The following is a 56,220-nucleotide window of genomic DNA, read 5'->3' as shown; positions in this document are numbered from 1 at the left end:
GCCGGGGATGAGGACGATAGGAAGGTCTGTCACAGGTATCCGGAGTTCTCGCAGAAGCGCCTCGGCCTCTGGCTGCTCTTCGAGATCCATCCAGTGCAAGGCTGTTCGGCTGAGCGAGAACGACTGCAGAAGCGCTCGGCAGCGTTCGTCGTACCGGGAACCGATGAGTGTGAGTCCTGCGCCCCTGCGCATCAGGTTCGCCCGGCGCTCCAGGAACGTCCGCAGGATGTATTCACTGAGGCCGGCGTCCTGCGCGACGAGCATGTGAATCTGATGGACCGGAACTCGCAGCAGTCGGCCTGGGGTCTTCATGACACCTGCAAAGCGGGAGTGCTCTCCCGTCAGCATGCCTATCTCGCCCAGGAACTCCGCGGGCCCGTATGAGGCGACCAGTCGCTCGTGCGCCTCACCGAGCCGGTCGACGATATCCGCAGACCCCTCGAGGACGACAAAGAAGTCGTAGGACGCATCGCCCGCCGCGAAGAGGGTCTCGCCGGAGTTCGCCGGAAACTCTGATCCGAGCGCTGCCAGTCTCTTGAGTTGGTCGCCGGAGAGCGGTGCGACCGGGGCCCATGCCGAGTGCTCGCCTCGTCCGACGGGGTCCATGTGGTGCCTTCTCTCGCTGGTGGGCAAGCACGGGTGGGCCCGTCCCTCAGGTTGTTCCATCCTCTGCTGGGGCTGTCTACCTGTCCCTCATCCAAAGAGGTGACGTCCGGGCCTCGGGCACCCATGCCCTGCCCGGTCAGCTTGCGGCGCGTCGGTCGCCCTGGGCTGTGGCTCCTACCTCCATTGGCTGATTAGACGGGTCGTAGGCAGCCGTGGAGCACCGTCGACCAGGATCGCCTGAATATGTGAGGGACCGGAAGTGCGTGAGGTGGGAGGTTGACTCACGTCGGCTGGGCCCACGCCGCCGTCGTCCCCAGATCTCAGCACGTGTGGAAAGAAGGAATCCCGGTGAGCACCACTCCCTCCCCAGCAGCGTCCTCCGGCACCTTCCTGCTAGGAGCGTGTCTGAGTAACGGGCAACTGGCCGGGAGGTCGTGATGGGCGGGATCGGTCGTGGTCGCTCGGTCAGCGCCTGTGGGGCCGATGAGCGGGTCGGTCGGAGGGGGATTTCGGCCCGCTGAGGCCGGTGTGGCCGGATGGTCAGCCGGCCAGGACGGCGAGTCCTGCGGTTCCGGCGTGTCGGAAGATCTTGCGGAGGTTGTGGCAGGCGGCCAGCAGTCGCCACTCGCCGCGGGCTCCGTCCTCGCCGCGGAGGAGGAGTTGGCGGCCGTTCTGGCAGGTCATGATCTGGCCGAAGACGGGTTCGACGATCGCTTTGCGGCGGCTGTAGGCGGCCTTGCCGGGCTTCGTCCGCAGTGTGCGGGCCATGCGCTCCTTGAGGGTGGCGCTGGCGGGGATGCGTCCGCGGGGTGCGGGCGGGACCTGTTCGTCGTGGCCGAGTCGGCCGGTGGCCATGAACGTATCGGTGCCGCAGGCGAGTTGGCGCTCTTTGGAGGCCTGCAGGTTGGTCTCGGAGCAGTAGCCGGCATCGACGAGGGCCTGCCCCGGGTGGACGCCGGTGTTCTGCGCGGACTGGTCGAGCATCGGGGTGTAGTTCAGCGCGTCCGAGGCGTTGGTGGTGATGTCGGCGGCCGTGATGACCTGGTGCTCTTCATCGACGACGGCCTGGGCGTTGTAGGCCTGGATGTAGGCGCCGTCGCTGTTCTTCATGATCCGCGAGTCGGGGTCGGTGAAGTTGGCCTGGGCCTTGGGCTTGGGCCGGGCCTTGGCTGCTGCCTGCTCGCCCGCGTCGGTGACGGCCCGCTCGTCGCTGGTCCCGGCGCGTTCCTGACGGCGGCGTTCCTTGTCTTCGGCGTGAGCGCGGGCCTTGTCGGCGGCCTCGGTCTCGATCTGCGCGCGGGCGGCCTGCAGCCTGGCCAGGCGCTTCTCGCGCCGGTCCAGCTCGGCGGGCAGGTCGGCCTCTTTGCCGTCCACGCCGAACCGGGCATCTTCGGCGGTATCGACTGCTTCGGCGTCGTCCAGCAGGGACCGGGCCGTGGCCTCCAGGGCGGCGATCTCGGCTTCGATCTGCTCTTCCTTGCCGATCAGGCGGCCGTAGCTCATCGCCTTGTGCTTGGATGCGCTGGCCTCCAGCTTGGTGCCGTCCAGCGCGACGCGGCCCATCTTGACCATGTCCAGCTTCCGCGCCAGGTGCAGCGACTGCAGGAACAGGCCGGCGAGCGCGTCCAGGTGGCGGCGGCGGAACCGGGCGATCGAGCGGAAGTCCGGAGCCTGGTCGGCGGCCAGGAACCGGAACGCGACGTCATCGACACACTTACGCGTGATCGCCCGCGAGGAGCGCACCCCGGTGGTGTAGCCGTAGATCAGCAGCCGCACCATCAGCCGCGGATCGTAGGGCGGGTAGCCGCGCTTTTCGGTGTAGTCCGCCAGGATCGGCGACAGGTCGAGCACCTCGTCGACCAGGTCGGCAACGAACCGGGCCAGGTGATCCTCGGGCAGCCAGTCGTCCAGCGACGGCGGCAGCAGCAGGACCTGGTGCGGGTCGAACGCCCGGAACGTCTTGTCCACCGCCGCCGGACGACCCTGCGGCTGCTCCTTCTCACCCGGCTCGATCTCGAACAGACCATCCCGATCACGCATACCGAGATCATCCCGCATGAATGATCACGAACCGCAAGCGGGGTGTCCGTTACTGAGACACGCTCCTAGGCGGTGATCTGCCGGTGCATCGCCTCGGATTCGGCGCGATGCGCATCACCGGGCCCGGCGTCTGGGGCGAACCGCAGGACCCCGACGAGGCGGTGAGGGTGCTGCGTCGGCTGGTCGAGCTCGGGGTGACGTTCATCGACACGGCGGATTCCTACGGTCCGTCCGTCAGCGAGCGGCTGATCAAGCAGGCGCTGCATCCGTACCCCGTCGATTTGGGCATCGCCACAAAGGGCGGTTTCACCCGGCCCGGTCCGGGCTTGTGGCAGCCGAACGGCCGGCCCGAGTACCTGAGGCAGCAGGCCGAGTTGAGCCTGCGGAACCTCGGTGGCGAGCGCATCGACCTGTACCAGCTGCACCGCATCGACCCGACGGTGCCGGTCGCGGACTCCCTCGGCGAGCTGACACGGCTCCAGCAAGAGGGAAAGATCCGGCACATCGGTCTGTCCCAGGTCTCGGTGGCCGAGCTCGAACAGGCCCGAGAGGCTGCCGAGATCGTGTCGGTCCAGAACCTCTACAATCTCGCCGACCGTACCTCCGAAGACGTCCTCGACTACTGTGAAGCCGAGAACCTCGCGTTCATCCCGTGGTTCCCCATCGCGACCGGCACGCTCGCCGAACCCAGTGGCCCGCTGGCGACGATCAGCAAGAGCCGCGGCGCGACGCCATCCCAGCTCGCACTCGCCTGGCTACTGCGCCGATCCCCAGTGATCCTGCCCATTCCCGGCACGTCGTCGGTTGCCCATATAGAGGAGAACGTCGCAGCGGCCTCGGTGCGGCTTTCGGACGAGGAGTTCGAAGCATTGACGAGGGCCGTCTGAGGCAGTCACATCCGCCGTTGGAGACTCCTGGCACCCGTGACAGTGGTCACGGGTGCCAGATCGTGCCGAAGCCGAGATCCTCGACAGTTCGCGGCTGAAGATATCGACGCGGCCCAGGGCCTGCGGTGCCAGTGCGATGGATCGCCTGGATCAGTCCTGTGTCGTCGTAGGCCAGCACGGTCAGCCCGAGACCGGGTCGCCGAATCGGCCGGAGGTCAACGGCATGGGCATGATGGGGAAGACGGTCCGGCCGGGGGACAGCGGCGAGGAACAGCAAGGTTGGACCTGCAGCGTCCTTCCTAGTGCTCTGACCGCGAAGGTTCACCGGGTTGCCGTTCGCGGTGCGGGACTTGCGCGCGGTTGGATGTGTACCGACATCCAATCTGGTGCGTGGAGGCGCGGTGGCAGAGCCAGTCAAGGTCCGCAGACTGACCGACCAGGAAGGGCAGAGGCTTCAGCAGATCGTGCGCCGGGGCAGCACCAGTACGGTGCGCTACCGGCGCGCGATGATGATCCTGGCCTCGGCCGGAGGTAACCGGGTTCCGGTGATCGCCCAGCTGGTCCAAGCCGACGAGGACACGGTGCGCGATGTGATCCACCGGTTCAACGAGATCGGCCTGGCCTGCTTGGACCCTCAGTGGGCGGGAGGCCGTCCCCGCCTGCTCAGCCCTGACGACGAGGACTTCGTCATCCAGACGGCCACCACCCGCCCCCGCAGACTCGACCAGCCCTTCACCCGCTGGTCCATCCGCAAACTCGCCGCCTATCTGCGCAAAGTCCACGGCAGGGTGATCCGCATCGGCCGTGAGGCTCTGCGAATGCTACTGGCCCGCCGCGGGGTCACCTTCCAGCGCACCAAGACGTGGAAGGAGTCAACCGACCCCGCCCGCGACGCCAAGCTCGACCGGATCGAGCACGTCCTGGAGCACTTCCCGGACCGCACGTTCGCCTTCGATGAGTTCGGCCCGCTGGGCATCCGGCCCACCGCAGGATCCTGCTGGGCCCAACGCGGCCGGCCCGACCGGCTGCCGGCGACCTACCACCGCACCCACGGCATCACCTATTTCCACGGCTGCTACTCCGTCGGTGACGACACCCTGTGGGGCGTCAACCGCCGCCGCAAAGGCACGGCCAACACCCTCACGGCCCTGAAGTCGATCCGGGCCGCCCGCCCCGACGGCGCCCCGATCTACATCATCCTGGACAACCTCTCCGCCCACACGGGCAACAAGATCCGCCGCTGGGCGAAGAAGAACAAGGTCGAACTGTGCTTCACCCCGACCAACGCCTCATGGGCCAACCCGATCGAAGCGCACTTCGGACCGCTGCGACAGTTCACCCCTCGCCAACTTCCACCACCCCAACCACACCGTCCAGACCCGCGAGCTGCACCGTTACCTGCGCTGGCGCCGCCCGCCACCCCGACTTGCTGGCCGCCCAACGCCGCGAACGCGCCCGGATCCGCAGCGAGAAGGGCATCCGCTGGGGACGACGACCCCTGGCAACAGCGGCCTGATCATCACGGCGCCCCGGTCATAGCGGCAGACAGCCGCGCTGTCGATCACCTGACACGTGCGGCGATGGCCCGTGCGCACTCCATCGACTCGGCATGCGTGGTGTCCACCTCCAGGTCATAGACCACGCCCCGGTGGACCACATCCGCCTGGGACACGGCCATCCCGATGACCCGATCGCCTCGTGCGACCTCACGGCCTGCGGCAACCGCACCGTCACACCGGACGCCGACCCACAGCACCCGCAGGTCACGCAAAGTCTTCTGCCACCGCTGCTGCGAGTCCGCTCCGCCGAGGAAGACCTCATCGACGATGACCCGGGCGCCCGCACGGGCCATCGCGGCGACTCCCTCGATCCATGCCGCTTCCAGCGTCCGGAACTCCGGCCCGACGACCACCTCTCCGTCCGGAGCGAACTCGATCCCCGCATCCGACGCCTGCATGGACGCGGGCATCGCGTCAACCAGCGTGTCGGTCCCGAGAGCCAGCCACGGATCCGGCAGCACCGCCTGCAGACACCGGGCGATCCCGGACTTCCCGGAGCTGGAACCACCGTTGAGAACGATCACCTCAGTCATCACCGCGCCACAGTAGAGGCACCGCAGCAACCCCCGAAACGGATTTCCGCGAACGCTGCCGCCTCCTACAACCCGGTGAACCTTCCCGGTCAGAGCACTAGTGGTCGTGTCCGCGGTGGAAGTGCGTGGTGAGGATGTTGGGCTTCGCGTCGAGGACGAAAGCGGCGCTGAGGACGTAGAGCCTGGTGCCGCGCAGGGCGACCGAGGTCGGTCCCTGCAGGCCGTCCTCGCCGGTGAGGATGATCGAGTGGCTGCCGTCCTCGGGGTGGATCAGCGCGATCCCGTTGGCGATGTTGAGAGCGCCCACCACGTCGTCGGAACGGCCGACGAAGTCGTCGAGGAACGGGAACCCCGTCGCTCTGGTCTGCGCTGCCGCGGATGTCGATGAAGTTGCTGAACGGATGGGCTTTGAAGGCTTGGGTCACTGCCTCCCGGATGTCGCGGTAGTACCCGACCTCGAACTGAACGTCGGCACGGGAGCCGATGTCTCCGTCAGGCGACCGTCTCGGTCGGGCGCGGGAGCGCGCGGCCCCTCTCCTACGTAGACGAGGGTGGCGAAGACTCAGACCTCGACCCAGTACGAGCGCTCCGAGAGCTTCTGCAGGACGAAGGGATCAGTCATGGTGCGCCTCGCCGCCCGTGGTCGATGGGAAAGTGGGGAGGGCTCAGAGCGAGTCCGCGGCGACGTGCGGCGCTGACGAGTTCCTCGGTGGGGGACCTAGGAGTCCAGGAACTTGTGCACGTCGGCCGCGAAGGACGGCGCGTGCTGGAAGAGGAAGCCGTGGGCGGAGTCCGGGTACAGCTTCACGAACGCGTCGGGAATCAGGCTGGCGGTGAGGTGCGAGTACCAGGGAAGGATCATCCGGTCGTCGTCGCCGTTGGCGATGAAGACCGGATGTTCGATCGCGGCGAGCCGCTGGAGCAGCCCGAAGTTCGGCGTTCCCCACTTCAGGACCGCGTCGTACTGGGCGTTCCGGGTCTGCCAGGTGGTCTGTTCGTCGCGTCCCTCGGTCCGGGCGTAGATCCTGCCCAGGCACCGCTCGCCGGCGGCCCGGCTTGCGGGCGAGTCGGTGAAGAACCCGTGGAGGTAGCCTTCGGCGTCAGTGGTCGGCTCACCTACCGCGCCGATGATGTCGGGTGCCCAGCCGTGCATGCCGGGTGCGCCCTGGGGCGCGGTCGAGGCCAGGACCAGCTTCGCTACCAGCGACGGCCTCATGAGTGTCAACTCCTGCGCGATGAAGCTGCCGATGGAGAACCCGAGCAGGTCGATCCTGTCGAGGCCGAGCGCCTCGACGAAGGTGATCGCGTCGTCGGCCATCTGCGCGAACGTGGTGGGAGTGGATCCGGTCGTCGCGGCCACTCCCACGTTGTCGAAGGCGATGACGTCGCGCGAAGCCGCCAGCGCGTCGATGAGGTCGGGGTCCCAGTTGTCGAGGTTTCCCCGGAAGTGCTGCAGGAGGACCAGTGGGCGGCCGCCCTGGGGACCCAGGCGTCGGTAGACGTAGTCGACTCCGTTCGATCCCTCGGCGGTCGTGGTATTGACGTCCAGGTATTTGATGCTGTGCTCCATTGCCGTTCCCATCTGTGTGGCTTGGCGGCGGGGACGGGGTGACGGGGCGCGTGCGTACTTCCCCTCTCGTCACCCCCGGAAACTCGGGGCCGGGCGGTGTCAGGCCGCCGAACCCACTCGGGCGTACTCGCCGGCGATCCAGTCGGCGATGACCGCGCCGTAGTCGGCCGCGCTCTGCTCCCAGGGGAAGTGCCCGGAGTCGAAGCTGGCCAGGCGGCTGTGCGGCAGCCGCTCGTGCAGGTACGTGCCGTTGGACGGCGGCACGAGCTCGTCGTGTTCGGCGTTCATCACCTGCACCGGGGTGGTGATGAACGGCAGCAGTTCACCCACCACCGGCAGTTCCACGGGGTAGGCACGCACGTAGCGCGCGGACTCGGCGAACCTGCCGTCCTCATAGGCGGTGACGTAGTCCTCCCAGACCTCAGGTTCCCCGGTGCGAGTTGCCGCAGGCTCCACGGCGGCGCCTACCGAGGTGCGGCTGTCGAAGTCCTTGAGGAAATCGGTGTCGGGAGCCGCGATCATGTCGGCGAGGGCGCCTGACACCTCGAGCGGGTACGCCGCCCCACCGCTGCCGACGATGACCGAGGCCACCGACCCGGGATGGCGGCCGGCCAGGAACAGCGCCGCGCCGGTCCCCACGTCCGGGGCCAGCAGGTGCGGTGTCTCCAGGCCCCAGCCGCCGATCAGCTCGTGCAGAAACTGCGCCATCGCCGACGGCGTGAACAGCTCGGTACGTCCCTCGGAGTGTCCGAACCCCGGCAGGTCGATGGCCACCAGCCGGGCCACCGGCGCCAACTGGTCCCAGATACGCCGGAACGCGAAGAGGCTCTCCGGCCACGGGCTCGTCATGAGCAGCGTCGGCCCCGACTGCTCGCCGGTGTCGACGAAGCGGATCGCCAGACCGTCGACCGACCTGGTCTGGAGGGCATGGCCGGCCAATGCGGTAGTCGTCATGCTGTTCATCCCTTTCGAGATCTTTCTTCCTTGAGGCATGCGTGCGGTCGTCCGAGTTGTCATGCCAAGGTCTGCTTCAATCAGATCACCGCGTCCCCCGGCCTCGACATCACGTGAACAGGTGAGGCGGGGTGGGCGGGCGGGGACGGTCGAAGCCCGAGCACTGCCGGGGAACTCGCTGATGGGTCGGCCGGCGCTCTCCCTGACAGCGGGTTCGAAGGGGGTGATGCAGACCAGGACCTAGACATGCGGGTCCCTAGCGGTGGCCTCGCTGAAGACGTCGTAGCCGACGGTGGCCGGCTCACATGTCACCCCACCGAACCCGGACGCGTCGGCGAACACGCCGAGTACGAACACGGCCGTGGGGCTGGGGGAGTCGGACATGGGACGACGGATTCGAAGTCGTACTCGAGCATGTGGTCCATGGCGTCGAAATATGCGGGCACATGCGGGGAGAAGAGGAGGTGGATGAACAGGTTTCCCGGCGGGTGCCAGCCGCCCTTGCCCGCGATCAGCCTTTCTCCAGGTTCGGGGGTGCGTCCACGACGACGCCCCGCTTCGGCACCAGGAACATGTGAATCCTCTTCCGGTCACCGCTTCCGTTTCCTCCCCCGAACAATTGAGGGCTGCGGTCAGGGGGCGGGGCGGAGTTGTTCGGCGATCCAGGACGCCGCGAACCTCGTCCACGTGGCCGCGTCGCCGGCGCCCTCCGCGAGTCCCAGGCTATGAGGGCCGTGGGCGTACACGTGCGCGGTGTGCGGGACGTCGTGCGTGGCCAGGGCCGCGGCGAGGCGGTAGGTGTGCTCGGGCGGGACGTAGATGTCCTCGGCGGTGTGCCAGAGAAAGAAGGGCGGCGACGCCGCGGTCACCAACGCATCGAGTGAGGTCGCGCGGCGCAGTTCCGGCGAGGCGTCCTCGCCCAGAAGGATCATCCGCGAAGGCCGGTACGTCTCGGTCTCCATCGACGTGATCGCGTAGCCGAGGACAGCGAACTGGACTGACTCGCGTGGGTCATCGGTCGGTGCCAGGGCCGCCAACCCCGCAAGATGTCCGCCGGCCGAGAAGCCGACCACTCCGATACGGTCAGCCCCCTGCTCGCGTCGACGCCGGATCTCAGTACGCAACGCCAGAAGGGGCGCGGGATGCCGCACGTTCAGCGGATACCGGAAGACGCTGGTCGACAAGCCCAGCCCAGAGAGCCATGAGGCGATCGGTTCCGCTTCGTGCGCCGCGTGCGCCGCATAACCGCCACCGGGCAGCACGATCAGGTGGACCGCTGAGGACCGAACCCCGCTGGCACGTCCGCGAGTTGCTTGTGCTGTGTCACGCTGATCGCTCACGGACAACCTCCTCCTGCCGCCCGCGGACGCCGCGACCGGCCCTCATCCGCAAGGTTGCACCAAGGTCATCACCACACGGAGCTCCTCGCCATCACGCGAACAGGTGAGGCGAAGCGCCGGCCCCCTCAGACGGTCCTCGTCCCATCCTTCGCGGACAAGGCGCCGGACCGCGCCGGATCAGCCTGACGCGGTCCGGCGCCTCAGGGCGAGACCCGGCCGCGCTTCACTCTCCCATGATCTGGGCGTGGTACTGGCTGCTCAGCTGGGCCCGGGACCGTACGTCGAGCTTGGCGAAGATGGACCGGGCGTGGGTGCCGACCGTGTTCGTCGACACCCTTAGCTCGGCGGCGACTTGTTTGTTGGAGTACCCCGTGCCTATGAGGCGGGCCACCGTGCGCTCGGCCTCGGTCAAGGCCGCCCACCCGACTGCCGTGCCGGGCTCGGCGGCCACCCAACCGGCGCGCCGGACGCCGGCCTTGCGCAGCGCCTGCTGGACGCGCAGCATCGGGCCGACCGCGCCGCACTGCCGATACGCGTCCCAGGCCTGGTCCAGCTGTGTGATCCCGTCAGCACGCTGCTGCTCGCCGAGCAGGTGTTTGCCCAGGTCCTCTCGCGCCCCGGCCAGGAGCAGCGGACGGGGTCCGGTGGCCAAGACGTCGACGGCGTGGCGGAGCAGGTCACCGTCTCGCCCGGCCACGCCCTGGATGTGTGCCGCGATGCCTTCGAAACTGGCCACGCCGGGATTCCTGGCCGCGCCGGTCTCTGCCAGCGACTGCACCTCTTCGAGGAACACCGCGTCGTCGTCGGCGACGCCGATCCTGGCCAGGATCGGCAGCCAGCCCGGCTTCCAGGGCCAGGCGTCGCGTTCGGCGTGGGCCGAGCGCACCAGAGGCGACACCAACCGGATCGCGGCGGCCGGCTCGCCCGCGGCGGCGGTCAGCCAACCGCGGGTCAGCAGTAGCGGCGGGGCGTGGTCCTCGTCGGCGGGGGTCGGCCCGTTCCCGTCGAGGGCGAGCTCCTGATGGTGGTGATGCGACGAGCGGCGATGGTCACGGTTTCTTCCCACGGACGACGGACAACGCGAGGGCCTGACGACCCTATGGGGAATGGCAAAGCTGCCAAGCGGACCCCGAGTGAGCCGCGTTACTGAGGTGGCTTCCGGCAGTCCGACATCACGCTTTCAAGTTCAGTGGTTCTAGAAAGTGTCCAAACGTATCCGCCGTGTGCGGTGAGCTGTCGAGAGAGCTGTCGAGAGGCCGCGTAGGGTCATAGGCGGATGACGATGAGGGCGATGTCGTCGGCGGCACCCCCTGTGACGTCGAGACGGGCCAACAGTGCGTCGGCCAGCTGCTCAGGGGCGAGGGCGCTGCCCTTAGAGGGCTTCTCGAAACCGAGTGTGGTGGCTGAGTTTGTGCTGTTCAGGCGTGATGCCGGGGCGGGTGAGGTAGGTCCGGTGCGTCCGTGGAGGTGGCGTGCTGGAGGTGTGTGATGGCGTCGGTGTTGGGGCGGCTGGAGGAGCGGGAACGTGCGGCCCGGCAGCGGGTGGAGGAGTTGCAGGCCGAACTGGAGGCGGCGCAGTCGGAGTGGGACGAGTGGCTGATCGCCCGCAGGCGAGTCGGCGAGGTGTGGGACGCGGGTGAGACCGCAGGCCAGGAGGCTGTGGCGGGGAAGACGCCGGAGGAGAACAAGGCCAGGACGCCGTCGGCGGTGAAGCCCGGGTCGCTGGTTCCGGTTTGGCGAGAGGGGTTGTCGGCCGAGGTGCTGGCGCCGGAATATCAGCAGGTCATGGGCCTGCTGGCCGAACGCCGCGTCACCGGCGGTCAGCCACTGAACTGCCGTGAGATCACTGCCTTGTTGGGGTTGGATGTGGTTCCGGCGAAGATCGAGGGCGTGCGGTGCAGGCTCAAGCGACTCGTTGCGCGGGGATGGGCGCACGAGCCGGCACCGGGCCGGTTCGCCTGCGGTGATGGCCGAGACGGCGGGTCATGACCATGGTCATCGACCACAGGATCATCGCTTCCGACGACGCGGGCAGCCGCTCGTAGTCGCGGGCGAGGCGCCGGGAGCGGGTGAGCCAGGCGAAGGTCCGCTCGACGATCCACCTTTTGGGCAGCACGACGAAGCCTTTGTGGTCGTCGCTGCGGCGGATGACGGTCAGTATCAGGTTCAAGGCGGTCGCGCACCAGCCCACGAGCATGCCGGTGTATCCGCTGTCCGCCCACACGCGTCTGAGCCGGTGATGCCGTGTGGTGGCCTGGGCCAGGAGGTTCTGGGCGGCGTCCCGGTCCCCCGTCGAGGCGGGGGTGACCATGACCGCGAGGATCAGGCCGAGGGTGTCCACCACGATGTGCCGCTTGCGCCCTTTGATCTTCTTCCCGCCGTCATAGCCGCTGGTCGCGGCCTCGACGGTGGATGTGCCTTTCGCGGACTGCGAGTCGATCACTCCTGCCGTCGGCTCCGCCTCCCGGCCCTCCGCTTCACGGGTCGCGGTGCGGAGCCGGTCGTGGAACTCGCCGATCAGCCCCTGCTTGCGCCAGCGGGTGAAGAACCGGTGCACCGCCTTCCACGGCGGGTAATCGGCAGGCAGCGCAGGCCACTTCACGCCGTTGTCCACCACGTACCGGATCGCGTCGAGTATGTCTCGGTGGCAGTACTCCTCCGGCCGGCCACCCCGGCCCTCGGCCCACGCGGGCTTCGGGATCATGTCGCGGACCGCCGCCCACTCCGCGTCCCTCATGTCGGTCGGATAGCCGTGCCCGCCGGACGGATTGTCCGCGGCGTTGCCGTACGTGTGGGCGAAGCAGTCGCACGCCCGGGTGTCCCAAATGGACTCTTTCGCAGCAGACAGATACAACTGCGGCAACAGGGCCTCCCGGTGAGCAGTGGCGTAGACACCCTCTGTGCTACCGAGAGGCCCTGCCTTCATGCCCCCACGCGGCCACAATCACCTGAACAGCACACCCGTACGGAACCCCCAACCCAACACTCGGTTTCGAGAAGCCCTCTTAGCCAGGGCTGTGGTCAGGCGTGCCAGGCTGGCGTCGATGTCCTCGTCGCGGCGCTCGATGAGACCGTCGGTGTACATCACGAGGGTGTCCCCTCGGGTGTAGGACAGGCCGGCCTGGGGGCGGGGGACATGGTGGGGGCGGGCGGCGAGCGGCGGATCGGTCGCTTGGTCCAGCAGTTCGCAGGTCCCGTCGGAGTGGAGCAGGACGGGGGGTGGGTGTCCGGCGCTGCTGTAGATGATCAGTCTGCTGCGGGTGTCGATGAGTACCTTGACCGCGGTCGCGGTTTTCCGGCAGGGCGTCGAAGAAGTACTTTCCGATCAGCTGGTCTCTGGTCAGGCCGGTGGTCTGCAGGTATGCCGTATTGACGTAGCGGACTACCAGGTCCGTGTCCAGTATTAGGTACGGGCTTGGTGTGGCGTCGAAGAATGCCGTGAAATCAGTGTCCGCTGTCATCACGCGCTCTCCGTAGCATGCGAGCGCGGCTGCCTGCACTTCCAATCTACGCGCGCTCCAGCGGCCGGGCTCTGGAGAGGAGCAAGACGTCAGTGCAGGGCCGTATGGCTGCGCCTGTATCCACGCAGGTCAAGCAGCGGCCCGCTGGCAGAGTACGCAGGCGGGGCACGGCTTTACTGCCGCTTCGCATGTGCCCTGACGACGCTGGCGGCACGTGTCTTGGACATTCGCACACTGGTCGCCAACTGCTGCTGACCCCTCCGACGAACGCTGCCGCTGAAGGCGAACGAAGCCACCCGGGCTTTCCCGCCGGGCGATGATCCAGAGGCTTGGCTTGGCTTGGCTTGGCTTGGTTTGGTGCCGGCTGGTCACGATGCGGCGGCGGAGGGGACACGAGCTGGTTCGAGACCGTGGCCGCTCGCTGGCGTTCGTCGTTGGTCCGGCATGAACGCGGCGAAGGATGAAGAGCCCGGTGTGGTCTTCGCTCAACTCACCGGCGCCTACTGGCTGGACGACCCCGGCAGCGATTGCCTCTGGTGCGGTGCGTTACTGGGGATGCGCAGCGAGCAGCGGCATTCGTCGACGGGCGCGGGCCATGGCATCGCTGGCCGGTTGGTTCGGCTACGGATGGTCATAGTGCCGGTCGCTGCGCTCACGGTCGTGGCTGCGGTGGTGGTGGGAGTACTTGCCTGAACCGTGCCCTTAACCGTGCTCTTTTGCCGGACACGGGAGCCTCCGGCCGAGCGGGAATGGCGGACACCACCAGGCTCGGCACCGCCGTGATGACCTACGTGACCGCGAACACCCGCACCAGCAGCCGGTGCGGCGGGCCCGCCGCACCACGCACGTCCAGGCCCCGCACGAGTGGAACAGGCCGCCCGGCCGGGCCGGCACCGGCATCTCCGCCGGAAGCCGAACCGGTCCCAGCCGCTCGGCCTCGGCGCAGCCGTGCTCCAGCAAGAGGGCTCCGGTGCCGGTCAAACGGCGGCTGGGTTGGCACCACCGCCTCCGGCCGACCGAAGGAGCCTACGACCGCAGCGGTCGTCACCAGCACTCATTGGCAGGGCAGCCGCGCCGCTCCCTCTCCGCTCAGGCGCCCAGGCTTGGGGCAGCTTCGTCGGTCGGAAGACCTCGGGCGGTGACGAGGCGGGCACTGCCGTCGGCCAGCCGGTAGGACAGGCCCACCACGGCCGTCCGTCCGGTGGTGACCTGGTCGGCGAGTACCCGGGAGCGGTCCAGGAGGAGGTCGACAGTGTGCCGTATGTGCTCGGCGATGATGTCGTCCTCCTGGGTGAGCCCGGCGGCGCGGGCGGCCAGGACGCTGGGCGTGACGCGCTCGATGACGTCGCGCACGTATCCGGTGGCGCCCAGGCCGTCAGTCAGGGCGGCACGGGTCGCCGCGACGGCGCCGCACGAGTCGTGGCCCAGCACGACGACCAGCGGGCAGTCCAGGACGCTCACTCCGTACTCGATGCTGCCCAGCACCTCAGCCCCGGCCACGTGGCCTGCGGTGCGGACCACGAAAAGGTCGCCCAGACCCCTGTCGAAGATGATCTCCGCAGCCAGGCGTGAGTCGGAGCAGCCAAAGAGCACGGCAAACGGGCGCTGGCCGGGTGCCGTTGCGGCGCGGCGCGCGGCGTCCTGGTTCGGGTGCTGTGGGGAGCCCGCGACGAAGCGCTGATTGCCGGCCAGCAGCAGGTCGAGGGCTTCGGACGGCGTCAGGTGCGGGGTGTCAGCCATGGCCGCAGGTTACGTCCAGACACTGCGTACTACACCGCAGGGGTTCGCCACACCAGGCGCGGGTGCGGCGGCCACGGGCCGGGGACTGTCGCGCTTCGGGCACGCCCAGACGCGCTGAGGCTGTGGCTTCTAGCCGCAGCCTCAGCGCGCGGCGATTCCGGTCTCTCTGGTAAGAGTAGTTGCCACTGGTTGGCGCGCCGCCTGCATGCTGTTCACCGTGCACGGCCACGCTGTCCCCAACGAGTCGATTGCGCTCACGACGCCCGCCGAACGGGTGACTCCCGCAGGCAGGGTGCGCCACCCTGTTCCCTCACCAGGCCGGGTCGGAAGCAGTCCCGTAGGTCGGGGATCACGGTGCTCGGGCCCTCGGCGCTGATCGCGCCCGCACGCTTGAGAATGGGGACCGGGCCGGTGACGTCCACGATCGAGGAGGCGACGGCGGCCGCTGTGGATTTGCCGTCCAGGCAGACGGCGACCGAGTTGCCGAGCATGTGCTGGGCGGCATCGCGGTTCTGCGGGGACGGCTGCCGGGTCACGTTGGCGCGCTCGAGACTGCCATCGGCCCGGACTGAGCCAGCAGATCAAGCGTTACGGGTGGGGCGGCGTCCGGACGGCGACCGTGCTGTGGGTGTCGCTGAGGTCCTAGGCCGGCGATGTCCGGCGGCGGGCGACGCGGGTCGGCCCTCCCGGCCAGAACGGTGCCGCAGCGGGTCGTCATCCCCTCCCCTCGGCGTGTCCAGCGAGCGCAGAACCCTGATCTGGCGGGCTGGTACGAACCGGGCACCACCCCCGGGTCCCAAGGGCCCGCGGTGATCGCCGGACATGTGACCTGGAGCGGTGCGGACGCGGTCTTCAAGAAGCCGAAGACGATGAAAGCCGGCGACACCGTCGAGGTGGAACGAGGGGACGGGAAGACGGCCACGTTCACCGTGGACCGTTCAGGCGGCAAACCCGCCGATGCCGTCGACCGTGATGACGAGACCGAGCACGGTCACGACGGCCGCGGAGACCATGGGCAGCCATTGCACCAGCTGGGCGGACCCACGCTGACGGAGACCAGCAAGGCTGGTGCGGGGGCTCACCATGATCAGGCCCAGGCCGACCAGGACGCCGGCCAGACCGAGGCTGAACGCGGCGATCATGGTCAGGCCCAGAGCGTGCGGCCCCGGCCGATGGCCAGCAGCAGGACCGTCAGTGCCTCGGGGCAGGGGATGATTCCCCCGGACATGCCTTTCGTGGCGATGCCGCGCAAGGGGGTGGGCATGACAGCCGGGTGATGGTGATGGTGCCCCCCGCCGTGGCTGCGACTGTGGTCGTGGTGGTTGTGGTCGTGCACGTCACTGTGGTCGTGGCTGTTTGCCGCCGCCCGTTGCCGCCATCTGCGCTGCTACAGCCGCGTGCCCAGGAACAGGATCGCGGCCCCGCTGGCGCCCTGGAGCGCTGGCACCAGCCTGCCGGGGTGTGCTCTGGGCGCCGACCCGATAGGAGGCGAGCAGAGCCTTGCCGTGACCGGGGGCCAGGGCGTGGAAGGCGCCGAGGAGTGGTGCCGAACGCCACGGCGGCCGTGAAGTCGAGGGTGACGGAGCCTCCGGCGGCGGCTAGCAGCGCGTGGTCCGGGTATGTGGTCTCGTTGAGCGTGGCAGAGATTTTGCGACCGCCTGCCCGCAGTGTGAGCGCCGCGCTGATCCGCTTGGCGTCCTGAGTCTTCTCGGCCGCGCTCAGCGTCCCGTCGCCGTTGGTGTCGAGGGCCTTGGCGAAGGCGGGCGCCAGGTGCGGTAACACGTGGCCCCCTGCTGAGGGGGTGAATGGCCGTGCCGGGCCACGCGGCCTTGTGTCTGACGAAGAACCGGCCATGGCATCGCGTGTCCGCTCTGCAGAGCATGAAAGCTGTCAACAATCACGTTGGCAAAGGGCCTGGGATGATTCGTGGGAGATGCACAGCCCTCCTTGCCCACAGACAGGGATCGATTTCGTTCGATGAGTTGCGCGAGAATCACAGGCTTAGAGCAGTCTCTATGGGTTGGCAAAAGAATCCCTGAAATTGTTGACGATAATGTCGCCCGCGAATTGAGTTGGCTGCCGAGATCGAGATAAACGCTCGTGAAGCTCACGCGGAGGAGACACGAAATGAGGCACGAAATGAAGCGCAGAGCCCTGATCAAGGGAATCGTCGCAGCCGCACAGCCGTACCGGCAGCGGGGATCACCAGCAACGCGTACGCGTTAGGCACGACCAGGTCGTCCAACTCGACCACGTCCGACTCCCTGACCCTTCGACCCCGACGCGTACACCGAGATCACGACGACGATCTCCACGGACGACGGCGACAAGGAGGTCCTGTTCTACAACGCGATCGGCGGATATCTCCCCTCCTCGGTGTCGTCCGCGACAGGCGTGAGCGGCACGCTGGGAGAACTGGCACTCGCGGCCGGGTACGTCGTGGTGCAGCCGGGCGCGCGGGGCCGGACCCTGGTGAACTCCAGCGGTGAGTACTACGGCACCGCGCCGGCGGCGATCGTGGACCTCAAGGCCGTGGTCCGGTACGTGCGTTACAACGCGGGCACCATTCCGGGCGACACCGACAAGATCGTCACGGCCGGGACCAGCGCCGGCGGCGCCCTGTCGGCCCTGCTGGGAGCCTCCGGGGGCGCCAGCTCGCTGTACGACGACTACCTCAGTGAGCTCGGCGCTGTCGACGCCGACGACGTGGTCTACGCCACCGGTGCCCTGGTGCCCCATCACCGACCTGGAGAACGCCGACGGCGCCTACGAGTGGTGCTGGGGCACCAACGTGCTCAGCACCGGCGAGGAGGTCGACCAGGACGTCTCCGCGGACCTGAAGGCCCTGTTTGAGACGTACCAGGCCTCGCTCGGCCTGACGGCGGACGACTACGGCACCATCACGACGGACAACTGCGACGACTACCTGCTGGCGACCTATCTTCAGCCGGCGGCCACCACCTACCTGACGGACCTGTCGGACTCCGAGCGGACCTCCTACCTGTCCTCCAACACCTTCATCGCCTGGGACGGTTCGTCGGCCACGTTCACCTGGTCCGACTACCTCGACCACGTGGGGGCCCGCGGCAAGGACGCCCGGGCCTTCGACGCCTTCGACCTGTCGGCCGGCGAGAACAACCTGTTCGGCATCGACACCACCGAGGCCCGGCACTTCACCGACTACAGCCTGGCCAACGACACCAGCGGCACCAGCGGCACCAGCGGCACCGTGCTGGACAGCGACATCCCGGCAAGCTCGAGATGATGGACCCGATGTACTTCATCGGCGAGTCCAACGACAGCCAGGCCAAGTACTGGTGGATCCGCACCGGCACCAAGGACACCGACACCTCGCTGACGATCGTCGGCAACCTGGCCCTGAGCCTGGAAAACCTCGGGGACGACGTCAACGCCCTGATGTACTGGGACGCCGCCCACGGCGCCGACGAGGACCCGGGCGACTCCATCACCTGGATCGGCGACGTGACCGGCTACACCAGCTAGCGCCGTGACCACATAGGCACGCTGTGGACGGAGGTGGAGGTCGTGTGCGCCTCCCCAGGTCGTAGCACTTTGCCCGGGAGAACCCGAAGGCCCTGGAAGCGTCCTTCACTTCCAGGGGTCCTGGCTCAGCTTGTGTGGTCGGTCACTTTGAGCCACCAGTTCTATGTCGAAGAGGGCATCCGCCTGCGGCGGGTTCGGAGGGTCGAGGACGTCATGCAGGTGGTTGATCACCTGACGCCGTTTCGGACCGTTCGAGGCTTCGTCCCATAGCTCGGCAAGTTCGGACGGCTCCGCGACTACCTGGTCCAAGGCGTCGAGGGCCAGCATTTTGAGGTCGGCAGACAATTTCGGCATTGGTTCCGAAGGACCGTAGTTCGGGCAGGTCGGTTCACCACCCGGACACTGCGCGACGATCAGGGCAGCAGCGGCTACAGCCAGCATGGCGTCGGGGTGCCGAGGTGGTCCGTGGTATCGGCGGCGCGTTTGAGCGCGCTGCGGACCAGACTCTCGCGTGCCTTCATTGCCACCTCGTCCAAAGCGATGGCGAAGTCTGCGGCATCGTCGTCGTCGAAAGGGCCGACGTCCTGTCTGACCGCGTCGGGCCAGTCCGGCAGGCACTCGCCCTGACGCTCTGTGAGCATGGTCGCGAAGGAGCGGACAGGGCGGGTGAGGGCGCCCAGTTCGGGGCAGTGGGCACGGACGGTCTTGAGCCGGAGCTGTTCGGTCTCGGCAAGGGGTTCCGGGCGGCTGAGGATCCACCCGGCGACCGCCCAGGGCGAGGGCGGCCGTGCCGTTACTGGCTGCGGTGAAGTGCGCTTTGGGCTCAAAGAGGCGCGGACGCGCTGGTAGCTGCCCTTGTAGCCGAGCGGCACGATCGCCTCCCGCAGGCCGCGTCTACCCCGAAGAGGCGATCCAGGCGCACATGGCCTTCCTGGGCCGCCGCAGGTCCCTCTGCCCGAGCGAGGAATACCGGGTCCCCACCGACGAGGAATGGCAAGAGTTCCTCGGCCACTTTGAGCGGCGCAAAGTCTCCATCGGAGCATGCGGCCGCACGTTCGGCACCTCCTGCATCCACGAACACGCCTGCTTCTCTGAACTTCGCTGCCTGTGAGCTTTGTTGGTCGTAGTCGCGAGCGGTCAACGTCGTGAAATGACTCGGAGGGGATGGCTGCCGATCCCGCTTTCCCTTGATCACCGCCGCCGCGTCTGACTAGGTTTGACGCCGACAACCGACGATCAAACAGGTGGGGCGTATGGCGGGTTTGGGTGACCTGGTGCAACTGCTCGGCCCGCCACCGGTCCGGCACCCATCCCCTGATGACTGGGCCGAGGTCGAGGGCTATGTCGGCTCGGCGCTGCCAGGCGACTTCAAGGCGTTCCTTGACGCCTATGGCACTGGCGCGATCTGCGGAGAGCTGGTGGTCTTCCACCCCCGAGGGTCCAGCCCGTTGCTGGATCGGATGCGGAAGATCCACGAATCGTTCGGCCAGTCGTGGCGACGTGACTCGGACAAGTACCCGCATTCGGAGGCGTAGTGGTGGCGTCTGCGACGGTCGGCCCGCACGCTGGATCCAGATGTGGACATGCCGCCGCGCACCGTGCGGCGGCGGGGCTCTGGGAGGACCGTGTGACCGCTTTGCCGCCCGCCACCGATGCACCGCCGGCCCGGTACGACGACCTGCGTGCTCTGGTGATCAACTGCACTCTCAAGCGCTCGCCGGAATCGAGCAACACCCAGGGACTGATCGACCGCAGCACCGCCGTCATGGATGCGCAGGGAGTGCACGTTGATGTCGTACGGGCGGTGGACCACGACATCGCCACCGGTGTGTGGCCCGATATGACGGAGCACGGCTGGGAGACGGACGCCTGGCCGGACCTCTACCAGCAGGTCCTGGCGGCCGACATCCTCGTGTTGGCCGGCCCTATCTGGCTGGGCGACAACAGTTCCGTGATGAAGCAGGTGATCGAACGCCTCTACTCCTGCTCCAGCCTGCTGAACGAGGCCGGACAGTACGCCTATTACGGGCGCGTCGGCGGCTGCCTGATCACCGGCAACGAGGACGGCGTCAAGCACTGTGCCATGAACGTCCTTTACAGCTTGCAGCACCTGGGCTACACCATCCCTCCCCAGGCGGACGCCGGATGGATCGGCGAGGCGGGCCCCGGCCCCTCGTACCTCGACCCCGGCTCCGGCGGTCCGGAGAACGACTTCACCAACCGCAACACCACCTTCATGACCTGGAACCTGCTGCACCTGGCCCGGGCGTTGAAGGATCTCGGTGGCATTCCCGCATACGGCAACCAGCGCACCGCCTGGGACGCCGGCTGCCGCCGTGACTACGAAAACCCCGAGCACCGGTAGGAACGCGACGCACTACGCACAGCAAGAAGACCTGGTCTTTGACCGAAGACCTGGACTTTGACCGGCGTAGCGCCCGGCGGCGCGGCCACCGGGGTGGACGTCAGAGTTTTGTCATGGTTTGCGGACCCGTTCGGGAGAGCACTCGGCCTACGGTCGGGACATGCACAAGCCGGAGCTCCCCACCTCACCCACGTTCTGGCGCAGCTCCGTGCGTGGCCCCTGGTTCACCTCGGTGCTCGGCGTCGTCCTGCTCGGCGGGATCACCGTGTTGTTCGTGACGGGTCTCGTGTCGTACGCCGCCTACAACCCGAACCTGGCACCGGTGAACGACATGACCTCGGACAAGGGTCTGCTCGGCTTCTACCTCTTCTCCTGGCCCACCACCCCATCGTGGTTGTACCGCCTCACGCAGGGCGTCCACGTCACGCTCGGGATCGCGCTGATCCCCGTGCTGCTGGCGAAGCTGTGGTCGGTCGTGCCGAAGCTGTTCACACTGCCGCCCGCCCGGTCGCTCACGCACGCGCTGGAGCGGATCTCGCTGCTCCTACTGGTCGGGGGCGCCCTGTTCGAGTTCACGACAGGTGTGCTGAACGTCCAGCTCGACTACCTCTTCCCGGGCTCCTTCTATCCGCTGCACTTCTACGGGGCCTGGGTGTTCTTCGCCGCGTTCGTGGCGCACGCCGTGCTGCGAGTACCGGCGGCGATCCGCAATCTGCGCCACCTCCGGGACGAAAACACCACGGAGGAAGGGGAGTTGGTCTCGCCGGACCCCACCCCGCCCACCGTCTCGCGGCGCGGCGCACTCGGGTTCGTGGGCGGCGGATCGCTGGTGCTGCTCGCCACCACGGCGGGCCGCAGCTTCGACGCGCCGCTGCGGGAGACGGCCGTCCTCGCGCCCCACGGCGGCTCCGAACCGGGCTCCGGCCCCGGCGGCTTCCAGATCAACAAGACGGCCGCGGCGGTCGGCATCGACATGCGGGAGACGAGCGAGGAGGCATGGCGGCTGGTCGTCGAAGGGCGCGGGCGCACGGTCCGGCTGAGCCGGGACGAGTTGCTGAAACTCCCGCTCCGCAGCGCCGCGTTGCCCATCGCCTGCGTGGAGGGCTGGTCGACCTCCGACCAGTGGTGGCGGGGCGTACCGCTGCGGGACCTGGCGCGGCTCGTCGGATACGAGGAGGGCGCGGCGCCTGACGTACTGGTGGAGTCGTTGCAGCGGCACGGGGCGTTCCGGCACGCGGCCCTGCGCTACAACCAGGTGCGCGACCCGCGCTCGCTGCTGGCCCTGTTCGTCAACGGCGAGGATCTGACCCCCGACCACGGTTACCCCGCGCGGATCATCGTCCCCGCGGCGCCCGGCGTGCTCAACACCAAGTGGGTGGCCCGGATGACGTTCGGAGACCTGTGATGCGACGACCTGTGATGCGACGACCTGTGACGCGACGACCCGTGACGCGTCGGCCGTTCGGGAAGCCCGTTCTGGGCAGTCCGTTCCAGATCCTGCTGCTGGCCTGTTCGTTCGCGCTCGCCGGGTACGCCGGGGTGCGGCTGCTCGCCGGGGACTGGTTCGGGGTGGTGCTGTGGTTCGTGGGGGTGGCGCTCCTGCACGATCTGGTACTGGTGCCCTTGTATGCGGGGGTGGACCGGGCCCTCACACGGGGGTTGGACGCGGTCGGCCATCGGGAGTGGACGCTCTATGTCCGGTTCCCGGCGACCTTCTCCTGTCTCCTGCTGTTGATGTGGTTTCCGCTGATCAGTGGGCAGGTGTCGGACCTCTACCGCTCCGACACCGGTCTGTCCGGCGACGGCTTCCTGGCCCGCTGGTTGCTGGTCACGGCGGTGTTGTTCGGGGGTTCCGCCGTGCTGCTCGTGCTGCGCTCGCGGAGGTCGGCGCGGTCGGAGCGGTTGCGCAGGGCGACGAACGAGCGGCCCCCGGCCGCCCACTGAGCGTCTCGGCGCCGGCCCGCTTGGCGGGCGTATCGTAGGAGGGCGGTGTCCCAGGGGCCCTCACCAGGGAGCGCCTCGAAGACGGACCGGCGCAGCGCCCGCCTGCCGAGCCACACGGTGTGGGCGACGGCCGCCTCGCTGACGGCGATACCCAGCGCTCGTCGCCCCTGCGCGGCGAGCGCCGCCACGGGCCGGCCGGGCCCGCGTCCCACGTCGAGGACGACCCCTTCGCACCGCCGCGGTACCTCCAGATCCGCCGCATCGGCCTCGGCGCACCACCGTTCCACCTCCAGCGGCAGCAGCGGGCGTCGGTACTGCGGAGGTAGAGGGGACCACTGCCGGCGCGCAGGGCGGCGGAGTAGGGGTCGCCGGACCAGGGGGGGTGTCGTCGGACGGTGCGGGGGACGCGCGTGCGACGGGTTGGTGCGGTCCGCTCGACGAGACCTTGCTGCGGGTGATTCGTGAAGCTCAGAGCCTCGCCAGTTCCGTGGCGAAGCGGCTGCCGGGCGGTGCGACGGCGGCGTCACACCGTCGCCTCATCGTCCTACCGGGTGCCCGACGCATCCGGAGCCGGGTCCAGGGTCCCCGCGATGGACCGACCTGGAGCCCCTGTTGACGTGCGTGGGCGGTGTCCCCGCCCACGGAAACCAGGGCTCGGATCGGGACGCGGGCTGTCGTCTGGACGCCCCGAACCCCGACTACCGCTGAGCCGACCGGGTCAGAGGCTCTGGGCGGGCCAGTTCAGCAGTCGGGCGCCGATGACCGCGGTCTGGAGCGTGTAGCGGTGGGCCGGGTCGGCGGGGTTGGCGCCGGTCAGCTTGTGGATGCGTTCCAGGCGGTAGGTCAGGGCGCGCACGCTCAGGGAGAGGCGGCGCGCGGCCTCGGCGGCGACGCAGCCCGAGTCGAAGTACGCGGTGAGGGTGTCCAGGAGGTGCTCGGCGCCGCCGCGGGCGGTGGTGAGCGGGCCGAGGGCGTCGAGGACGAGGTCGGCCATGGCCTGGCGGTCTCGGGTGAGGACGGGGTAGACCAGCAGGTCGGCGGCGCGCAGCACCGGGTCGTCGAGTTCGAGGCGTTCGGCGAGTTCGAGGGTGTTCAGTGCCTCTTCGTAGGACTGGACGACCCCGCCGGGGCCGGGCTGGGGGCGGCCGATGGCGACGAGTCCGCCGTCCGAGGCCGCGTACGCCTGCTTGGCGAAGTAGGTGAGGACGTCGTCCTGGTCGCCGGGCGCGACGCACAGCATACGGCCGTCCTTGGTGGTGAACAGAATGTTGCGGTCGCCGAAGCGCGCGATGAGGGACTGTTCCACCTGTCGTGGCACTACGGCGCCCTCGTCATAGGCGGTCGTGCCCTGCGCGACGGCGACGGCGTGCGCGTGGGAGAGGCGCAGGCCGAAGCGCTCGGCGCGCTCGGCGAGGCGGCCCAGGTCGCTGCGGCCGTAGAGGAGGTCGTCGATGAACTCGCGGCGCGCCGCCTCCTCTTTCCGTACGGCGAGGAACTGTGCTCGTTCGTAGCCCTCGGCGAAGGCGTCGATGACCTGTTGGATCGCGGCAAGTGTGCTGTCGACGGAACCGGGCGTCGCGGGCAAGGCGGCGCGGGCGGCGGACAGGTGGGCGCTGACGAGGGCGCGCAGGCCGTGACCGGCGTCGGCGGCCTGTTCGCCAAGGGTGCGGCGTGACTCGATCTCGTCGCGGGTGAGGCGCCGGCCGGTGGCCGACACCTCCGCCAGGATCAGGGTATAGCCCTTCAGATACTGCTCAGGTATGTCGTGCCCCGTCACGTCGTCCCCCGGTTTCTTGACGGCCCGGTGACGACTTCTTAGCGGCGACCGGCATGCAGACCCTAATGAACACTGCCGGGAACCGGCAATGCGCTGGTCGGTACCTGACATGCACGATGTGCGCAGGGGAGCACAGTGGATGCTTTCGGTGCCGGACACCTGGGTGGTGTCCGGCACCGAGAGCCGGAGGGGAGCCGTGCGCCACCGAAACAGGTCAGCAGCACAACACGACGAGCGGGGGGTGGGGGCATGTGGTCGTTTCTCGTGGCTGTCAGCGGCTTTCCCACCATCCTGTTCACGGCCGCGCTCGTCGTGGTTGTCGGCTTCTGGCTGCTGGTCGCCGTCGGAGCGGCGGAGTCGCACGGCTTCGACGGCCACGTGCACTTCGACGCCTGGGGGATGGGCGGGGGGGTCACGGTCGTCTTCTCCCTGGCGACCGCGATCGGCTGGTTCCTGAGTCTGAGCGCGACCGTCCTGCTCGATCCCCTGGCGTCCTCCGGGGTGGTCCGCGGGCTGTCCGGGCTGGTGGTCCTGGCGGGGGCACTACTGATCGCCTGGCGTGTGACCCGCCTGCTCGTACGACCGTTGCGCCACCTCTTCCCCGATGAACCGGGGCCGTCCCGGCTGGACTTCGTGGGACTTACCTGCACCATCCGCACGGGGCGGGTGGACGTCGGCTTCGGCCAGGCCGAGGTCGCGGCCAAGGACGGCTCCACCGCGGTGGTGCAGGTGCGCCAGACCGCGGACGAGGTCCTCACCAGCGGCAGTACCGGCCTGTTGTACGCCTACGACGAGGTCGGCGAGTTCTTCTGGGTCGCGCCGTACGACACGGCGCTCGACCCGCGGGGCCACGGCACCTGAGTCGCTCGCGCCCGCTGTGCGCCGCACCTTCTCACTCGCTTGAAGTTCCTTACGCCTCAGGGACGTTTGCCATGGATGTCATCTCCTTGGGCATCGGCGTGCTCGTCGCCGTTGTCCTCCTCATCGCGATCACCATGCTGTTGGTGGTCGGCCGGCTGTTCCGCAAGGTGGAGCAGGGGCGGGCGCTGATCATCTCCAAGACGAAGAAGGTGGATGTCACCTTCACCGGCGCCGTGGTGCTGCCGGTGCTGCACAAGGCCGAGTACATGGACATCTCGGTGAAGACCATCGAGATCCGCCGCACCGGCCGTGAGGGTCTGATCTGCCAGGACAACATCCGCGCCGACATCCACATCAGCTTCTTCGTAAGGGTCAACAAGACGGTCGAGGACGTCATCAAGGTCGCGCAGGCCATTGGCACCGAGACCGCGAGCGACGCGGCGGCGATCCAGGACTTCTTCGCGGCGAAGTTCTCCGAGGCCCTCAAGACGGTCGGCAAGCAGCTGGACTTCGTCGACCTGTACACCAAGCGCGAGGAGTTCCGGGACCGGATCATCCAGGTCATCGGCACCGACCTCAACGGCTACCACCTCGACGACGCGGCCATCGACTTCCTCGAGCAGACCCCGATGACGCAGCTCGACAACCAGAACATCCTCGATGCCCAGGGCATCCGCAAGATCACCGAACTGACGACGATCGAGCACGTCCGCACCAACGAGTTCCAGCGCACCGAGCAGAAGGAGATCACCCGGCAGAACGTCGACGCCCGGGAGACCATCCTGGAGCTGGAGCGCCGGCAGGCCGAGGCCGAGATCAAGCAGCGGCGCGAGGTCGAGACCCTCCGCGCCCGCGAGGAGGCCGCGACCGCGAAGGTGCAGGAGGAGGAACGGCTCGGCTCGCAGGGCGCGTTCATCCGCACCGAGGAGCAGCTCGGCATCCAGCGCGAGAACCAGGCCCGCGAGATCGCCGTCGCGCAGAAGAACCGCGAGCGGGTCATCGCGATCGAGAACGAGCGCATCGAGAAGGACCGGCTGCTGGAGGTCATCGCCCGGGAACGGGAGACGGGCCTGACGCGTATCGCCGCCGACAAGGAGGCCGAGGCCGAGAAGCGGGAGATCGCCGAGGTCATCCGGGAGCGGGTCGCGGTGGACCGTACGGTCGCCGAGCAGGAGGAGTCCATCAAGAAGCTGCGGGCGGTGGAGGAAGCCGAGCGCGGACGGCAGACCGTGATCATCGCCGCCGAGGCACAGGCCCAGGAGAAGCTGGTCAAGGACATCAAGGCGGCCGAGGCGGCAAAGACCGCGGCCAAGCACCGAGCCGCCGAGCAACTGACGCTTGCCGAAGCTCGATTGAAGTCGGCCGACCTCGACGCGCGGGCCAAGCTGCGGCTCGCCGAGGCCATCCAGGCCGAGTCCGCCGCCGAAGGCCTCGCCGACGTCCAGGTCCGCGACAAGGCGGCCGAGGTCACCGAGAAGGCCGGCCGTGCCGAAGCAGTGGCCACCGAGGCGCGGCTGCGTGCCGAGGCGGACGGCACCGAGGCCCGGCTGCGTGCCGAAGCCGAGGGCTCGCGGGCCAAGGCGCTCGCCGAGGCCACCGGTATCGGCGAGAAGCTCAAGGCAGAGGCGGAGGGTCTCAGTCAGAAGGCCGTCGCGATGGCGGCGCTGGACGACGCGTCCCGTGGTCACGAGGAGTACCGGCTGCGGACCCAGGCCGAGAAGGAGATCCGGCTGGCCGGAATCGACGTGCAGCGGCAGGTCGCCGAGGCGCAGGCCACGGTGCTCGCCACCGGGCTGGAGAACGCCGACATCAACATCGTCGGCGGTGAGTCGGTCTTCTTCGACCGCCTCGTCTCCTCGATCGCACTCGGCAAGGGCGTGGACGGCTTCATGCGGCACTCCGAGACCGCGCAGGCGCTGGCGAGGCCGTGGCTGGACGGCACGTCGAGCTTCACCGACGACCTGAGCCGAATCCTCGGCTCGGTGTCCACGGCCGACGTGCAGAACCTGACCGTCTCCGCACTGCTGATGAAGCTGATGAAGACGGGCGGCGCCGGCGCCGGACAGGTGCAGCAACTGCTCGACAAGGCAGGTGAGCTGGGTCTCTCCGACATGCCCCTCGCCGCCCTGAACGGCAGCGTCAAGGTCTGACCGCCGAACCAGGTCCGGAGCCGCCGAACAGGGGACGGCGGCTCCGGACCTCATGTCCCGCCTTCCTGAGAGGGAACCCATGACCACCGGCCTGGACACCGGTACGTACGAGGTGCTGCGCGACCGGCTCGCCGCACAGGCAGGCGAACTCGCCCGGCGTGCCGAGGAGCTCAACACCCGCCGCATCGAGCAGTTCGGCTCGACCCGGCTGGAGCTCACCGGCACCGAACGCATCCGCACCGAGCACCACTGCGTGCCCCGCGACATCGTCTCCGTCGGTGACGTCCTGCTCTTCGGATACAACGTCTTCCTCGGCCTCAAGCCCGAGACGACGGTGGGCGACGTCTTCGCGCTGCACGACCGAGACCTGAACCGGCTGTCCGAGGACGCCATCCCCGGCCTGCTCGACGACCCCGCCTTCGTACGGGAACTCGTCGCTCTGTACCGCTACTACCGTGCGGCTCATCTCCTCCAACTGCGGCACGTGGACGGCAAGTTGCTGGCCGTCTTCCAGACCGGTGAGAAGGTCGGCGACATCCGCGTACTGCGGTGGGCCCTCTCGGCGGACGGCCGGGCGTCGTTCCTGGACGCACGCGGTGAGCACGATCACGTCTTCCCGCCCTCGCACGACTTCGAGTGGCACGAGGCGACCCGCGAGGACCACGTACTCGGCCGCCACCCGCACGTCTCCATCGAGGGCGAGGTCTTCGTCGAGACGGTCGGTGGCACCCTCACTGTCAAGATCGAGGACAACACCGAGACGGGAGAGGGGATCTACGCCGAGCCGGTCGACGAACCGCTCCAGTCCCTCGCCGACGCGGATATCGCCTACGCGCGCGTGGGCGCCCTGATCCTGCTCCGCATCCGCCCCTACAAGGAGGACGCGCACCGCCACCTGGTCTTCAACACGCTCACCAAGTCCGTGGTGCGCCTCGACGGCATCGGGCAGGCATGCCGCCGTCTCCCCGCAGGCCAGGGAATCGTCTTCCCAGGCGGCTACTGCCTGGCCACGGGGGCGTACAAGACCTTCGGCGGAATCGCCGCCTCTCTGGATACGGCAGCCCTGGAGTACGAACGGGTGATCCGCTCGCCCAACGGCGAGGACGTCCTTTTCGCCTTCCACGCGCGAGTGGAGGGCCGCAGCCTCCTGCTCCAGTACAACATGATCCGCAAGGAGTTCGCCGCTCCGCTGTCCTGCCACGGCTGGGCGCTCTTCGACGACGGCACGCTGACGGTGCTGCGGGCGGACTCCGATGAGCCGACACGCGTGCATCCGCTGCAGCTCTGGCGGTCCCCGTACGTCTCGGACACCTACGCTGCTGACCGGCCTTCCGAAGCGGGCCCGCTGGGACGCGTCGGCAATGCCGACCTCGTCCGGGGCATCTCCGACTGTCTGTCCCTCACACGCGCCGTTTCCGAGACCGTCCCGACGGCCGAAATGTACGAGGCGCTGCTCGCCGCCTGCGCCCGCGTGGCCGACACCTACCACTGGCTCGGTGACGCCGACCTGGGCGACCTGCGCACTCCGCTGGACGTGGTCCGCGCGACGGTCGAGCAGGTACTGACCGAGTTCGAGACCGTCCAGGCCCTCACCCGCCAGGCCGCCGAAGCACTCGCGGAGGCCGCCGCGCACATCGCCTCGGTCGTACGGCGACTGCGCGGCGAGGCACCCCGCGACGCCCCCGCCTGGGTGAACGGCCTCACCGAACTGCGCCGTGCCCAGGGGCACTTGCTCAGGGTCAAGGAGCTGCGGTACGCCGACACCGTCCGTATCGACGAGCTCGCCGCCGACGCGGAGGCCGACCTCGCCTCGTTCGGGCAGCGTGTCGTCGCCTTCCTTGCCCGTGAGGATTCCTTCACCGGCCACCACCAGGCCGTCGAACGGCTCGTCTCGGAAGCCGAGTCGCTCGCCACTGTCGCCGACGCGGCGCCGGTCACCACTCGCATCGAGGAACTGACCGACGGACTGCGGACCGTCACCGAGGTCGTCGCCGGACTGGACATCGGCGACGCCACGGTGCGGACGTCCATCCTGGAACGCGTCGCCGACGTGCTGGGCGGCGTCAACCGCGCCCGCGCCACGCTCGACGCCCGCCGCCGCGAACTCCTCGACCACGAGGGACGTGCCGAGTTCGCCGCCGAGTTCGCTCTGCTCGGCCAGTCGGTCACGAGCGCGCTCACTGCCGCGGGGAGCCCGGAGTCCTGTGACGAGCAACTCGCGCGGCTGCTGGTGCAGGTGGAGAACCTGGAAGCCCGCTTCACGGAGTTCGATGACTTCCTCGGCGAGCTGGCGGACAAGCGGACCGAGGTGTACGAGGCGTTCGCGGCCCGCAAGCAGACCCTCGTCGACGCCCGCGCCCGCCGGGCCGAACAGCTTGTCGCCTCGGCGTCCCGGGTCCTGGAAACGGTCGCGCGCAGGGCCGCCGCGTGCGCCGACGCCGACGCGGTCAGTACGTACTTCGCCTCCGATTCGATGGCCGCCAAGATCCAGCGCACCGCGGACGAGCTGCGCGAACTCGGCGACCAGGTGCGGGCGGAGGAACTGACGGGCCGGCTGGAGGCCGCCCGTCAGGAAGCGTCCCGTGCCCTGCGCGACCGCACCGACCTGTACACCGACGACGGCAGCGTCATCCGGTTGGGCAGCCACCGGTTCGCCGTGAACACCGAGCCCCTGGACCTCACCCTGGTTCCGAACGGCGACGGCGTCGCCTTCGCGCTCACCGGCACCGACTACCGCTCTCCGGTCACGGACCCGGACTTCGCCGCCACCCGCCCGTACCGGGACCGGCTACTGCCCTCCGAATCGCCCCAGGTCTACCGCGCCGAGCACCTCGCGGCCCGGCTGCTGGACGAACACGGCCCGGCGGCCCTCGCGGAGGCCGACCTCCCCGACCTCGTACGACAGGCCGCGCAGACGGCGTACGACGAAGGCCACGAGCGCGGCGTCCACGATCACGACGCGACCGCGATCCTCACCGTGCTGCTGCGCCTGCACGAGAGGGCGGCCCTTCTCCGTCACGAACCCGCCGGCCGCGCCGCCGCCCAGCTGTTCTGGGCCCACACGCTTCCCGCCGAGGAGCGCGCGACCCTGAAACGCCGCGCGGTGTCGCTCGCCCGCGCCCGGGACACGTTCGGCCTCGCGCCCGCGATCGCCGACTTCCTGGCGGAGCTGGCGGTCCACGTCGGCGAGGCGTCCGCCAAGTACCTCTTCGAGGAGCTGACGACCGACCCCGACGGCTTCGTCATCAGCTCGGCTACCCGCACGCTCCTCGACAAGTTCCGCCGCACGGTGGGCACGTCGGCGTACGACGAGGACCTCGCCGCCCTCGACGACCTCGCCGCGCGCCGCCAGCTCGTCGAGGCGTGGCTGTCCTCGTACAGCTCCGCCACCGGCACGGACATCACCCCCGGAGACCTCGCCGAGGCGGTGGCCGTCGAACTCTGTCCGGACCTGCCGCGCTACGAGTCCGACGCGCCGCTGACCGAGACGGTCAGGGGGCTGCTGGGCACGCATCCGCGTGTCACCGACCGTTCCCTGACCATCCGCATCGACGAATTCCTCGCCCGTACGAGCGAGTTCGGGGCGAACGACACCCCGGCCTTCCGCGCGTACCAGCGGCGGCGCACCGCCCTCGTGACCGCCGAGCGCACCCGGCTGCGGCTGGACGAGTACCGACCCCGGGTGATGTCCGCGTTCGTCCGCGGTCGCCTCGACGAGGTCTACCTCCCTCTCATCGGCGACAACCTCGCCAAACAGCTCGGCACCACAGGCGATGCGAAGCGCACCGGCACCGGCGGCCTGCTCCTGCTCATCTCCCCGCCCGGCTACGGCAAGACGACCCTCATGGAGTACGTCGTCGACCGCCTCGGCCTTGTCCTGGTCAAGGTCAACGGGCCCTCGCTCGGTAGCGCAGTCAGCTCGCTCGACCCGGCCGAGGCTCCGAACGCCACCGCCCGCCACGAGGTGGAGAAGATCAACTTCGCATTGGAGGCGGGAAACAACACCCTTCTCCACCTGGACGACATCCAGCACACCTCACCCGAGTTGCTCCAGCGGTTCATCCCGCTGTGCGACGCCACGCGCCGCGTCGAGGGCGTGTGGAACGGCAAGCCGCGGACCTACGATCTGCGCGGCAAACGCTTCGCGGTCTGCATGGCGGGCAATCCCTACACCGAGTCCGGCAGCCGCTTCCACGTCCCCGACATGCTCGCGAGCCGCGCCGACGTCTGGAACCTCGGCGACGTCCTGACCGGCAAGGAGGACGCCTTCGCCACCAGCTTCGTCGAGAACGCCCTCACCGCGAACCCGGTCCTCGCCCCGCTCGCCGGGCGCGAGCGCACCGACCTGGACCTGCTGATCCGACTCGCAGAGGGCGACCCGACCGCACGCGCCGACCGCCTCACCCACCCCTACGTCCCCGCCGAACTGGACCGGATCCTCACCGTCCTGGGCCATCTGCTCACGGCCCGCGCGACCGTCCTCGCCGTCAACGCGGCCTACATCGCCTCCGCCGCCCGGACCGACGCCACCCGTCCGGAGCCACCGTTTCGGCTCCAGGGCTCCTACCGCACCATGAACAAGATCGCCCAACGCATCCAGCCGGTCATGAACGACGCCGAACTCGCCGCCGTCATCGACGACCATTACACGGCCGAGGCACAGACCCTCACGACCGGCGCGGAAGCCAACCTGCTGAAACTGGCCGAACTGCGCGGCACCCTCAGCACAGAAGAGGAGACCCGCTGGGCGGAGGAGAAGACGGCTTACGTTCGCGCGCAGACGCTCGGCGGCCCCGAGGACGCCCCACTGACCCGCGCGGTCGCCGCGCTCGGCCTGCTCGCCGACCGGATCTCCGCGGTCGAGTCCGGGATCAACCGGGCCGCCGACCCCCTCCACCCGATGGCCAACCCCACCGCCAGGCATGCCGTCGGGCCGAGGGAGCGAGCCTCGGAACGACGTCTCGGCGTTCTACTCCGAGGACTCCGGTGTCGACTGGAACGTCATCTTCCTGCTGATGGGCATGATGATGATCGTCGGCGTGCTGAAGAAGACCGGCATGTTCGAGTACCTGGCCCTCAGCAAGGTGACGCTGACGATCATGAACATGCCGCGCGGTCGGCATTCGCCGCCGCGGCGTGCTGACGACCGCTCACACGAGTGGCTGCTCGTTCTCCAGCCGGCATCCCGCAGGGTGAGGAAGCGTTCACCCTCGTCGCCGTGGACACCGGTGTGATCGACGAGGTCTCCAAGGCGCTGGCCGACGCCATCGGCACCGATGAATTGGGCGGCTCCCTGACCCTGTTGGGAGCCTCGGCGGTGCTGTCCGGCGTTGTCGACAACATCCCGTACGTCGCCACCATGGCGCCCATCACCAGCGACCTGGTCCACAACATGGGCGGCGGCAGCGACCACGTCATGTGGTGGGCCCTTGCCCTCGGCGCCGACCTGGGCGGCAACGCCACCGCCATCGGCGCCTCCGCGAACGTCGTCGTCCTCGGCATCGCCGAACGCAACCGCCAGCCCATCACCTTCTGGCAGTTCACCAAGTACGGCCTGATCGTCACCGTCGTCACCGTGACCATCTCCCTCGGCTACGTGTGGCTGCGTTACTTCGCCCTCGGCTGACCCGTGGCCGACGCGGCGTGCGGTCGGGGCGTGTCTCGGCAGACATCTCGTAGGAGCGATCACCGCGCGCGGCACGGGGCACCCGTTCGAGGAGGGACAGGAACCATGGGCGCGCGCGGTGAAGTAGTGTCCCGGCCACGGCCGATTCGTGGCAGACCGGTGCCGAGACGGTTACTCCACCTCACCGTCCGCGTGCCATGTCTCGATGCCCAGGGCCGAGTTCGCCTCCTGGCCGAAAGCAAGACGTCGGCGGACCTGGATGCGGTACATCGAGTTATTACGGGAAGCTGACGTGGCAGTCGAATCCCTCATGCCTCAATCACCTCATGGACAACTCTGGTCCTGTCCTCCACCGCCCCCTGGTGGTGGCGAAGGCCCGAGGAGCGATATATGAGCAGGCACAACAGGCGCAGGTCACCTTTGCAGGTCAAGCTGACCGTCGTCGGAGCGGGAATGCTCGCCGCGGCGGCGGCTGTGACGACGGTGACTGTCGCCTCGGCGGGAGAGGTCTCCCGCGGGCACGACGACGCGGGGAGCGTGAAGGCCGGAGCCGACCACGCGGTCTTCGTGCAGGGCAACGAACTCGACGGCAACACCATTCACGTCTTCAAGCGCGCGCAGGACGGCGGGCTGAGTTCCGCGGGCAGCTATGCGACCGGTGGCAAGGGCGGGGACCAGGTCGACGCGCCCACCGACTCGCTCGCCTCTCAGGGCTCGCTCGTCTACGACGACCGGTCCGGCCTGCTCTTTGCGGTCAACGCGGGCAGCGGCACCGTGACGTCCTTCCGAGTCGAGGGACACAAGCTGACGGGCCGCCAGGTAGTGCGTTCGGGCGGGGACTTCCCTTCGTCGATCGCGGTCTCGGGAAGGCTCGCGTACGTCATGAACGCGGGCGGGGCGGGCAGCGTCCAGGGTTTCCGGATCACGGCCAAGGGCCTGGAACCGTTGCGTGACGCTCACCGTTCCCTCGGGCTGGACAACAAGAAGGTGCCGCTGTTCAGCAGTTCACCCGGGCAGGTCGCGTTCACTCCCGGCGGTCGTGAACTGGTCGTGACCACCAAGTCCGCCAACACCGTCGAAGTCTTCCCGATGACGCGTGACGGACGCCCCGCGCGGCGGGCGGTGGTCAACGACTCCGCCGGTGCCGTCCCGTTCGCGATCACCATCGACAAGGCCGGCCGGATGCTGGTCGCCGAGGCCAAGGAGTCCACGGTCAGTACGTACAAGGTCCGCGTCGACGGCACCCTCGAGGTCGTCCAGAAATCCCTGCCCAACGGTCAGAACACGCTGTGCTGGCTGGAGCGTGTCGGTGACTTCTTCTACGGCGGCAACACCGGCAATTCGACCGTCACCGGTTACCGCACGGACCGTCAGGGCAGGCTGGCGCTCACCAACGACGTCGGGGTGGCCGCCCCGCCGTCGGCCAAGTCCCAAGGTGTCATCGACCTGGCGGTGACCAAGGACGAGAAGTTCCTGTACGTGCAGAACGCGACTTCGGGTACCGTCGACGGCTTCCGCGTCGGCCGGAACGGCTCGTTGACCAAGGTCGGCACGACCACTGGACTGCCCCCCTTCGCCGAGTCCGGCATGGAGGGCATCGCCGCGGTGTAAAGAAGCGGCCACCGCGGCGCCGGCGCCCCGGACAGATCCTGTCCGGGGCGCCATGGCCTGTCCGTACGGCACGACTCAAACGGTGACCGGTACCCCGGCCCGTCCGATCAGGGCGCCGATCCGCGTTCCGGACCACCACGGCCGGCGGGTTTTCGGCGCTCATGACGAACAGGAGCCAGCTGTCCTTCCTGATGAGGACCTGTTCGACACGGCATCGGCCAGGGCATCGAACCCGCCGCCGGTGAAGCGGTGCACCGCATCGCGCACCGTGACCGGGTCGCATTCCACCAGGCCGGCGACCTGCGGCGCGGTCAGGCCCTGGCTCAGTAACCGGATGCACTCCAACCGCCGCCGCTCGTTACGCGACAGATCACGCCCCGCCAACCGCCGCCGCACCTCGAACTGCTGCCTGGACGTCAACCCCACCGTCAGGTTCCTCGGCATCACCACCACTTCCCACCAAAGCTCCTGCGCCCACAGAGAGTTGACTTCACCGAGACTGCTTGGTGGTGCTTGAGAGGCCGCCCACCCTGGCGGCGATATCCAGGGACAAGGAACGGGTTTGCTCACGGCTTCATACCAGGCGAGGTCGTGTCTGGATGCAGCGTTGGGACACCTGTGAGACTTGCGCGCATGGAAGCAGCATTCGCCCGTACGGTATGGCAGGTCCTCGAACCACTGCACGCGGTCACGTACTTCGCACCCGAGAGCCGCGCGGAAGACGGAGGACCGCCGAACGCGGCGACCTCTCCCGTCGTACCCGTCGCGGCAGGCGGGGACCGCCGATCGGCCCCGGCCGGAAAGGGGCGACCAGATGACCAGCGAGCAGCACCCCCGGGCGACGGCCCGCAGCACGCCGGGCGCCCAGGGAGGCGAGTGCGGGGCGCGGCGCGGTGGTGGAACCCGTAGGCCCTGGCCAACCGACCCTCTCGTGTGCGGTTCGCTGTCGGGTAGCTTCGAACGAGACTGCTGTCGACCTCCCTCTATTGGCGCCACGTTTTCCCAGTTCAGAGGCTGCTTAACGGACATGACAACGGTCACCGGTGCAGCCTTTGCCGATTCGCTCCGGCATGCGTTTCACTTCGATCGAGGCATCCATCGCGAGGGGGAAGGTGCACAGCATGAGCGACCACGGTCATGAGCACGATGCGGCGCACGAGCACGGCTCGGGAGGCCACGCCGGGCACTCCCACGGCGTGACGGCGGACGCCGACCGGCGCTGGCTGGGCATCGCGCTCACGCTCATCACCGCATTCATGGCCGTCGAGGTCGTCGTCGGTATCATCGCGAGCTCGCTGGCCCTGATCTCGGACGCGGCGCACATGCTTACCGACGCCGCCTCGATCGTGCTCGCCCTGATCGCGATGCGGCTGGCCGCGCGCCCGGCCCGCGGCGGCTTCACCTACGGCCTCAAGCGCGCCGAAATCCTCTCCGCCCAGGCCAACGGGCTGACCCTGCTGTTGCTCGGCGCGTGGCTGGCGTACGAGGCGGTCCGCCGTCTGGTCAACCCGCCGGAGGTCGAGGGCGGGCTGATGCTGGCCACCGCGCTCGTCGGCATCGTGGTGAATGTGGTGGCCGCCTGGTGCATCTCCAAGGCCAATCGCACCTCGCTGAACGTCGAGGGCGCCTATCAGCACATCCTCAACGACCTGTTCGCCTTCATCGGCACCGCCATCGCCGCGCTGGTCGTCGTCACCACGGGCTTCGCCCGCGCCGACCCCATCGCCACGCTGGTCGTCGTCGCGCTGATGTTCAAGGCGGGGTACGGGCTCATTCGCGACTCGGGCCGCATCTTCCTGGAGGCGGCGCCCGCGGACATCGACCCGGACGCGCTGGGCGACAAGCTCGCCGCCCAGCCGGCCGTCGTGGAGGTCCACGACCTGCACGTCTGGCAGATCACCTCCGGGCAGACGGCCCTCTCGGCCCACGTCCTGGTCGAGCCCGGCGGCGACTGTCACGCCGTCCGCCGCGACCTGGAGAAAATCCTCCAGCACGACTACGGCATCACCCACACCACCCTTCAGGCCGACCACGTCCCCGAGAACGTGCTCCAAGTGGCGTTCCCGGGTGACACGGCCGACGACACGGCGCACTGCGACGACCCGCACGGCCCGGTCCACCGCGATGAGCCGCACGAGCACTGATCCCCTGTAGCCCGGCACGCGTTCGGCGAGGACATGTCGGACGAGGCGCGGGCCGTTTATGACGCCTACCCCTGGCGCACCGCCGTCCAGGGCGCCGCCACCTCGGCGTTGGTGGCCGGCTCGCCGCTGGTCGAGGGGGTGACCGGGCGGTACTGCCAGAACAGCGCCGAGGCCCCGGTCATCGACCCGAAGGAGCTGGAGACGGACATCGAGCCGGTGGGCGTCGCCGAGTACGCGCTCGACCCGGTGGCCGCGGAGCGGCTGTGGGAGCTGTCCACTGCCGCCGTGTCCGTCTGACACGGCCCGCCGGGGCCGTGCCCTGATCCGCGACGCGGAGCGCGCTGCTCCGCGGCGCTCGGTTCTCGACCTCGAGCCACGGGTCAGCCGGCTGGTGAAGACGTGGCAGGCGCAGCGGTCGACGTGTTCGGTGGCACGGTGGTGCGCCGGATGGTCGCCGTACCGCTCGGTGGCGGGCGGTTGGCACTGTGCTCACCCGCCCGAATGGCTCTCCTGGTGGGTCACACCCAGGCGATGAGGTCGTGCCGCTCGTCGGTCGCCGCCTCGCCCCACAGGAGCGTCGTCCGATTCTGTGCGGCGATACAGGGCATGGGAACAGCGCGACGGGTGCCGACTCTTCCGGGGGTGACGGGCCCGGGGCGGACGGTCCAGTGGTCACCATGCAAGGTGAGGGTCACCAGGGACAGGGGTGGCACATCGAAATGCCAGAAGGCCGTCGCCGGTGCGGACAGCGCATGGACGAGCGAGGCCCGGACAATGGCTGGTTCGGTGATGGCCAGTGCGTCGCCCGTGCCAGGCGGCACGCAGCTCAGCCAGGTGGCGACCCGGCGGCAGAGCCGACGTACCGACTCGCCTCCATGTGGCGCGGCATCCGGGTCTGTGAGCCAGGCGCCGTACCCGTAGGGGTCGTCCGCGGTGACTTCGCCGACTGTGCGGCCAAGCCACGTGCCGTAGTCGAAGTCGCGCAGTGCGGGTTCGAGCGTGGTGTCGAGGCCGAGAGCGTCAGCGGTCTGCGCGCAGCGGGTCGACGGTGCCCGGATGGCCAGCGAGTACGGGGGAAGAGTCGTGCCGACGACGCGTGCCGTGTGCAGGCCGCGCTCGCTGAGGAGGCCGTCACCGAAGACCGGGTTCCTGGTGGTGTCCTCGGCTGTCGCGCAGATGAATGTCAGGCGGACCGACATCGGCTTACCTCTTTCCGTGAGTGCTTGGTCGACTTTTCGTGAGTGTTTGGTCGACCACGGCCGCCTAGTTGATCAGGCGAGCCGGTGTGGTGGCGGCGTGCAGCATGTATTCCAGTGGTCCTCTCCGGAAGGCCCGTTTCCAGGCGACGGCCAACAGCATGGTGGCCGCGGCCAAGCAGACCAGGGCCAGCAGGGCGGGGAAGGTCGGCAGGCTGTCGATGCCCAAGGCCTTGATGGCGATGATGTGGCCGGAGTAGGCGGTCAGGGAGACCGAGCCGACCGCGATGACGGGGGCGGCGAGCCACCGAAATCGGGCCGACCGTTCCGTGGCAATGAGACAGGCGGTGATGACCACCAGGCCGACGCCGGTGTTACCCAGGATCGACCATGTCGTCTGGCTGTGTGGCGCGGCCACCAGCAGCCAGTCCGGGGTACTGGTGGTGGGGTTGCCCACGGCGTCGGACCACCATGCCGATGCGGCCGACCCGCCATCCGTCGTCGCGCCCACGGCTGCCTGCGCGCCCGAGACCAGGTGCAGGGCCAGCCAGGAGCCGCCGTAGCCGAGTACGGCCAGTGCGCCGCCGAGGAGAGCGACCTTGGCGCGTATGCCGGGCCTCGCGAGGTCGATGCGGCCCAGCGCCATTCCGGCGATGACGAACGGCAGCCAGGTCAGGACCGGGTACGCGCCGGTGATGAACAATTCAATGATCCCGTCCGAATCGGTGATCCGGGCCAGCGGGTCGTGGGCGATGACAGCATCGGCCCAGCTCCCGCCCTCGACCGCAGCCCGAAGCGGATACAGAACTTGGGGCAGTACGAGCGCGGTCGCCGCGGCGATGACGGTCAGGGTGTCGGCCCGCAGCCGGTACAGCGGAACGGAGAGGAAGAAGACCATTCCGTAAGCGGCAAGGATCACGTCGACCGAGGTGTCCAGGCAGGTCAGGGCATATCCCAGGGCAACCAGAACGGCGGAGCGGATCAGCACCCTGCCTATGGCCTGCCGCCCGGCTCGCCCCGTTCGTGGCTGCGGCCGACCGGTGAGAAGGACCAGGGTGAACCCGGCAAGCAGAGCGAACAGGGCAGAGGACCGGCCGCGTGCCACCTCCATGGCCCAGCCCAGCGGGCCGCCCACCGAGGGGTCGGGACCGATGTGGGCCGCGTACATGCCGAACACCGCCAGGCCGCGGGCCAGGTCGAGGCCGATCAGCCGTCCTGTGGACGACGTGGGGGAGGGGGCGGCGGCATCCGCCCTCACAGCGGATGCCGCCTCGGACGGCGCGGCCTCTGATACGTCGTGCACCATGTGTTCCAGGGTCCTGGACGGTGTGTGTCACAACCATCCGGCAAATGTCCGGAACCGCCCCCGCCGACTGGCGGACCCAGCCCCCGCCGACTGGCCGGTTCCGGCGTCAGAAAACGCTATAAGTGTCATGGTGTGATACGAATCGGGACAGTGGTCCGATGGTGAGTGGAGCACCCGTGATCCGAGTATTGGTGGTCGATGACGAGGCCCTGATGCGTAAGGGTTTTCAACGCACCTTCGACGCGGCGCGGGACATCGATGTCGCGGTGGCGGTTCCCGGCGGCCAGACGCTTCAGGCGGCGCGGGAGATACGTCCTGACGTCGTACCGCTGGACATGCTGCACATCCGGATGCGACCCCTGGCCGACGGCGGCACCGTACGGTCGTCCAAGGTCACTGGGCAGGTCGTGGACGTCCACGTGAACGCCGGCCCCAAAAAACCCGCTGCCCGCAGCCTCGTCCTGCTCGCCGAACGGGCTCGCCTTCTCAAGCCACCGCAGGACCAGGAGGGGGGATGAGACTCCGCCGCCTGCGTGCCCCGCTGCTGGACGCCGCCCTCGTCGGAGCCTCGCTGCTCGATGTCTGGTTCAAGGTCCACATCGACGAGCAGCTGCGCATGGCGTGCGCCCTGGTCGCCGCCTTCTCTCTTCTGTTGCGCCGACGTCGGCCGCTGCTTACCTTCCTGCTCACTCTGCCCGCCGTCCTGGTCTCCGACGCGATCTTCGCCGCGCTGGCCGCGCTGTACACCCTCGCCTCGTTCACCCGACACCGCGCCCTGCTGGCCGTCTGTGCCACGGCGTTCACGATCTGCGACATGACCTCATGGCCGTCACTGAACTACAACCTTGCTTCCACCTCGACCCTCTTCACTCTGGGCTACACCGCGGCGACGGCAGCCGCTCCTGTCTTCCTGGGCCAACTCGTCCAGACCCGCAGCGATCTGTCACAGCGGCTCGCCGAGATCTCCGAGGCGCGCGACCACAAGCGCCTGCTGACCGACCAGGCCGTGCTGGCCAAGGAGCGCGCGCAGCTCGCCCGGGAGATGCATGACGTGGTCTCCCACCAGGTCAGTCTGATCGCGGTGCGGGCCGGAGCGCTTCAGGTCGGGACCCAGGACGCCGAAGTCAAGGAGGCCGCCGCCACGATCCGGCGGCTGAGCGTACAGACCCTGGACGAACTGCGGCACATGGTCAGCGTCCTGCGCGCCTCCGGGGGCCGCCCCACGGAACTGACACCGCAGCCCTCTCTGGCCGACCTTGAGCGGCTGGTCGACAACAGCGGCATCCGCGTCGAGCTGCAGACCGACGTGTCCGACGACCTTCCGCCCACCGTCCAGCGCGCCATCTACCGCACCGTCCAAGAAGCGCTGACCAACGTACGCAAGCACGCCCCCGGAACCACCGCGACGGTTCGCATCCGCCACGAGGACGGCGCTGTCCGTGCCACGGTCACCAATACCGCACCGACCCGGCCGCCGCTTCCCCTGCCCAGCGCGCACCATGGGCTGGTCGGCCTGGGGCAGCGCGCCGCACTCCTCGGCGGCACCGTCACTTCCGGCCCGACGGCCGACGGGGGCTACGAACTTGACCTGGAGCTCCCGGCCGAGGACACGTCGTGACGGACGCCCGCGGTGACGACACCATGAACGTTCTTGCCGGTCTTGGCCGTTGTTCCTCCTTCATACGGCCAACAGGGTCTTCCCTACGTTGTGTCCCGCTTGCATCCGCTCATGTGCCCGGGCCGCGGCAGCCAGCGGAAGGATGTCGGTGACATCGATGAGCACGCTTCCCGAGGCGACGAGTTCCAGGGCTGTCAGACCATGGGTGCGCAGGAGGTCGGGGGCACGTCTGGAGACGCTGGCGAGGCGCGTGGGGCCGCCCACGGGGTCGAGGACCACGTCCATGCCTCGCCCGCCGGTCGCGTCGCGCACCGCGTCGGGGAAGTCCTCCCGTGGGAAGACCGCGTCGTATCCGAAACGTTTGGCGTACTCGGCCTTGTCGGTGCTGCCGACGGTGCCGTACACGGTGTCCGCGCCGAGTGCGCGGGCGATCTGGGCGGCGACGGAGCCCACGCCTCCGGCCGCCGCGTGGATCAGAACGCTGTCGCCGGGGCGGAGCCGGGCCGCTCCGGCGAGGACGCCGTAGGCCGTGGGCAGGACGAGTGCGGCCCCGCCGGCGGTCCGTAGATCGATCTCGCCGCGTGGGGTGCGCAGCGGGAACGTGAAGCGGGCTGGGGCGCCGGCGTACTCGGCGTAGCCACCGCCGTCGGGCAGGTACACGGGGACAGGGTCCCCGATGGCGAGCCCGCTGACGCCCTCGCCGATCGCGGCGACATGCCCGGAGGCTTCCATGCCGGGGATGTCGAGTGTGTCCGGTGGGCCGAAATCGCCGAGGCGGTGCTGCACTTCGGCGTAGTTCACTCCCGCGTAGGCCACCCGGACCAGCACCTCTCCGGGGCCGGCTTCAGGGGTCGGCACCTCCACGGTGCGCAGGACCTCGGGCCCGCCGTTCTCTTCGAATCCGAGCCCACTCGGGCGCGGCGGCGCTGGTGCCGCCGACCGAGGACCAGGAGCCCTGCGAGTAGATCGAGACGCCGGGGCTGGGGTTGGCGTGCGCCGAGACGTCCGGCACCTGGCGGTAGCCGCCGCCGGCGCTCTTCTGCACCGCGGTCTGCCAGCTGGGGATCTTGAAGACGGAGGACTTGCCGCCGCCGCCCCCGTACCAGGCCACTTCCTTGCTCCAGGCGTTGGCCGAGGTGACGGTCAGCTTGGTGCCGCCGACGCCGGTGACGTACGGGTCGCTGGCCGGGTAGTCGACGGAGGTGGTGCCGTCGCCCGCGTCGTCGGACCCGTCGTCGCCGGAGGTCGCGTAGAAGCCGAGGCCCTCGGCGGCGCCCGCCTTGAAGACGGCGTCCACGGCGTTGATGTTGGAGGTCGTGCGCTGGCTCTCGGCGGCGCCCCAGCTGATCGAGGTGGTCGGGATACCGCTGTCGACGATGGCCTGGTACGTGTCGACCTCGCCGGCGTCGGAGTTGGGGCCCTCGAAGACGGTGACGTTCGCCTTGGGAGCGATCGCGTGCAGGACCTCGATGTCCAGCTCGACCTCGACCTGGCCGTCACCGAGCGAGCCGGAGCCGCTGTCCACCTTCTGCACGGTCGGGGTGGGCGAGCCCAGGCTGTAGTAGTTGTCGTAGGCGGTGATGTTGGACTGCTGGAAGCCGTCGAACTCGATCAGCGCGATCTTCTGGCCGCTGCCGGTGTACGTACCGGAGACGTTGTAGCCGCCCTTGAGCTGGGCGGGGGTGTAGCCACCGCCCGGACCGTTGTGAGGGGTCACGGTGGAGAGTGTCTGGTGGTGCAGCTGAGCGCGGTTGTTGAGGCCGGCCACGTCGCTGACGAGGGAGGCGATGGCGGTCGGCAAGGTCGGCGCGGTGTCGTTGGCGTAGAACGAGCGACCCGACTTGGCGTCCTTCCAGGTCGACAGCTTGGTGCCGAAGGCCTTCTGCAGCTGGGCGGCGGTGCCGCTGGCGTCGACCAGCAGGTTCCCCGAGTGGACGGTGCCGACGGTGAGCCCCTGTGCGTGCAGATAGTCCTTGAGCTGCTTGATCTCGGCATCGGTCCGGCCGAAGCGGGCCGCGAACTGATGCTTCGTCAGGTAGTGGCCGTACGAGCTCGACCGCGGGTTGCTGACCTTGGCGACGAAGGTGTCGAGCGCCTTGTCGTTTCTGGGGGTCAGGCTGATCGCCACCGATATCCGCTTCCCGGCGGCGACACCGCCGGTGTGGGTCGCGTCCTGGTTCAGGCCCTTGAGGACATCTCCGGTGATGACCGCACGGGTTGAGTGCGGCTGGGCGGTGCCGGCGGCGTAGGCGGTGGGGACGGCGGCGGCGAGCAGGGCCGGCGCGGCGACCAGACCGAGCAGCTTCAGGCGTGACTTCACTGAGGTCCTCCGGAGAGTGGGGGTGGTGTCCCGGAAGCGGAACGGCTTCACCGTAGGAACACCAGCCCCACCCGCATAAGCGGGGGAACCCTTGCGTCACGTGTTAACTGCGGATGTCACGTCAACGGCGTGTGTCAAGCGCACGGGGAATGCGGACCCGGCCGAGCTGACTCGTCATCACCGCCCGTGCAGGGGGCCTCACTTGGTCGTCGTCGGCGGAATCCACGGCGGCCCCGGATGCGATGACGGCGACCGCCATCGCATGGGCGAGCGCGGTGCGCGAGCGGACCCCGACCTTGCGGTAGACGCGCGACAGTGCACCTTCCACCGTCTTGACGCTGATGAACAGCTCTGCGGCGACTTCCCGGTTGGTGGCCCCGCCACCGACCAGTCCGGCGATCCTGGCTTCCGTGGGGGTGAGTTCGGGTCCGCCCGCACCTGTCTCCGCGCTCCGCTCTCCGGCTTCGAGCCGCGCCAGCTCGTCCCTGGCCCGCGCCGCCAGTGGAGCGGCGCCGATCCGCGTCGCGGTCTCCAGCGCCTCGCCGAGGACCATGCGCGCCGCGTTCCTGCGGCGAGAGCGGCGCTCGACCGCGCCGAGCGCGATCAGCGTACGCACCAGCTCCACGGGCAACGGAAGCCGACGCAGTCGGTCCACGGCGGCACGCAGCCGTACCGCCCCCTCCTTCGCCCGGCCGAGCCCCGCCTCACGCAGCCCCTCCGCCCGCTCCAGAGCTGCCAGTACGCTCCCGGGCGTGTCGCCGGACACACGCGTCCGGGCCTCGCGGATCACAGCCCCTGCCGCGTCCGTCTCGCCCAGGATGACCAGGGCTTCGGCCAAGTCGCTGTACCAGTGCAGCAGGGGCGGGTCGGCGGCGGACATGGCCTCGCCGAGTTCCTTGACGCGCTGCAGCGCCTCGACCGCGGCCGCCGCCCCGCGTGGGTCGCCGACGAGCAGCTCGGCCTGCCCGAGCACCGCCAGCGCGCGCAGCAGGAACAGCCGGTCGCCGTCCGCCTCCGAGGTTCGTACCGCCTGCTCTGCGAGGTGCCGGGCCTCGTCGGCGGTGCCGCCCGCGGCCGCCGCGAGCGCCGCCGCATACAGCGCCGGAGCCGCCTGTACGCCCGTCTCGGCCATGGCACGCGAGCATCGGGCCGCGGTGCGCAGCGCCTCCCGGCAGTCCCCGGAACGCACCTGAATGCGGGTCAGCGACACCAAGGTCGCCATGACCTCCTCGACTCCGGCGAACTCGCCTATTTCCGCGAGGAGTCCGGCGACCAGGGCCCGTGCCTCGGTCACCATGTCGGAGTCCAGGGCGAGGATCGCCCGCATCCGGATCAGTCCCCAGCTCTCCGGGCCGGCGTCGGCGCCGCCGACCAGTGTGAGCGCCTCCTCCAGCGCGGCGTCGGCGGCGACCGGTTCCCCCGCCAGGGACCGCACCCGGGCGAGGGTGGCGAGCGCTCCGATCCGGGTGTCCGTGTCGCCCGCCCGGGCCGCATGCCGGGCAGCGCGCCGGGCATGCCGGGCCGCCTCCTCCAACTCCCCGCACAGCAGGCCGAGTACCGCCGCCCAGTGGTGCAGCCATGCCTCGGTCTCCGGGTCGCCGTCCGCGTCCCGGAGGCCCTCCTCGATCAGGTCTCGGGCGCCCTCCAGCGCCTGCCCGGCGTTGCGTAGCAGGATCAGCCGGGCCCGCACCCGCTGCCGTGCGGAGCCAGACTCGGCGAGGACGGTCTCGGCCGCCTGCCCCGCCTCGTCCAGTCGTCCGGCGTCGCACGAGTACTCCGCCGCGGCCAGCAGCCGGTCGGCGCGATCCGCGGGGCGGTCGCCGGGAGTGCGTCGGACAGCGAGCCCGGCCAGTTCAAAGGCGGCATCGGGTGAGCCGTCGCGGCGGGCCGACCCGGCCGCGGACACCAGCGTACGGGCGGTGGTCTCGTCCTCGTGCGGGTGGGCGAGAGCGAGGTGACGGGCCTGCTCCGCAGGCTCGGTGACCGCATGAGCCAGCAGGGCGTGCGCCTGCCGACGGCTGTACTCCGGAGCGTCGGCATAGACAGCGGCCCGGATCAGCGGATGCCGGAAACGTACGATTCCGTCGGCGTCGGCCGTCGCGACACCGAGTCGTTCGGCCTCCGCGAGGTCCGCGGCGGGGTGATGAAGTCCGGCGGCACGCAGCAGAGTGAGGGTGGGACGGGCGGCGGCGCTCGTGACGAGGAGGGTGCGCCGCGCTGTTTCCGGCAGCGTACGCACCTGCGCCAGCAGCAGGGTACGCAGCCTTCGAGGTACGGACAGCGTCCGGCCGAAGCCGACGGGCGCTCCGTCGCGCGCGGCCGCCCGCCCCAACTCCAGTGCGTACCACGGGTTCCCGGCAGCGGCGTCCTGGATCGCGCGCAGCACCGCCGGTGCCAGGTCGGCACCGATGCCGGTACGCACCAGGTGTGCCACCTCGCCGTCCGCCAGCGGCGGCACGGGAAGTTCGACGGTGCCCGGCGGGCAGCAGCGCAGCCGTTCGGGCTGCTCGCCGTCCGCCACCCGCTCGGCGGCCACCACCCGTATGTCGATGCCCTCGACGCGGCGTACGGCGAAGGCGAGCACCTCGGCGCTCGGCTCGTCGAACCACTGGAGGTCATCGATGACCAGCAGAACGGGGCCGGTGGCGGCCAGGGTTCGCAGCACTTCGAGGACGGCGACGCGCACCGCGAGACGGCTCTGGTCGCCGGCCGGTTCCCGGCCGCGCAGCAGTACCGCCCTCAGCGCCGCCCGGGGCTCGGGCGCCAGGGCCTTCAGACAGCTCTCCGGCACCCGCGCGAACAGGTCGATGAGGCCGACGAACGGGAGCCGGGCGTCCTCCTCCGCGGGCGAGCAGTGCAGCACCGTGCCGGCCGACCGGCCATCCGTGGCCAAGGACGCCATGAGGGCGGCCACGAGCACGGACTTGCCGATCCCCGCGGGACCGTGGAACAGCACTCCGGGACAGCCCGTCAACGCGGCCTGGGCGGTGTCGAGCAGCTCGCGGCGCCCGGTCAATGACCGTACTCCCATGGCAGCCGCCCACCCTCTGCCCTGGAGCCGGCTCCCGCGGTCTTCGTGCATGCTGCGCCCAATGACGGGCTACGACCGGCGCCGAGGGAGGAGCCGTCGACTCGATGACTACAACAGGCCCCAAGGGTTCGCAGCGTGTGCTCATGACAACCTTCGCGGATTCCGCTTGTCAATGACCTCTGTCACGCCGCCTGAGTGGTGGAGTCGCGGGCAAGTCGGCGGGCGGCAGGCGGAGTTCAGGTGCGGGCGGAGCGTGTCCGGTGCCTTGGCGGCGAGGATCCGACTGTTCAGCGCGGTCGATGATCGGTCCGCGCAGCGACCCTCCACGAGATCGTGATCACGGACTACTGTGCCGGTCATGAACACGGACGACTGGCTGGCAGACACCCGAACCTCATATGACACGGTCGCGGTCAGCTATGCCGACCAAATGCGCAACGCCTTGGCCGAACGGCCGTACCTGCGAGGGGCGCTGGCACTGTTCGCCGACAAGGTGCGGGCCGCGGGGGGTGGGCCGGTGGCAGACGTCGGCTGCGGCCCCGGGAAAGTCACCGCCCACCTGCACGGGCTCGGTGTCGACGCCTTCGGCATCGACCTCTCCCCTGGGATGATCGACGTGGCCCGGCGTGACCATCCCGGCCTGCGATTCGAGGTGGGCTCGATGACGGACTTGGACCTCCCCGCCGTTTCGGTGGCCGGCCTGCTCGCGTGGTGGTCGTTGATCCACATCCCCGACCACGAGGTGCCCACTGTGTTGGCGCACTTCCACCGAGTATTGCGTCCAGGTGGACCGCTGCAGCTGGGCTTTCACGTCGGCGACCAGTCGCGATTGAAGACAGAGGGCTATGGCGGCCACCCGATGAAGGTCCATGTCCATCGCCGCCAACCGGACCAGGTGGCCACCTGGCTGCGCGACGCCGGATTCGAGATCGAGGCCCAACTGCTGCTCGACCCGGATGAGAAGACTCCGGGGGCGATTCTCTTCGCACGCCGCCAGTCCTGATTTCCTGGTGCTGGAGGGCCTTTGAAGCTGCTCCGGTTGTCCGCGCCGACTCTGCCCTCTGAGGGGGGTTCGTGGTTGGTCGCTGCGAGGAGATCTCTCTGGCACGGTGAGCTGGGCCCGTGGAAGAATCCCAACCTGGATCATCTGGCAGTGGCCCGGAGGGTGCGTTGCGGGAGTCCGGGAGTGAGGGTGCGTCACGACACCAGGTGTCTGCAGCACGGGACTTCGTGCTCGGTTTCGTCGGTGCTCTCGGCGCTGCCAGAGCTGCGGTTCGGGAGTCCATGCCGTCGCTGGACCGGCTGGCGGACCTGCTCGTGCTTGCCCGCTCGGGCGAGATCAGCCGCCGTGGTGAGGTCGGTGGCTACTCGTATGCGGTGCACGGTGCGGGATGTCGACTGGCAAGCCCGAACGGGATCGACATTGACGTGGACTTCGCTGCGGATGGAACGGAGCTCTTCGACTTCTGGCGCCTTCGCCGCTTCGGCCGGAGTCTGCTGACGCTTGTTGCCCCCTCGGCGGAGGACCTGCGCTCAGCGGTCGAGGAACTGAAGGACCTGCTGACCGAGGTCAGGCCGGGTCGGTTGGTTCACTGCGTCAGGGTCTCGTCGAGACGCCTTCGAAGGCCCGACGTCGAGCGCAAGTCCGACTTGATCGGTGTTTCCGTAGTTCAGCTGACGTGAGAACGGCCTTCGACTGATCCTTCGCTGGTTGGACGTACCCGATCGCGGCCGTGCTGGAGACCGGCCGGACGTCGTGGACGGGGGTACTGGACGCGGTCCGCACGCAAACTGATGCCGACGACGCTGCGGTCACCACCGTCCAGTTCCGCGGGGTCGTTTGGCGGCTGGTAGACGCTGGGAGGTGGCAGCCGGGCGACCCCCGAAGTGCTGGTGTGCCGGGTCCGCCTTCCGAAAGGCGTTGGTTGGGGCGTGCGCCCGGTGTTCTTGCTTCGTCATGGGAGCTCAGGGGAAGTACAGCGAGGCCTTTTTCAGCACGTGACGCGTGAACATCCCGCCGTACACGACCCTGCCCCGGTACATGCTGACTCGGGTGGCCTTCGAGGCCGATGTCTCCACCGTGACGGGTCGGCCGATCAGGGACGTACCGAGGATCCGGGCGTCCTTGGCGGCCCAGTCCCTCGCGGACGGCTGGACGCTGCCACTCGCCAGGGCGGGCAGGATCATCGCCGCGTTGCGGGCGCCGGGCAGACCGCTGCGGAGGCTCTTCACGTAGTCCATGGCCCACCCGGTGTACTCGGCCATCGAGGCGTTGTCGACCTCGAGGACAGCGGTGGCGAGGACGAACAGCTCCACCCTGGTGCCGAACCAACGTACCTTGCGGTCCGATCGACTGCCGATCACTACCCGGTAGTCGCGCCAGGTGGTTGCGGTCACCCCGCATCCGTCGGCCGCGAGCCGCTCTCGGAGCGCCTCCAGGTAGGCGTTGGCGGCGTCAGCCGACGGCGCCCCATCGGATCGCTGTTGAGTCATGCATGGGATCCTCCATCAGCAGAGGGGCATGGGGAAGACCGTACTGCCGACGCACTGCCGACCGGCTGTCGTCTCCGACCGGATGCGGGTGCAAGGGATGTTCGGGAGTGACGTGACGCCGTCCTGCCGAACCCAGCCGAACGGTGTCGTCGTACCAGCGCCTGCGGACGGCACGGCGACCTGACCGTCTTCTGTTCGGACCCAAGATGGCCCGTGCGCAACAGAACAGGGTTCGCGGCAGGGCGGTCGCAATCGGCTTGTCTACCGGCGGATACGCGGGAGGTTCTTCGCTTCCCGTTCCAGCAGGCCACCTCAGGCCGCCAGACCTATCGTGGATGGGAGGAAGGGGCGACTGCACATCATTGTTGTGTACGCGCCCAGGGCTGCAACGTCAAGGAGCGCGTCATGTCGCGCAGCAGCAACGTCGCCGTCTTGGAGGGCTTCGGATCAGCGGTGAACAGTGACCACCTCAGCGATCTCGAGGAATACGTGGCGCCCGACTCTGTCGACCACGACCCGGCCCCAGGACAGGTTCCTGGACCCGAAGGCTATGAGGAGATGTTCGCCTCAATGAGGCGGGCCTTCCCCGATCTGCATATCGAGGTCGAGCACGTCATGGCCACCGACGCCGAGGTCGCGTTCGCATACACCATCACGGGCACACATCTCGGTGAACTGATGGGGCACAGTGCGACGGGAAAAACGGTGAGTTACCGAGGGATGCAGATCAGCCGGTTCGCCGACGGGAAAATGGTCGAGCGCTGGGGTAGCAGCGATGAGCTCGGCATGTTGCGTCAGCTCGGTCTCAGCTGATCACCGCACGTCTCCCGTAGGCGAATCAGGACCAGGACTGTGATTCCCGGGTGGGCGTCACAGTTCAACGTCATCACTCCCTTCCCGGCGACGATCGCGGCGAAGTCTTGCTCCGGTGCCGGAGCTGCGGACGGCCGCCGGACGGCTCAGCCCCGGGCTCGCGGAACGAGTCGCCGAGCTGCTCGGCGCGCCCGTACCGCAGGAGAGCATCACCGAACACGTCACTCAGCACGTCACCGAGCAGGTCGCCGACGTGCTGCCCGTCCTGACCGGCCCCCTCGAGACGTCGTCGACGCCATGCCCACCGCGATCGGACCGCACTGGCCGAGGCACTGGGGTCGGTCGTGCGCAGGAAACCGCGCGAGAGGTACGACTACACGCAGAGCGACCTCTACGACGTGGCGAGGGCACTGCGAGGCGACGAGCCGAGGGAGACAGCCGTCCAACTCCGCAGACGCGGCCCATCCGCCGTACACGACCCCTCCCTCGCCGGGACGATGCTCAGGGCACGGTGACCGACGCGACGGACGTCATCGAGTCCGGTACTCAGTCATTCCCCCTGGCCTTGCCGACACTCACCACCGGCGCACTGGACGGCGCCGTACTGGTGGAGCGGATCGCGCAGTTGGAGGAACTTGGCGTCACCCCCCGCCCGGTCGATCTGGCCCAGGCCCTGCTGCACGTCAACCCCGCACCGGACGAGCAGTTCGTGGGAGGTCTGGTGTACGCCCGCAGCTCCGGAGTCGTCCTCGACCCGCCGCTCCCGCAGGCCGTGGCGGCCCTGTTCGGGCCGTACCGGATGAGGAAGACCTCCCTCGGGGAGCCCGCCGCGCCGTTCTGGGTGGCATAACTGCCGTACCACCGCGAGGAAATGTAGGAACGCGACTACTTGGAGCCCCGCGCGTCCGGCAGGGGAAGGCCGCGAGTCCTGCCGGACGTCGCGAAGAGCGGGGACCCGCGGAATACGCGGTCCACCTCGCGCTGGCGAACGACATGAGTATCGATCCCGAGGCGACGATGGACGCCTTGCTGGTGCTCACCGTACGGGGCCACCTGGACAGCTGCCGCCCGCTCGGAACGCAGATCGAGCTGCTGATGCGCGCCAAGTGATTGGAGCCCAACCGCGCGCACGACGCACTACGCACCGTGGCGGATACAGGCGCACCTGCCACCGTATGGTCCGTCCTGTCAGCCGCCCGGCCTGGTCTGCCGCGCGGCACACCGGTCCGGGGCGCGGGTGCGCCCCTCTCACTCGCCGTCGCATGCGCCTCGCACTGCGGCGCCACGGGGGAGATCCCCGAGCTCACGGCGGTGGCCGAGCGCACCGGATCGAGTCAGTTGGTGAAGACTGGAAGTACTCTCTGGGGCTTGAGCTGGATGAACCGCGTTCGAATTCGCAGTCGTGAGTGCGCGGACCGCACCCCAGGTCGACGACCCCTACGGACTCGTCTCCGAGCGGCGAGGCCGATCCGTGGTCATCACCAGCAACCGGGCACCCAGCGACTGATGTCCCCTCTTCTCCGACCCCGTCGCCGCCGAGTCCCGTCTCGACCGGCTGATCAACGCCAGCCATCAGGTCATCGTGAACGGCCCCGGAGCCAGCGGCTAAAGCATCGGCTTCGCCTTGGCGAACGGACAGCACGACGGGCTTCCCGACGAGGACGCCGCCCCCTGCCCGAGGCACTGCGGCTCATCAGCCACGTCTTCGAAGCGGGCCTCCCACCAGCTGACGCGGCCTGGTCGATCGGCCGCTGACCAAGCCTGTGTCTGGGGATTTGCCCGGCCACAGCCCCTGGGGAATTGCGCCGTCGCCGGCCAACGGGCGCCGCGATCCGTCTTTCCGGGAGTGCGGGCGCCCATGGAATGTTCTAGCGTCGTAGGAGCGAGGGTGGCCGATACCGAGACGATCAGTCGGTGAGGAAGCAGACACCGCCCGCATGACAGGCACGGTACGCCGCCGGCCCCACCCCGTGGTGCTCGATCCCCAGGGGATTCCGTCTCTCGGAGGGTTCGCCCGCCGCCGCCCCCGCACGCGGTCCGGCGCACCCACGATCGCGTGACCCGACCCGGAGAGCAGGTCCATCCTCATGCATCGTTCGGCTTGTATTCCCAGTGTTCTCGCCGGCCTGGCCCTCGCCCTGGGCGGCACCGTCATCGCCGCTCCAGCGGCCCACGCGGACCTCTCGGCCTGCCAGGATCATGTCCAGGACCAGGGCACCGACGTCACGGACGCCGTCCGGATGGGTTGTTACGTCGGCCTGGTGGGCGACCAGAGCGGTTGCGTCGGCGATCTGACCCGGGCCGACGTGCCGGGGGCCGTCGCGATCGAGGCGTGCCGCCGGGCCCCGCAGTAGCCTGCAGCCATCCGTTGGGCGGGCGTCCGACGGATCACGACCTGGTTGAAGAACCGCAAGAGGTGCTGCCGAGATCGCCCGCGCTGCGGTCGAGGCAGCTGAGGGCAGCGCCGTCGGCGCAGCCGCAGCCGTCGGCGGAGCTGGTCAAGGATCCGCTTGGTTGCGGGTGTCGGAGGGGTGGTGGTAGCGAGGCAGCAGCATGACGGTGCCGGGCCGCGACCGGTGGGTGGAGCCAACTGCGGGGCGATCGCCGCCCGTTGCGTCTTGAGCTCCGGTTCACTCCAGGTTGGCCAGGAGCTGAAGGGTGGACTCGATCGCCCCCATCGCCTCCTCACCCGATCCCTTCAGTAGCTTCTCCAGCTGCTTGTCGAGGTCGAGCTCGCCGCGGGTGACGGCGTTGTCGATTTCGGCCAGTTGGCGGAACCGGTCGAACTGCACCTCATTAACGGCGTGCCGGGTGATGTCATCGGCCATGGCTTTCGCAGCGACCGCGGGCCGACGCAGGAAGTCGGTGGTCACCACCGCCGCGACCGTGTCGTCTGCGGCCAGACCGTGGATCGCCTCCACCTTCTCCTGGACACTCTCCGGAGAGTCGACGCTCTTCCCGAAGCATCTTCTTTGCCTGCATGCGGACCTAAGATCGCGCGGGTTGGTTGGCGATCAGAAGGGTGCTGTCGGCAGGGCGAAAGCCCAAGCGTGAGTAGATGTGAGCGACGGCGTCCTCTGCATAGGCAAGGAAGACGGTGCTCACCCCGTGGTTGCGAGCATGGCTGACCAAGGCCGCCGTGACGGCGGCGGCCAGGCCCTGGCGACGGGCGACGGGAAGGGTGCCAATGCCGCCGATCTCGGTCGTGCCGTTCGCCGGGTGGTAATGGCCGACGGCCAGGGGGGGTGTCATCCGAGGCGAGGGCAGCGATGAGCGTTTTGTGCCCAGCACGGATCGCGGGGCGTATCGTTGCCACCGTGCCGTCCTGGGCCAGCTCCTCGGCCACCACCGACAGCTCCTTGCGACCTGCCGAGCCCACCTCAGTGCCCTCCTCGGCGAAGGCCAGGCGAGGCAGAGCGAGCGCTGCGGGTAGCGCTGGGTCATCGGCCGTCAGCACACGAAGCGTCACGCTCCCGGGCAACGGCTGCAGGCCAACCGGGCAGTGCGGATGCAGAGCCATCAGCGGGCGTTCCGCCACTGGCAGATCGGCCGCCTCGATGCAGGCACGCAGCGTCGGCGCCGCCTCGGCCAGCCACTCGAAAGCCTCTGACACACCGAGTTCGCGCTGCCGGGCCCGCACTCGCGCGATGTCAGCAGCGGTGATGGCCGCGGAACCGTGCGCGATGGGTTGAGCATGGCTGGGGCCGCCGTAATACGGGGCACCTGGTTTCCTTCGCACGAACAGCCGTAACGAACCGAACTCCTCGGCGTCAGAGAACAGCAACGGCACAGTGGAGTAGTACTGCTCGATACGGTCACGCAGCGAGTCACTCATGCGGCGCATCCCACCACGGACCGTGCCGCACCGCATCCGAGATTCGCAGTCCGGCACGTGTTGCTGCTTCCCGCCGACACAATCAATGCCGTCAACTCGCGGCGAATCCCCGTTGCTTGGCACCATCCGGTACGATCCGGCCGCCTGCCGGAGCGCACACCCCGGCGCCCTGTGATGCCGTGGCGGGGAGACGGCGTCAAAGTACTGTGCCAGGCCCTTCGGACCGCCGAGGATGGTCGAATGACGATCACTTCGCAGGCCCGTTCCTTCGACAAGGCCGCCGCCAGCTATGCAGCGAACCGTCCTTCGTATCCGCCCGCCCTGCTCGATGCGGTCGAGGAACTCGCCGACCGTCCCTTAATGGGCGCCCGCGTCGCGGACATCGGCGCCGGTACGGGACTGGCGACCGCCCTCCTGCACGCCCGCGGTGCGCGCGTCATCGCGGTCGAGCCCGGCTCCGGAATGGCATCGCAGTTCCGCCTCAGACTGCCCGACGTCCCCGTCGTGCTCGGTGACGGAAACAACCTGCCACTAGCCTCCGATTCCATCGACGTCCTCACCTATGCCCAGGCCTGGCACTGGACCGACCCGCACAAGTCCGTCCCGGAAGCCCTCCGAGTACTGCACCCCGGCGGTGCACTCGCCCTGTGGTGGAACGACTCGGACAGCGCTGTCGGCTGGATAGCCGCCCAGGACGCCCGCCTGCGCCACCTCTTCGGCGCCGAGGACAGCGAACCCGACCCCATGGCCCGATTCCGCCACCTGCCGCCCGAACTGAGCTTTGTCACCCGGCAGGTGTCGTGGACGAGGAGCGTCCCACTCGAAACGCATCTCGCGAATCTCGCCAGCTACTCCGACTTCCTCGTCCTCGGCAAAGACGCCGCCGAGACGTTCCTTGCCGCTGAGCGCGACCTCCTGACTGAAGCCTTCCCGAACCGGACGGTCGAGGAGCGCTACGTGGTCAGTTTGGCCGTTACTACCCGTTGATCTGTCCGCTTGGGTCTGCGGGAGCCACTCCGGTAGAGCGCGGTTCCTGATCACGCGGAGGGGGAGAGCTGTTCGCGCACCCATTCGGGATCGGGGTTGGTGTGTGGCTGGCCCGCCACGACGACGGTCGGCACGGTCTCGTTGCCGTCGTTGGCTGCTCTCACCGCTGCGGCTCCTGCCGGGTCGCGCCAGATGTTGACCCAGAGCAACTGGCGGGCCCTGCGGCCCAGTCGGATGCGCAGTCGCATGCAGTACTTGCAGCCCGGCCGCCAGAAGACGACCGGCCGGCCGTCGACCGCGCTGCGGCGTTGTGCCTCCCGTGCACCGATCGACCTCGGGAAGATCAGGGGCGAGTTCACGCCGGCGAGCGCCAGGAACGCCGGCAGGAGTGCTGCGGCCGTGCCGGGGCTCCCCTTGAAGATCAGCCCAGTCGCGACGGCTGAGCCGCAGAGCACAAGCAGCATCGGCAAGATCCAAGCGCGCATCATGGGGACGCAGGCTATCGATGAGTCGAAATGTTCCTCGAACCAGGCCGCTCACCTGGGTGTTCGCCGGACGCTGAGGCGGCCTTCGTCTGATCATGTGCTCCGACCAAGGGCGCGTCACGCTCCCGGGACGACCTATTCGACTGTCTGACCGCGCGCGGGGATGAACTGTTCGACCTCACGGATGCGTTGCTGTGTACGGACGGGCCGGTGAGGGCGCCGGTGGACCTGACGCTGGTGGCCGAGCACCGGCCGGTGGCACTTCGGTGACCGGGACATCCTGGTCGTGTTCGACGCCGGTTACGACGTCCCGCGCATGTCCCGCCTCCTGGCCGGGCTGCCGGTGGAGGTCCTCGGACGGATGCGTACGAACCGGGTGATGCGCAAGGCGGTCCCGGCGCCGTGGATCTCCCCGCCGCGGGGCGGGCGGCCCCCGAAGCACGGCAAGGAGTTCCGCTTCGCCAAGCCGGAGACCTGCGGCGAGCCGGCCGCGGTGAGCACGCAGGTCACCGACCGGTACGGCACCGCCCGCGCGATGGCCTGGGACCGCATCCATCCGAGGCTGACCACCCGATCCGCGCGGATGGACCACGCCGGCTAACTCCTGGTCATCGAAGGCACGTTGACCGCCTCCAAGTCGACCGCCTCCAAGTCGACCGCCTCCCCGGCGGCGGAGACCCACTGCCACTCTGGCTGTGGTCGTCGGCCACCGGCCCGAGCGGCGAGGACGTCGACGTGGGTCGGCAGGGGTTCCTGCGGCGCTTTGACCTGGAACGCACCTTCCGGCTGATGAAGCAGACCCTGGGCCGGACCCGGCCGAACATCCGCACCCTTGAGGCCGGAGACGGCTGGACATGGCTAAGGCCACTTGGATCCAAGAATCGCCGCCCCACGGCCCGCTATGACGTCGGGAAAACGATCAGACGCCCCGAGAGCATCATCGAGCGCGACAGCCTCAGAGGTTAAAACACAAACTTAGTTGGCGACGAACACGGGCCTCGCAGCACCATCCAGGCTGGTGCTTCAGCTGATGCGAGTTCCTGCGCCGCTGACACGGACGCGCGCGTCACCCGAGCGCAGCGCCACCGTGAGCTCGCCAGGGCGGCCCAGGTCCTCGCCCTGATGCAGGGTGAGTACGGCGTCCTCGGGGACCAGGCCGAGGTCACGCGCATACGCACCGAACGCGGCGGCTGCGGCCCCGGTCGCCGGGTCCTCGACGACACCGCCGACGGGGAAGGGGTCACGGACATGAAAGACGGTGGCCGACTCCCGCCACACCAACTGGATCGTGGTCAGGTCCAAGCGGTGCATGAGGGCTTCGAGGCGCGCGTAGTCGTACGCGAGATCCGCGAGGCGAGCGCGCGTCGCCGCCGCGAGAACGAGATGGCGGGCTCCGGCGAAGGCGATACGGGGCGGGAAGGCCGGGTCGAGATCGGCGTCCGGCCAGCCGAGCGCGGCGAGTGC

Annotated in this window: 49 protein-coding genes and 12 pseudogenes (2 of these 61 cut by a window edge); 31 read left to right on the top strand and 30 right to left on the bottom strand. The window is 68.9% G+C overall.

The genetic code is table 11. The features are described from left to right. Both OG819_RS56700 and OG819_RS56695 read right to left on the bottom strand, forming a co-directional pair. Positions 1-606, bottom strand: partial view of an FAD-dependent oxidoreductase gene (locus tag OG819_RS56700; RefSeq protein ID WP_266658056.1) — the beginning only. It extends 1,068 nt beyond the left edge of the window; the window shows 606 of its 1,674 coding nt (coding positions 1-606); its start codon is at positions 604-606; its stop codon lies beyond the left edge, outside the window. 540 nt (positions 607-1,146) lie between these two features. Further along, positions 1,147-2,628 (bottom strand): IS1182 family transposase, encoded by a 1,482-nt coding sequence (locus OG819_RS56695; RefSeq protein WP_266652810.1) that lies wholly within the window; start codon positions 2,626-2,628, stop codon positions 1,147-1,149. Between the two features lie 101 nt (positions 2,629-2,729). Between OG819_RS56695 and OG819_RS56690 the strand changes: the two genes are divergently transcribed. Both OG819_RS56690 and OG819_RS56685 read left to right on the top strand, forming a co-directional pair. Beyond that, the gene (locus OG819_RS56690; RefSeq protein ID WP_266658054.1) at positions 2,730-3,533 is read left to right on the top strand and encodes an aldo/keto reductase; all 804 of its coding nucleotides are present in this window, start codon (positions 2,730-2,732) and stop codon (positions 3,531-3,533) included. Positions 3,534-3,934: 401 nt separating this feature from the next. Further along, positions 3,935-5,049: pseudogene (locus tag OG819_RS56685) on the top strand (IS630 family transposase). 45 nt (positions 5,050-5,094) lie between these two features. Here OG819_RS56685 and cpt read toward each other — a convergent pair. The 7 genes from cpt to OG819_RS56650 all read right to left on the bottom strand — a co-directional run bounded on the left by cpt (position 5,095) and on the right by OG819_RS56650 (position 10,555). Beyond that, positions 5,095-5,625, bottom strand: coding sequence for a chloramphenicol phosphotransferase CPT (gene cpt / locus OG819_RS56680; protein WP_266652468.1), 531 nt, complete (start codon positions 5,623-5,625; stop codon positions 5,095-5,097). A gap of 97 nt (positions 5,626-5,722) precedes the next feature. Continuing rightward, on the bottom strand, positions 5,723-5,932 hold the full coding sequence (locus OG819_RS56675) for a hypothetical protein (protein ID WP_266658052.1): 210 nt from the start codon (positions 5,930-5,932) through the stop codon (positions 5,723-5,725). A gap of 411 nt (positions 5,933-6,343) precedes the next feature. Beyond that, complete coding sequence (locus tag OG819_RS56670; protein WP_266658050.1) at positions 6,344-7,195, bottom strand: alpha/beta fold hydrolase; 852 nt, start codon at positions 7,193-7,195, stop codon at positions 6,344-6,346. Between the two features lie 99 nt (positions 7,196-7,294). After that, a complete protein-coding gene (locus OG819_RS56665) occupies positions 7,295-8,149 on the bottom strand; it encodes an alpha/beta fold hydrolase (RefSeq protein WP_266658048.1) in 855 nt (284 codons plus the stop codon). A gap of 240 nt (positions 8,150-8,389) precedes the next feature. Next, positions 8,390-8,533, bottom strand: coding sequence for a hypothetical protein (locus OG819_RS56660; protein ID WP_266658046.1), 144 nt, complete (start codon positions 8,531-8,533; stop codon positions 8,390-8,392). Positions 8,534-8,781: 248 nt separating this feature from the next. Then, positions 8,782-9,489 carry an alpha/beta hydrolase gene (locus tag OG819_RS56655; protein WP_266658044.1) on the bottom strand — a complete coding sequence of 236 codons (708 nt, stop codon included), beginning with the start codon at positions 9,487-9,489 and terminating at the stop codon, positions 8,782-8,784. A gap of 223 nt (positions 9,490-9,712) precedes the next feature. Then, the gene (locus OG819_RS56650; protein WP_266658042.1) at positions 9,713-10,555 is read right to left on the bottom strand and encodes a helix-turn-helix transcriptional regulator; all 843 of its coding nucleotides are present in this window, start codon (positions 10,553-10,555) and stop codon (positions 9,713-9,715) included. A 422-nt stretch (positions 10,556-10,977) separates the two neighbouring features. On the opposite strand from OG819_RS56650, the gene OG819_RS56645 reads away from it, so the two are divergent. After that, positions 10,978-11,478, top strand: a complete 501-nt coding sequence (locus tag OG819_RS56645; protein ID WP_266657208.1) for a hypothetical protein — start codon at positions 10,978-10,980, stop codon at positions 11,476-11,478. Here OG819_RS56645 and OG819_RS56640 read toward each other — a convergent pair. From OG819_RS56640 to OG819_RS56630, 3 genes and pseudogenes are all read right to left on the bottom strand, one after another. After that, positions 11,393-12,352, bottom strand: a complete 960-nt coding sequence (locus OG819_RS56640; protein WP_266657206.1) for an IS5 family transposase — start codon at positions 12,350-12,352, stop codon at positions 11,393-11,395. The genes OG819_RS56645 and OG819_RS56640 overlap by 86 nt on opposite strands. 144 nt (positions 12,353-12,496) lie before the next feature. Then, positions 12,497-12,775 (bottom strand): annotated as a pseudogene (locus OG819_RS56635) (PP2C family protein-serine/threonine phosphatase); the annotation flags it as partial. Further along, positions 12,774-12,950, bottom strand: a pseudogene (locus tag OG819_RS56630) (PAS domain-containing protein); the annotation flags it as partial. The pseudogenes OG819_RS56630 and OG819_RS56635, both read right to left, overlap by 2 nt. Before the next feature lie 444 nt (positions 12,951-13,394). Here OG819_RS56630 and OG819_RS56625 point away from each other — a divergent pair. Next, positions 13,395-13,643, top strand: coding sequence for a hypothetical protein (locus OG819_RS56625; RefSeq protein WP_266658040.1), 249 nt, complete (start codon positions 13,395-13,397; stop codon positions 13,641-13,643). A 396-nt stretch (positions 13,644-14,039) separates the two neighbouring features. On the opposite strand, the gene OG819_RS56620 is transcribed toward OG819_RS56625, so the two are convergent. Both OG819_RS56620 and OG819_RS56615 read right to left on the bottom strand, forming a co-directional pair. After that, complete coding sequence (locus tag OG819_RS56620; RefSeq protein ID WP_266658038.1) at positions 14,040-14,690, bottom strand: carbonic anhydrase; 651 nt, start codon at positions 14,688-14,690, stop codon at positions 14,040-14,042. A 338-nt stretch (positions 14,691-15,028) separates the two neighbouring features. Beyond that, positions 15,029-15,392: pseudogene (locus OG819_RS56615) on the bottom strand (L-threonylcarbamoyladenylate synthase); the annotation flags it as partial. On the opposite strand from OG819_RS56615, the pseudogene OG819_RS56610 reads away from it, so the two are divergent. Further along, a pseudogene (locus tag OG819_RS56610) lies at positions 15,344-15,619 on the top strand (sortase); the annotation flags it as partial. The pseudogenes OG819_RS56615 and OG819_RS56610 sit on opposite strands and share 49 nt — an antisense overlap. Positions 15,620-15,628: 9 nt before the next feature. Here the strand turns inward: OG819_RS56610 and OG819_RS56605 are convergent. Then, positions 15,629-15,832 (bottom strand): hypothetical protein, encoded by a 204-nt coding sequence (locus OG819_RS56605; RefSeq protein WP_266658129.1) that lies wholly within the window; start codon positions 15,830-15,832, stop codon positions 15,629-15,631. A gap of 1,153 nt (positions 15,833-16,985) precedes the next feature. Here OG819_RS56605 and OG819_RS59035 point away from each other — a divergent pair. From OG819_RS59035 to OG819_RS56595, 3 genes and pseudogenes are all read left to right on the top strand, one after another. Continuing rightward, a pseudogene (locus OG819_RS59035) lies at positions 16,986-17,372 on the top strand (Tat pathway signal protein); the annotation flags it as partial. A 40-nt stretch (positions 17,373-17,412) separates the two neighbouring features. After that, on the top strand, positions 17,413-17,955 hold the full coding sequence (locus OG819_RS59030) for a hypothetical protein (protein ID WP_323139500.1): 543 nt from the start codon (positions 17,413-17,415) through the stop codon (positions 17,953-17,955). Positions 17,956-17,963: 8 nt separating this feature from the next. Beyond that, complete coding sequence (locus tag OG819_RS56595) at positions 17,964-18,194, top strand: hypothetical protein (RefSeq protein WP_266658034.1); 231 nt, start codon at positions 17,964-17,966, stop codon at positions 18,192-18,194. Between the two features lie 105 nt (positions 18,195-18,299). Here OG819_RS56595 and OG819_RS56590 read toward each other — a convergent pair whose 3' ends face one another. Further along, positions 18,300-18,635, bottom strand: coding sequence for a DUF4259 domain-containing protein (locus OG819_RS56590; RefSeq protein ID WP_266658032.1), 336 nt, complete (start codon positions 18,633-18,635; stop codon positions 18,300-18,302). Further along, positions 18,623-19,066: a DUF4259 domain-containing protein gene (locus OG819_RS56585; protein WP_266658030.1), complete on the bottom strand. Its 444-nt coding sequence runs from the start codon at positions 19,064-19,066 to the stop codon at positions 18,623-18,625. The genes OG819_RS56590 and OG819_RS56585 overlap by 13 nt, the downstream gene beginning before the upstream one ends. Positions 19,067-19,447: 381 nt before the next feature. Between OG819_RS56585 and OG819_RS56580 the strand changes: the two genes are divergently transcribed. From OG819_RS56580 to OG819_RS56565, 4 genes are all read left to right on the top strand, one after another. Next, on the top strand, positions 19,448-19,729 hold the full coding sequence (locus OG819_RS56580) for a hypothetical protein (protein ID WP_266658028.1): 282 nt from the start codon (positions 19,448-19,450) through the stop codon (positions 19,727-19,729). Positions 19,730-19,821: 92 nt separating this feature from the next. After that, positions 19,822-20,559: a flavodoxin family protein gene (locus tag OG819_RS56575; RefSeq protein ID WP_266638379.1), complete on the top strand. Its 738-nt coding sequence runs from the start codon at positions 19,822-19,824 to the stop codon at positions 20,557-20,559. A gap of 160 nt (positions 20,560-20,719) precedes the next feature. Further along, positions 20,720-21,964 (top strand): molybdopterin-dependent oxidoreductase, encoded by a 1,245-nt coding sequence (locus tag OG819_RS56570; RefSeq protein ID WP_266658026.1) that lies wholly within the window; start codon positions 20,720-20,722, stop codon positions 21,962-21,964. A gap of 14 nt (positions 21,965-21,978) precedes the next feature. Continuing rightward, positions 21,979-22,503 (top strand): hypothetical protein, encoded by a 525-nt coding sequence (locus tag OG819_RS56565; protein WP_266658024.1) that lies wholly within the window; start codon positions 21,979-21,981, stop codon positions 22,501-22,503. Positions 22,504-22,538: 35 nt separating this feature from the next. Here OG819_RS56565 and OG819_RS56560 read toward each other — a convergent pair. Then, positions 22,539-22,879: pseudogene (locus tag OG819_RS56560) on the bottom strand (SAM-dependent methyltransferase); the annotation flags it as partial. A gap of 342 nt (positions 22,880-23,221) precedes the next feature. Further along, complete coding sequence (locus OG819_RS56555; protein ID WP_266638377.1) at positions 23,222-24,280, bottom strand: CdaR family transcriptional regulator; 1,059 nt, start codon at positions 24,278-24,280, stop codon at positions 23,222-23,224. A gap of 249 nt (positions 24,281-24,529) precedes the next feature. Here OG819_RS56555 and OG819_RS56550 point away from each other — a divergent pair, with 249 nt between their 5' ends. The 6 genes and pseudogenes from OG819_RS56550 (at position 24,530) to OG819_RS56530 (ending at position 34,528) form a co-directional block, all read left to right on the top strand. After that, positions 24,530-25,141: a hypothetical protein gene (locus tag OG819_RS56550; RefSeq protein WP_266658022.1), complete on the top strand. Its 612-nt coding sequence runs from the start codon at positions 24,530-24,532 to the stop codon at positions 25,139-25,141. A gap of 71 nt (positions 25,142-25,212) precedes the next feature. Beyond that, positions 25,213-27,291, top strand: a complete 2,079-nt coding sequence (locus OG819_RS56545; protein ID WP_266658020.1) for a flotillin family protein — start codon at positions 25,213-25,215, stop codon at positions 27,289-27,291. A 79-nt stretch (positions 27,292-27,370) separates the two neighbouring features. Further along, positions 27,371-32,218: pseudogene (locus OG819_RS56540) on the top strand (DNA repair ATPase); the annotation flags it as partial. A gap of 37 nt (positions 32,219-32,255) precedes the next feature. Then, positions 32,256-32,366 (top strand): annotated as a pseudogene (locus OG819_RS59025) (SLC13 family permease); the annotation flags it as partial. A gap of 83 nt (positions 32,367-32,449) precedes the next feature. After that, positions 32,450-32,917 (top strand): SLC13 family permease, encoded by a 468-nt coding sequence (locus OG819_RS56535; protein WP_266658016.1) that lies wholly within the window; start codon positions 32,450-32,452, stop codon positions 32,915-32,917. A 390-nt stretch (positions 32,918-33,307) separates the two neighbouring features. Continuing rightward, the gene (locus tag OG819_RS56530; protein WP_266658014.1) at positions 33,308-34,528 is read left to right on the top strand and encodes a hypothetical protein; all 1,221 of its coding nucleotides are present in this window, start codon (positions 33,308-33,310) and stop codon (positions 34,526-34,528) included. 159 nt (positions 34,529-34,687) lie between these two features. Here OG819_RS56530 and OG819_RS56525 read toward each other — a convergent pair whose 3' ends face one another. After that, positions 34,688-34,972 (bottom strand): helix-turn-helix domain-containing protein, encoded by a 285-nt coding sequence (locus OG819_RS56525; RefSeq protein ID WP_266638759.1) that lies wholly within the window; start codon positions 34,970-34,972, stop codon positions 34,688-34,690. Between the two features lie 677 nt (positions 34,973-35,649). Here OG819_RS56525 and OG819_RS56520 point away from each other — a divergent pair. Both OG819_RS56520 and OG819_RS56515 read left to right on the top strand, forming a co-directional pair. Beyond that, on the top strand, positions 35,650-36,672 hold the full coding sequence (locus tag OG819_RS56520) for a cation diffusion facilitator family transporter (protein WP_266638365.1): 1,023 nt from the start codon (positions 35,650-35,652) through the stop codon (positions 36,670-36,672). Positions 36,673-36,705: 33 nt separating this feature from the next. Beyond that, positions 36,706-36,969, top strand: coding sequence for a hypothetical protein (locus OG819_RS56515; protein WP_266658012.1), 264 nt, complete (start codon positions 36,706-36,708; stop codon positions 36,967-36,969). 221 nt (positions 36,970-37,190) lie between these two features. On the opposite strand, the gene OG819_RS56510 is transcribed toward OG819_RS56515, so the two are convergent. Together OG819_RS56510 and OG819_RS56505 are read right to left on the bottom strand one after the other, a co-directional pair. Further along, a complete protein-coding gene (locus OG819_RS56510) occupies positions 37,191-37,871 on the bottom strand; it encodes a histidine phosphatase family protein (protein ID WP_266658010.1) in 681 nt (226 codons plus the stop codon). Between the two features lie 64 nt (positions 37,872-37,935). After that, positions 37,936-39,174, bottom strand: coding sequence for a DUF418 domain-containing protein (locus tag OG819_RS56505; RefSeq protein ID WP_266658008.1), 1,239 nt, complete (start codon positions 39,172-39,174; stop codon positions 37,936-37,938). 176 nt (positions 39,175-39,350) lie between these two features. Between OG819_RS56505 and OG819_RS56500 the strand changes: the two genes are divergently transcribed. Beyond that, positions 39,351-39,692, top strand: a complete 342-nt coding sequence (locus OG819_RS56500; protein ID WP_266638361.1) for a response regulator transcription factor — start codon at positions 39,351-39,353, stop codon at positions 39,690-39,692. Beyond that, positions 39,689-40,792, top strand: coding sequence for a sensor histidine kinase (locus OG819_RS56495; protein ID WP_266638360.1), 1,104 nt, complete (start codon positions 39,689-39,691; stop codon positions 40,790-40,792). Before OG819_RS56500 ends, OG819_RS56495 begins: the two co-directional genes overlap by 4 nt. A 60-nt stretch (positions 40,793-40,852) precedes the next feature. Here OG819_RS56495 and OG819_RS56490 read toward each other — a convergent pair whose 3' ends face one another. The 3 genes from OG819_RS56490 to OG819_RS56480 form a co-directional block, all read right to left on the bottom strand. Continuing rightward, positions 40,853-41,650 (bottom strand): zinc-binding dehydrogenase, encoded by a 798-nt coding sequence (locus tag OG819_RS56490; RefSeq protein ID WP_266658006.1) that lies wholly within the window; start codon positions 41,648-41,650, stop codon positions 40,853-40,855. Continuing rightward, entirely contained in the window at positions 41,637-43,112 is a 1,476-nt protein-coding gene (locus OG819_RS56485) for a S53 family peptidase (protein WP_266658004.1), read from the bottom strand. The genes OG819_RS56490 and OG819_RS56485 overlap by 14 nt, the downstream gene beginning before the upstream one ends. 121 nt (positions 43,113-43,233) lie before the next feature. Further along, positions 43,234-46,143: a LuxR family transcriptional regulator gene (locus OG819_RS56480; RefSeq protein ID WP_266658002.1), complete on the bottom strand. Its 2,910-nt coding sequence runs from the start codon at positions 46,141-46,143 to the stop codon at positions 43,234-43,236. 358 nt (positions 46,144-46,501) lie between these two features. Here OG819_RS56480 and OG819_RS56475 point away from each other — a divergent pair, with 358 nt between their 5' ends. From OG819_RS56475 to OG819_RS56465, 3 genes and pseudogenes are all read left to right on the top strand, one after another. Then, positions 46,502-47,146, top strand: coding sequence for a class I SAM-dependent methyltransferase (locus OG819_RS56475; protein WP_266638354.1), 645 nt, complete (start codon positions 46,502-46,504; stop codon positions 47,144-47,146). 281 nt (positions 47,147-47,427) lie between these two features. Then, positions 47,428-47,826 (top strand): hypothetical protein, encoded by a 399-nt coding sequence (locus tag OG819_RS56470; protein ID WP_266658000.1) that lies wholly within the window; start codon positions 47,428-47,430, stop codon positions 47,824-47,826. Positions 47,827-47,852: 26 nt separating this feature from the next. Continuing rightward, positions 47,853-48,026 (top strand): annotated as a pseudogene (locus OG819_RS56465) (transposase); the annotation flags it as partial. Between the two features lie 82 nt (positions 48,027-48,108). Here the strand turns inward: OG819_RS56465 and OG819_RS56460 are convergent. Then, positions 48,109-48,636 carry a hypothetical protein gene (locus OG819_RS56460; protein WP_266657998.1) on the bottom strand — a complete coding sequence of 176 codons (528 nt, stop codon included), beginning with the start codon at positions 48,634-48,636 and terminating at the stop codon, positions 48,109-48,111. Positions 48,637-49,041: 405 nt separating this feature from the next. On the opposite strand from OG819_RS56460, the gene OG819_RS56455 reads away from it, so the two are divergent. The 4 genes from OG819_RS56455 to OG819_RS56440 all read left to right on the top strand — a co-directional run bounded on the left by OG819_RS56455 (position 49,042) and on the right by OG819_RS56440 (position 51,803). Next, positions 49,042-49,449 (top strand): ester cyclase, encoded by a 408-nt coding sequence (locus OG819_RS56455; RefSeq protein WP_266638350.1) that lies wholly within the window; start codon positions 49,042-49,044, stop codon positions 49,447-49,449. Between the two features lie 344 nt (positions 49,450-49,793). Then, entirely contained in the window at positions 49,794-49,964 is a 171-nt protein-coding gene (locus tag OG819_RS56450; RefSeq protein ID WP_266657996.1) for a hypothetical protein, read from the top strand. Beyond that, a complete protein-coding gene (locus tag OG819_RS56445) occupies positions 49,961-50,299 on the top strand; it encodes a hypothetical protein (protein WP_266657994.1) in 339 nt (112 codons plus the stop codon). The genes OG819_RS56450 and OG819_RS56445 overlap by 4 nt, the downstream gene beginning before the upstream one ends. Before the next feature lie 1,237 nt (positions 50,300-51,536). Next, positions 51,537-51,803, top strand: coding sequence for a hypothetical protein (locus tag OG819_RS56440; RefSeq protein ID WP_266419555.1), 267 nt, complete (start codon positions 51,537-51,539; stop codon positions 51,801-51,803). Positions 51,804-52,079: 276 nt separating this feature from the next. Here the strand turns inward: OG819_RS56440 and OG819_RS56435 are convergent. Both OG819_RS56435 and OG819_RS59020 read right to left on the bottom strand, forming a co-directional pair. Next, positions 52,080-52,409 (bottom strand): annotated as a pseudogene (locus tag OG819_RS56435) (DUF6192 family protein); the annotation flags it as partial. 28 nt (positions 52,410-52,437) lie between these two features. Further along, positions 52,438-52,701 carry a GNAT family N-acetyltransferase gene (locus tag OG819_RS59020; protein ID WP_323139499.1) on the bottom strand — a complete coding sequence of 88 codons (264 nt, stop codon included), beginning with the start codon at positions 52,699-52,701 and terminating at the stop codon, positions 52,438-52,440. 823 nt (positions 52,702-53,524) lie between these two features. Between OG819_RS59020 and OG819_RS56425 the strand changes: the two genes are divergently transcribed. Further along, the gene (locus OG819_RS56425; protein WP_266657992.1) at positions 53,525-54,271 is read left to right on the top strand and encodes a class I SAM-dependent methyltransferase; all 747 of its coding nucleotides are present in this window, start codon (positions 53,525-53,527) and stop codon (positions 54,269-54,271) included. Between the two features lie 50 nt (positions 54,272-54,321). On the opposite strand, the gene OG819_RS56420 is transcribed toward OG819_RS56425, so the two are convergent. Continuing rightward, positions 54,322-54,759 (bottom strand): glutaredoxin domain-containing protein, encoded by a 438-nt coding sequence (locus OG819_RS56420; RefSeq protein WP_266638345.1) that lies wholly within the window; start codon positions 54,757-54,759, stop codon positions 54,322-54,324. 144 nt (positions 54,760-54,903) lie between these two features. Between OG819_RS56420 and OG819_RS59015 the strand changes: the two are divergent. Then, positions 54,904-55,722: pseudogene (locus OG819_RS59015) on the top strand (transposase). 57 nt (positions 55,723-55,779) lie between these two features. Here the strand turns inward: OG819_RS59015 and OG819_RS56410 are convergent. After that, on the bottom strand, positions 55,780-56,220 hold the 3' portion of the coding sequence (locus OG819_RS56410) for a PhzF family phenazine biosynthesis protein (protein WP_266638344.1). The gene runs 435 nt beyond the window's last position; the window shows 441 of its 876 coding nt (coding positions 436-876); its start codon lies off the right edge, out of view; its stop codon occupies positions 55,780-55,782.

The organism is Streptomyces sp. NBC_01549 (assembly GCF_026339955.1).
Lineage (GTDB): Bacteria > Actinomycetota > Actinomycetes > Streptomycetales > Streptomycetaceae > Streptomyces.
This window is presented reverse-complemented; position numbering and strand designations above follow the sequence as displayed.

Bases quoted from the DNA above. Each gene is read 5' to 3' on its own strand.
- OG819_RS56645 (WP_266657208.1), top strand. From the start codon at position 10,978: ATGGCGTCGGTGTTGGGGCGGCTGGAGGAGCGGGAACGTGCGGCCCGG.
- OG819_RS56670 (WP_266658050.1), bottom strand. From the start codon at position 7,195: ATGGAGCACAGCATCAAATACCTGGACGTCAATACCACGACCGCCGAG.
- OG819_RS56590 (WP_266658032.1), bottom strand. From the start codon at position 18,635: ATGCTGGCTGTAGCCGCTGCTGCCCTGATCGTCGCGCAGTGTCCGGGT.
- OG819_RS56605 (WP_266658129.1), bottom strand. From the start codon at position 15,832: ATGATCGCCGCGTTCAGCCTCGGTCTGGCCGGCGTCCTGGTCGGCCTG.
- OG819_RS56520 (WP_266638365.1), top strand. From the start codon at position 35,650: ATGAGCGACCACGGTCATGAGCACGATGCGGCGCACGAGCACGGCTCG.
- OG819_RS56460 (WP_266657998.1), bottom strand. From the start codon at position 48,636: ATGACTCAACAGCGATCCGATGGGGCGCCGTCGGCTGACGCCGCCAAC.
- OG819_RS56580 (WP_266658028.1), top strand. From the start codon at position 19,448: ATGGCGGGTTTGGGTGACCTGGTGCAACTGCTCGGCCCGCCACCGGTC.
- OG819_RS56425 (WP_266657992.1), top strand. From the start codon at position 53,525: ATGACGATCACTTCGCAGGCCCGTTCCTTCGACAAGGCCGCCGCCAGC.
- OG819_RS56475 (WP_266638354.1), top strand. From the start codon at position 46,502: ATGAACACGGACGACTGGCTGGCAGACACCCGAACCTCATATGACACG.
- OG819_RS56625 (WP_266658040.1), top strand. From the start codon at position 13,395: ATGAACGCGGCGAAGGATGAAGAGCCCGGTGTGGTCTTCGCTCAACTC.
- OG819_RS56515 (WP_266658012.1), top strand. From the start codon at position 36,706: ATGTCGGACGAGGCGCGGGCCGTTTATGACGCCTACCCCTGGCGCACC.
- OG819_RS56495 (WP_266638360.1), top strand. From the start codon at position 39,689: ATGAGACTCCGCCGCCTGCGTGCCCCGCTGCTGGACGCCGCCCTCGTC.
- OG819_RS56665 (WP_266658048.1), bottom strand. From the start codon at position 8,149: ATGACGACTACCGCATTGGCCGGCCATGCCCTCCAGACCAGGTCGGTC.
- OG819_RS56505 (WP_266658008.1), bottom strand. From the start codon at position 39,174: ATGGTGCACGACGTATCAGAGGCCGCGCCGTCCGAGGCGGCATCCGCT.
- OG819_RS56440 (WP_266419555.1), top strand. From the start codon at position 51,537: ATGCATCGTTCGGCTTGTATTCCCAGTGTTCTCGCCGGCCTGGCCCTC.
- OG819_RS56480 (WP_266658002.1), bottom strand. From the start codon at position 46,143: ATGGGAGTACGGTCATTGACCGGGCGCCGCGAGCTGCTCGACACCGCC.
- OG819_RS56550 (WP_266658022.1), top strand. From the start codon at position 24,530: ATGTGGTCGTTTCTCGTGGCTGTCAGCGGCTTTCCCACCATCCTGTTC.
- OG819_RS56660 (WP_266658046.1), bottom strand. From the start codon at position 8,533: ATGTCCGACTCCCCCAGCCCCACGGCCGTGTTCGTACTCGGCGTGTTC.
- OG819_RS56545 (WP_266658020.1), top strand. From the start codon at position 25,213: ATGGATGTCATCTCCTTGGGCATCGGCGTGCTCGTCGCCGTTGTCCTC.
- OG819_RS56570 (WP_266658026.1), top strand. From the start codon at position 20,720: ATGCACAAGCCGGAGCTCCCCACCTCACCCACGTTCTGGCGCAGCTCC.
- OG819_RS56470 (WP_266658000.1), top strand. From the start codon at position 47,428: ATGCCGTCGCTGGACCGGCTGGCGGACCTGCTCGTGCTTGCCCGCTCG.
- OG819_RS56510 (WP_266658010.1), bottom strand. From the start codon at position 37,871: ATGTCGGTCCGCCTGACATTCATCTGCGCGACAGCCGAGGACACCACC.
- OG819_RS56595 (WP_266658034.1), top strand. From the start codon at position 17,964: ATGTACTTCATCGGCGAGTCCAACGACAGCCAGGCCAAGTACTGGTGG.
- OG819_RS56620 (WP_266658038.1), bottom strand. From the start codon at position 14,690: ATGGCTGACACCCCGCACCTGACGCCGTCCGAAGCCCTCGACCTGCTG.
- OG819_RS56420 (WP_266638345.1), bottom strand. From the start codon at position 54,759: ATGATGCGCGCTTGGATCTTGCCGATGCTGCTTGTGCTCTGCGGCTCA.
- OG819_RS59020 (WP_323139499.1), bottom strand. From the start codon at position 52,701: ATGACACCCCCCCTGGCCGTCGGCCATTACCACCCGGCGAACGGCACG.
- cpt (WP_266652468.1), bottom strand. From the start codon at position 5,625: ATGACTGAGGTGATCGTTCTCAACGGTGGTTCCAGCTCCGGGAAGTCC.
- OG819_RS56530 (WP_266658014.1), top strand. From the start codon at position 33,308: ATGAGCAGGCACAACAGGCGCAGGTCACCTTTGCAGGTCAAGCTGACC.
- OG819_RS56455 (WP_266638350.1), top strand. From the start codon at position 49,042: ATGTCGCGCAGCAGCAACGTCGCCGTCTTGGAGGGCTTCGGATCAGCG.
- OG819_RS56565 (WP_266658024.1), top strand. From the start codon at position 21,979: ATGCGACGACCTGTGACGCGACGACCCGTGACGCGTCGGCCGTTCGGG.
- OG819_RS56525 (WP_266638759.1), bottom strand. From the start codon at position 34,972: ATGCCGAGGAACCTGACGGTGGGGTTGACGTCCAGGCAGCAGTTCGAG.